Below are 57671 nucleotides of genomic sequence, written 5' to 3'. Positions count from 1 at the left end.
TTGCGGAAGTTGGGAATGATGCATTCCGAGGGCCGGCGGCCGAAGTAGTAACTGTCCTCGTAACCCTCCACCGTGCCGCCACCCCCGGCGCGATAATTGTGGAAGGCGACGTACTTGCCGAGCAGTCCGTTGTCGTTGCCCAGCCCGTGCGGGAATCGCGACGAGACCGAGTTCAGCAGGATCAGCACTGAATTCAACGCGGATGCATTCACGAACACGATGCGCGCGCGGTACTCGGTGACCGCATGGGTATGCGCGTCGATTACCCGCACGCCGGTCGCCCTGCCCCTGGCGTCGTCGTACAGGATCGAATGCACCACCGCATCCGGGCGGAGCGTGAGATTTCCGGTCTTCGCCGCCCACGGCAGCGTGGACGAATTGGAGCTGAAGTAGGCGCCGAACGGGCAACCGCGCCAGCACAGGTTGCGCGACAGGCAGGCGCTGCGTCCCTGCTCCAGGTGGATCGGCTCCGGTTTGGTGAGGTGCGCCCAGCGGCCGTGCACGACATAGCGGTTGCCGTAGTGGGCGCGGATCTTGCGGCCGTAGTCCTCCTCGACGCAGTTGAACTCGAACGGCGGCAGGAATTCGCCGTCGGGCATCGAATCGATCCCGTCGCGGGTGCCGCACACGCCGATGAACTTCTCCACGTGCGAATACCAGGGCGCCACGTCCTCGTAGCCGATCGGCCAGGCGATGCCGTAGCCCTGGCGTTCGGGCGCGGTGAATTCGTACGGGCTCCAGCGCTGGCAGGCACGCCCCCACATGATCGACTTGCCGCCGACCTGGTAGCCGCGGATCCAGTCGAACGGCTTCTCCTGCACGTAGGGGTGTTCGCCGTCCTTGACGAAGAAGTGCACTACGTCCTCTGCTGCGATCTTGGCCAACACCGGGTTCTCGTCCACCAGCTTGCGCGTCAGTGCGCCGCGGTGCGGCAGTTCCCAGGGGGCCAGGGTCGCGGTGGGATAGTCCTTGATGTGTTCGACATTGCGGCCGCGCTCCAGCACCAGCGTCTTCAGGCCCTTCTCGCACAGCTCCTTCGCCGCCCAACCGCCGGAAATGCCGGAGCCGATGACGATGGCGTCGAACGTCGTGTCGCCGGCCGTCGTGGTCATTTCGCTGGCGTGGAGACAAGATTGCGGAACGCGACCGGCCCGTGGTCGCGCTGCGGCGCGTGGATGTCGATATCCCGGCATTCCAGGAGCGCGTCGCCCGCGGCGCCGGTTTCCGTGGCCGCGCCGGCGGGGTCGCAAGCCAGGCCAAGGGCGGGCAATGCCGATGTCGGGTGCCGGTCCATGACGCTTCTCCGGTCGTAGGCGCTCAAGATACCAAGCTACTCGTCTCCTTTCGAGCTTCGAAGATCCCATTCCACGAGGGATCGGTTTTCTCCGTCCAACACGTGCCAAGGTGTTCGCAACTGCAGATCAGGGCGTGTAGGTCACCGTCAGCTTGGCACTCGTGCCATGTCCGATCCACAGATGGCTGGTCGCGTTCTGGTCGGCGGTGAAGCGCAGGCGCAGCTGGGTACGTCCGCCCTTGTTGACCGCGGCAAGTCCAGGAGCCGAGAACACGTTGCTCGTCTGGCTGCCGCCGGAGAACGGCAGCAATTGCGCGACTCCTGTGGCGACCGCGGCATAGGCCCAGTCGGCGGCTTCGGCGGCGCATCCACCCATGCAGCCCCTATGCACGTCGACCACAAGCGTGTTGCCAGCCGGATTCGACCACGGATCGCCGTATGCACTGCCATAGGCCACATCCAGCCTGGCGGACGTGACGGTGGCGCCGTCGGGGATCGCCGAAGTGTCGAACGAGAGCAGCGCGCGGTTGAACTTCCCGTCGGCGCCACGGCCGATCGCCAGGCCATAGACCGATTCCAGGGTGCCGACGGCCGGCGCGCTGCCTCCGCTGCCCGCCTTCACATAGCCGTCGTTGCCATCCTCGTTGTCGAAGACGACCGTGACCGGCGTTGCGCCGCCCGATCCACCGCTCACGACGACGTTCACCTGCGCCGACGTGCCGACATTACCGGCCAGGTCGAGCGCCTTCGCCTGCAGCACGTGCGGCCCGTCGCTGGCATTGGATGAATTCCAGGTCATGGCATACGGCGCAGCGGCGTCGCTGCCGAGCAGGTTGCCGTCTAGCAGAAACTCGACATGGTCCATACCAATGTCGTCGCTCGCCGTCGCGCTGACCGCGACATCGCCGCTGACCGTGGCGCCCTCGGAGGGAGCCGTCAGCGACACGCTCGGCGCAACGCCATCGAGGTTGTCCAGGCCCCAGAACCGCCCGATGTAATAGCTCGAGCAGATGTTCGCGTCGAGGATATAAGCGCCGGCCACGCCGCACTGGGTTTCACCGGTGCCCGGGTCCACCGGCGTTCCGTGGCCCATGCCGCTGATCGTGTAGGTCTCCACCAACGGTTGCCCTGCAGCGTTCTTGTAGAGCCTGTGCGGATAGCCTGCGACGGTATCGGACACGTCTGCGACCTGGTCGATGCCATGGACATCGGTCCACTGCTCCATGCTCTCGGTCAGATTCATGGGGCGGACGGTGTAGTCGGCGTCGCCGTGCCAGATCGACACCAGCGGCCATGGCCCGGTCCATGACGGATATGCGGCGCGCACCCTGTCGCCCCACTGGGCGGGCGCGAGGTTCGTCCCCGGATTCATGCAGCTGAAGGCTGCGCTCTGCGTCGTCGCGCAGCGATACGGCAGGCCAGACAGGATCGCTCCTCCGGCGAACACGTCCGGGTAGGCCGCCAGCATCGCCGCCGTCATCGCACCGCCCGCCGATAGGCCCGTCACGTAAACCCGCGACGGCGCGATGGCGTGGTCGGCGATCATGCGGTCGACCATCTGCTTGATCGACAGGGTCTCGCCCTGCCCGCGCGCCGTGTCGCCCGATTCGAACCAGTTGAAACAACCGCTGGAATTGTTGGCGCTTTGCTGCTGCGGCAGGACCAGCGCGAACTGCCAGCGATCGGCCAGCATCTGCCAGCCGGTCTCCGCGTCGTAGCTGGACGCGCTCTGCGCGCAGCCGTGCAGGGCCACGACCAGCGGCGAGTTCGCCGGCAGCCCTGCCGGTACGTACTTGAACATCCTGAGCGCGCCGGGGTTGCTGCCAAATCCGGTGACTTCGGACTGCGCCAATGCGGGCGCCTGCAACGCCATCGCCATCAGCAGGAACAGCACGCGCATCGACTGGATCGTGCGGTGCCAGGAACGGCGTGCGCTTGTCGACATCGTTGGCTCCCAGGACCTGGATGGCCCAAGTGGGCCACGACGATCGACGACGCGGCATTGGTCGAAGGGGAAAGCTGCAGTGCAGCAAAACGCTTGGGCTCACTCCCCTCCAGTCGGAAGCGCACTCTGGCTGAGCTCTTTTCCAGAACCGATCCGACGCCCTCCCGGCTGATCACCGGGTACCGCGCAGGTCAGGTTGAAGCCCGGCTTCCGCGCCATCCGCAGCTTCCGCGCCTCCCCCGCTCGCAGCGCCGCGACCTTCGGCGCGGGACCTCCGACGGCCAGGATAGGGTGCCTTCTGGCCTATTTTTATCGTAAAACGATAATGTTAGTATCGTTTTACGGCAAATCAGTGAGGCATTCGCATGAACAGCACCTCCGCCCGCGCCCTCTCCGTGGCCCGTCCGGTCATCCAGGGTCTGACTGTCCTCAACATCCTCTATGCCGTCTGCCTCGCCGTGCTGCTGGGCTGGAGCTTTCTCATGCCGGGCTGGCCGGAACGGGCGCTCGGCTTCGACATCGCGTCGAAGTATCCAATGGTGCCTCTTGGGCTCCGCGCCATCGTCGTCATCGGCATCGCCGGCGCTGCGATCGTGCACACGATCCTGCGGCGGCTGCTGGCGATCGTCGACACGGTGCGCGGCGGCGACCCGTTCATCCTCGAGAACGCCCGGCGTCTGGACATGATCGCGTGGAGCGTGCTGGCGCTCGAGGTGCTGCGATTGATCGTCGCGGCCATCGCCGCGGCGGTGTGGGAACCCGATCGCGTGGACGGCTTCTCGATCGCCTCATGGTTTGCGGTGCTGCTGCTGTTCGTGCTGTCGGGCGTGTTCGCCCAGGGCGCCCGCATGCGCGCCGACCTCGAAGGAACCGTGTGATGGCAATCCTCGTCCGCCTCGACGAGCTGCTGCACGCGCGTCGCATGACGCTCACCGAGCTCGCCGCGCGCATCGACATCACCATTGCCAACCTGTCGATCCTGAAGACCGGCAAGGCGAAGGCGATCCGCTTCTCCACGCTCGAGGCGATCTGCGCCGTGCTCGAGTGCCAGCCCGGCGACCTGCTCGCGTTCGACGCGGATGCGCCGACGGACGACCCCGATCAAGACGGAGGGGCTTCCGCATGAATGGCTTCATCTGGATCCACATTGCCGGCGGCATGGTCGCGCTGGCGGCCGGCACGGTCGCTGCTGCCGCGCGCAAGGGTGGCCGCGTACACGTGGCGGCCGGCGGTGCGTTCGCCGCATCGATGCTCGTGCTCGGCGTCACCGCGTCGATCATCGCGCCATTCGCGTCGCCGCCCCAGTCGTCAGTCGGCGGGGTCATGGCCTGTTACTTCGTCGCGACCGGCTGGCTGGCCGCGCGCCGTCGCAGCGACCGCACAGGCACGTTCGAGAAGATCGCGTGTGCGATCGTGTTGGTCCTTGGCGCGCTGATCATCGCCGATGGCGTGCAGCGGGCACTCGCGCCGCCCGGGCAATTCACCGGGCCGCCCGCGCCGGGCGCGCTCATCCTGCTGGGCGGCATCTGCCTCCTCGCCGGGCTCGGGGATCTGCGCTACGTCAGGCGCCGCACGCAGTCCGCCACCCAACGCCTGTCGCGCCATCTGTGGCGGATGTGCTTCGCATTCTTCATCGCCACCGGTTCGTTCTTCCTCGGCCAGCAGGACGTGTTGCCGATGGCTGTTCGCGGATCTCCGATTCTGTTCGTCGCGGCGTTCGCGCCGCTGGCACTTCTGCTCTTCTGGCTGGTGAGGGTCAGATTTTCCGGATATCCGCCGGGGGACGCGGTGCCCAACCCGGACTCGACGAATGCCACACAGTCCCGCCAGCAGGTCAGGCATGAAACCCGACGGCTGATCCGGCCGGCATTGGCCCACGCTCGTTCCACCCAATCTCCGGAGGAGTGACACCATGATCGCCCGCCCATTCGTCCAGTTCTTTGCGCCCGATCCGCGCCGTGAGGGTGTCCGCCCCGTCCAGATCTGGGGCCTGCGCCTGTTCTTCTTGCTGATGCTGGTGTTCGTCACGCCGACCGCATGGCGTGCGCTTCTGACGCACGAAGGGGCGTGGGATCCCGTGCGCGCGGTCGCATTCGCCGTGTGGGCCACCTATCCCGCACTCGCACTGTTCGGCGTAATCCGGCCACTGCGCTGGCTGCCGCTGATGTTCTTCACCATCGGCTACAAGGCGATCTGGCTCGCGTTCGTCGCCTATCCGCTATGGCAGGCCGGCGCGCTGTGGGGGACGCCCACCGGCGAAGTCGCCAGCTCCTTCCTTGCGCTGCCGCTGCTGGCGGCGGTGGTGCCGTGGGGATATGCGTGGCGGACGTATTTTGCGTGGCCGCGGCGCGTGATCGAGGCAAGCCCCACGTCCGCGTGTTGAAGTCACGTAAGCCTGCGACTGCGCCGCGTTGTCCGCCGCTCGGCGAAAACGTAGGGCGAGCTCAAGCCCGCTCTATGCCGTACCGCGTCGGGCATGCATCCAATCACCAGACTTCGCAGCGATCCGCCTCCGGCCGCACCATCGGTGCATCGGCCTTGCACTGGAAGACCTCACGAAACGCAGGCAGATTCGACAGCGGTCCGTTGACGCGGTACTTGGCGACGGGATGCGGATCGCCCTGGATCATGGTGCGCTGGGTTTCCATGCGCGTTTCGTCGCCGCGGAACTGACCCCAGGCGATGAAGAACTGCTGCTCGGGGGTGAAGCCGTCGAGGGTCGGTTCCGGGCCCTTGCCCTCGCGCGACTTCAGGTAGGCCCGGTAGGCAATTTTCGCCCCAGCCAGGTCGCCGATGGATTCACCCAGCACCAGCTTGCCGTTGTGGTGCACGCCGGGCTCGATGAAGTAACCCTCGAACTGCTTGACCACGCACTGGCCTTTGGCCTCGAATTTCTTGTTGTCGGCTGGCGTCCACCAGTTGGCCAGGCGGCCCTGGGCATCGAACTGCGCGCCCTGGTCGTCGAAGCCATGGCTGATCTCGTGGCCGATGACCACGCCGATCGCGCCGTAGTTGACGGCGTCGATGGCGTTCACGTCGAACGCGGGCGGCTGCAGGATGCCGGCCGGGAACACGATCTCGTTCTGCAGCGGGTTGTAGTAGGCGTTCGAGGTCGGCGGGGTCATGCCCCAGCGGCTGCGATCGGTCGGCTTGCCGACCTGGCTGCGGTTGTCGGCGACGTTCCAGCGTGAGGCGGCGACGATGTTGTCCCACGCCGAATCACGCGTCACGACCACGCCCTGGTAGTCCTTGAACTTGTCCGGATAGCCGAGCTTGGGGAAGAACGTCGCGCGCTTCTCCAGCGCCTTCTGCTTGGTCGCCGCGTCCATCCAGTCCAGTTCGCGGATGGTGTCATCCATCGCCAGGAGGATGTTCTTCACCATCTCCTGCATCTTGGCCTTGGCTTCCGGCGGAAAGTACTTCTCGACGTATTTCTGGCCTAGCGCTTCGCCGAGCTGCTGGTCGGTGGCTTCGGCACAGCGCTTCCAGCGCGGCTTGATCTCGGTGGTGCCGGCCAGGAACCTGCCGTTGAAGGCGAAGTTCTCCTCGACGAAGGGCCCGGACAGCGAGTCCGCAGCGGTATGGAGCACGTGCCACCGCAGATAGGTTTTCCATTGCGTCAGCGGGGTTGTCGCGAGTTCCTTCTCGACCTGCTGCAGGAATTTCGGCTGGGTCACGTTCACCGCCTCGCGCGGCATGCTGGCGGCGTCGAAGTACCTAACCCAGTCGAAGCCCGGGGTGAGCTTGGGCAGGTCGGCGAACGCGGTCGTGTGGTCCTGCAACTTCGGGTCGCGCAGCTGCACGTTGTCGAGCGAGGCCTCGGCCAAGCGCTTCTCGAAGGCGAACACGGTCTGGGCGTTCTGTTTCGCCTCTGCCGGTTGGGTGCCGGCGAGTTCGAACATCTTGGCCACGTGTTCGAGATACCTTGCGCGCGCTTCGACGAAGCGGGGTTCTGGCTTGAGATAGTAGTCGCGGTCGGGCATGCCCAGGCCGCCGGCGTAGATGTGGGCGATGGTTCTGGACGGTTCGTGCAGGTCCTCGCCGGCGAAGACCTGGAACGGCACGGCCACACCCACGTCGTGCAGCGTGCCGATCATGCGCTGCAGTTCTGCCTTGTCCTCGATGGCGTCGACCTCGGCCAGCCAGGGCTCGACCGGCTTGCTGCCGAGTGCATCGACCCGTGATTCGTCCATGCACGCGGCGTAGAAGTCGCCGGCGAGCTGGCCGGCGCTGCCCTTGGGCCAGTCGGTTTTCGCCGACAGCTCGGTGAGGATATCGCGCACGTGTTCCTTGTTGACCTCGCCAGATTGCCAGCGGCGGCTCCAGCGGTCCATGTAGTCGGGAATCGGATTCTGCTTTCGCCACGCGCCGTTGGCGTAGTCGAAGAAATCGGTGCAGGCATCGCCGTTGCGGTTGATGTCGTCGGGATTGATCCCGTGCAACGCGCCGGCGGATGCGGTGGCGGCTGCGAGCAAAGCGACGAGTGGAAGGCTGGACCTGACCACGGCAACGCCCCCTGGCTGGATGTACGACCAACTATAGCCGCGAAGTCTTGCCAGACCCGTCCCAGAAGTCCTGCCTACCGGTACACCGCGCGCGTGAAACGCCCGCTCCGTCCGCCCCTATGCCCATCGCGGCAAGCAAACCCCGTCGCTCGAAATCCACTTCTGCCCGCACTGCCCATCTGCTTATCGACCATTTCGACGGCCTGGGCTCTTTCGACGACCTGCCAGGCGACGGCCGCTGCGTCCGCGACCTGTGGTTCTAGGGCGGGCCTTGCGGATCCGTGCGCCGGCCGCTGGGCAGGTGTCGATCCGCATCGTCCCCGCACGTCGTCCTAATGAACGCGCATTCAACGTCCACGCGTGATCGATCGAGAAGCAACGTTGGGAGGAAAAACGTATGGCAGACAGCAACAACCATCGGGTGGCCGAACTTCCCCTGACACCGCACCCGGCGATGACCCGACTCCGGCATCTTGTCGGAACATGGAAGAACGAAGGCGCCGTTCCGGGCACCTCCGTCTACCGGATGGGTCTGGGCGGCCACTACCTGATCCAGGAATTCGAGACCACCACGCCCCGCGGCCGGACGCTGACCGGCATCGAGTACGTCACGTGGGACGACGACACGCAGACCCTGCGCTCCCACCTCATGGCCGACGACGGCAGCAATTTCACCTATACCCACCAGGTCGACGACGACGGCACGCACTGGACCTGGTTCGGCGACAAGGGCTCGGACAATTTCTTCAAGGGCCAGCTGAGCGAGGACGGCAGGGTTATCACCGGCCGATGGCAATGGCCCGGCGGTGGGTTCGATGTGGTTTCCCGGAAAACCAACGGCTAGGTTCAGCAACCGGTCCGTCGCGCAGCGCCGACGTCCGCGTCCCACTCCTTGCCACGGACTCGCGCGTGCCGTGCAGGTCGTCACCAAGCCAGTCGGTTGAGGAACGCCTAAGGTCCGAGGCAGTCCCGTTACGCCTGAGCGTCATCGGCGACGTGCGCCCACACCCCGGTGCGGCCAGGCGCGATGTCGTCCCGCAACGTATGCCGATCCGGATAGTCGCCGCCATTCTGCGAGCGGAATGCGACGGGATCCTCTTCGAAAAGACGTTTCACGCGGCCACGCCATGCTTCCTTGGCGGTCGCGACGTCCTTGCAGCTCATCCGATCCGTTCCGTATACGGCGTGGGCGCGCAGCACGTCCATGCCCGCGAAGAACAAGGCCCCATGCGTGAGCGGAAACAGGATCTCACCCATGGGTCCATTGATTCCCCGCGGCCCATAGTCCACCTCGGGTCCTCCGGCGAGGACCGACACCAGCGCCCGCTTTCCCTTCAGGACACCGTCGCCATAACGGTACTGATTGGTCCCGTTCTTGTAGCCATAGCCGAATCCATACGCGAATACGCGTTCGATCCAGCCTTTCAGGATGGCCGGCACGCCGAACCACCAAAGCGGGAACAGCAGGATCACGGCATCGGCGCTGGATAGCTTGGCCTGTTCTGCGGCAACATCATCCGTCTGCCGGCCGGTCGAATAGGCATGCGCCGATTCCGCAATGAAGGAAAGCCGATCGGGGTCGACGCGGCTGGGAAAGTCGTCCTGGTCGTAGACGGCTTTCCAGCGCATCCCGTAGAGATCAGACCGCACAACTTCATGACCCTGACCCTCGAGGGTCTCGACCGCGACCTCCACCAGCTGGCGCGTCAGCGAGGCCGGTTCGGGATGGGCATAAACGACCAGGACTCTCTTCTTCACCGTAACTTTCTCCATGCAACCCAGGGAGTTGCAGGATGAATCCGACGGATTCATATTTGAAATCGATAATCCTTTGATGTGTGATCCACCAAATGAATACGTCGCGCCTGGACCTCAACCTTCTGGTGACGCTCGAGGCATTGCTCGCGGAGCGAAGCGTCACCAGAACAGCGGCGCGGCTTCACCTCAGCCAGCCTGCAGTCAGCGCCCAGCTGAGCCGTCTCCGGGACATGTTCGGGGATCCCCTGCTTGTTCCCGCCCACCGCGGGATGACGCCCACCGCGAAGGCCCTGGAGTTGCTGGGACCGCTGCGCCTCGCCCTGGACGACCTGCGCAACACGCTTCACGCCCACAGGGATTTCTCGCCGGCCCGATCCAGGCTCGCCATGACCATCGCCTGCACGGATTACGTAGAGGCCGTGGTGGTCCTGCCGTTGGTACTGGCCTTACGGCAACGGGCCCCTGGTGTGCGGATCGCGGTTCGCCGCTTCAATCCTGCGCAGACGGAACAGCAATTGGCGAGTGGCGATGTTGATCTGGCAATGGCCACGCCCGACCCGACTCAGTCGCACCTCAGGACCCGCCTCCTGTTCGAGGAAAGCTATGTGCTCATCGGGCGCCGCGACCATCCCCGCCTAAGGACCGGCCTGACCCTGGAGGAGTTCGTTCAACTGGAACACGTGGTCGTGTCGCCATCGGGTGGCAGTTTCACAACACCGATCGACGACGCGCTGACGGCGCTCGGTCATCGACGTCAGGTCGTCCTGTCGGCGGCTTCGTTCCTGTTCGTCCCGGAAATCGTGGCCGACAGCGACCTGGTTGCGCTGGTGCCGCGACGGCTGTTGCACGGCCAGCGCGACCGGCTCACGTCGATCGATCTTCCCTGGCTTGCCGAACAATTCGATGTGAGCCTGATCTGGCACGAGCGCACGCATGGGCACGCAGGGCAGCGCTGGATCCGCGAGCTGCTGGTCGAGCTCACCGCCGACGCCACCGCGGACGGCAAGCCAATTGCACCCAAGCACGCCGCCCGGCGTCGCAGCGCATCGCGCCGGGTCGGTTGAGCCTGGGTACCGGCGAATCTGCGTGCGCCGCGTCAGCTCACCGCGCCTGCGCGAGATAGCTGCGCGCCTCCTCCAGTGCAGGCTGGCGCGTGCCGCCCTGCGCCACTTCAAGCAATGCGGCGTAATAGGTACGCGCCTGGGATGAGTCCTCAAGCGCTGATGCGGCCCTGGCTGCGCCCAGCAATGCGTTGAATCGCTGCGGATACAGTTCCAGCGCTCGCCGATAGGACGTCAGCGCATCCGCTGGCTGTTTCTGCTCCATCAGCAGGTCGCCCATCGATTCGTACGCCGGCACGGTCGGCCCCGGAGTGACTGCATGCTTGGGCGTCGAAGTTTCCAGCTCGGCGGCCTGGCGCATCAGCGCGACGCTGGATTCGCGCTGCCCTTCCGCGTGCGCGATCCAGGCCGCCAGTTCGAGGTGCAGCACCCGGATGTTGCGCGCAAACAGGTCTTCCCCCGACTTGCGCGTCGCGGCTTCGAGCGCTTCGAGCCGTGTGCCGGCGGCTTTGGCCTTGGCCATTTCGCCAAGATGCGCCGCGCCCAGCCCGTGCGCGAACTGCGCGATCGCTTCCGGCCATGGAAAGCGATCCCAGTCGACGACCGTCGGCTGGCGCGGCACGATCTGCGCAGCCTCGCTCCAGGCGCGCCGCTCCAGTGCGTATCGGGCCTGGGTCGAGGCCAGGTGGAAGGCGGTCTTGAACGAGGGCTGCAGCCGTTCGGTTCCTCGCAGCCGCTGCAACTGCGCCGCGGCCTCTTCGTCCGCGCCCTTCTGCAGATAGGCATACACCAGGTATTCGATGGCGTGCGGGAATTCATCCCAGACGAATTCGCCATGCTCGCCGGCGGGATACTCCAGCGCGGCTTCCGCGGCCAGCAGGTTGCCCCGCACGACGCCGTCCCAGTCGCCGAGCCGGGTGTAGATATGGGTCGGCATATGCAGCGCGTGCGGGTTGCGCGGGGCGATCGAATCGTACTTGCGGGTCACGTCCAGCGATTCACGCTCGCGGCCGGGCATGTCATTGGCGTGGACCAGGTAGTGCATCGCGCCCGGGTGGTCCGGGTTGCGTGCGTACTCGCGCATCAGGATGCCGGCGGCGCGATCTGCGTGCGCGCGCGAAACGGCATTGGCGGGCGCCGTGGCCAGGTGCGCCAGGGCATAGAACATGGCCGCCTCCGGATCGTCCGGAATGGCGGCATGCAGGGCTTCCTGCGCCTGCTCCCAACGCCGGATACGCAGCCAGTAATCGGTCCCAGCCGGCTCGAGGAAAAACGCCTCGGCCGCGGCGACGAAGAGTCTTTCGCGTTGTGTCGGCGGGTTCAGGGCCTTGGCCTTCTGGACTTCATCCCATCCACGCTGCAGCTCTGCGGGACCGGGACGGGTCGGCCACAGGGGCTGGAACAGGGTCATGGCCACGCCCCAGTGCGCCATCGCGCAGTCCGGATCGGTGCTGGCGACCTGCTCGAACGCGGTGCGCGCCTGCGGATAGGTCATGTGATGCAGCAGCGTGGCCGCGCGATTAAACTGCGACTGCGCGGCTTCGGAACAAGAGACGGGAAAGTCGACCACGTACCGCAAGTGGTCCGCGTGCGGGTGTTGCTCTTGCGCATCGGCCGCGCCGGCGAAACCGGCCAGCAAAGCGATTGTGGCCAGCCAGGCACAGAAATTCCGAATACCACCATCGCCACTCATCGACAGGTTCCGGAAACACACGGGACTTTTAACGCAAACGTCGGTGGCGACGGGATCAGGACATCGACATAGGCCGCTGCGCTTCCGGCTGCCACGCTGTACTTCCGCGTTTCGGAGCCGAGAACGCGCGCGCGACACCTCAGCGGTAGCGGTTCATGCGTGCACGAGGCCGCGCGAACGAAGCGTCGACTCGCTACAGCGTCGAGGTCACCTCCCCGCCCTGCGCGCGCAGGAAGTCGGCGGCCTGGCCGGCCTGATCGCCGGAGAACGCGTGCACCACCACCGTCGTGTTGCCGGATTCCATCGCCTCGCGCGCAGCCTCCACGTAGCGGTCGTGATCGGGACGCAGCGCCACCAGGCCGCCCAGCATCAGTCCGCCGACGGTGCCGAAGAACAGCAGCACCAGCGCCGCCGCGACCGGCGAATTGACGATGAACGGCAACCCGGCCGCGTAAAGCGCCGCGAAAGCCAGCAGGCCGACGACGGCACCCACGATGCCGAGCCTGACGTGCGCGACGACGATCGTGCGCCAGACGCCGCGGCTCTCCGGCTCCAGCTTGCGGCCAGGATGCGGCTCGGCCGGCGTGATCAGCTGCACCTGCGCCGAGCCCAGCGACAGGGCCGCCGCCACCGCCTGTGCGGCGGAACGCGCGGCGGATTGGTTCGCAAACACGGCGGCGACCTTGCTGTTGGACAACTCGCCGGTGATCGGGGAGGTTTCCGACATGGCAGGCTCCTCGCGCTGATGCGGGGAGCCTTGCAGAAGCCGTGTTTCCGCCCGGTGAGCATCAGCGAGCGCCGTGCCTTCCGGCGTTCATCCCAAGCAGGCGAGTCTGGCCGTACTTCTCCTCGTGCCGCGATCCGGGCGACAGTCAGCGCGACGCCGGCTTGTAATGGCCGCCGATCGTGCGCGCTGCGACATTGACCCGGTTCCAGCTGTTGATCGCGACGACCAGCAGGGTCAGATCGACCAGTTCGGCTTCCTCGAACAGCTGCCTCGCCCGTTCGTACAGCGCATCGGACACCGGCTCGGGCCCTGCCAGCTCGGTCAGTTCCTCGGCCCAGGCCAGGGCGATGCGCTCGCGCTCGCTGTACAGCCTGGTTTCGCGCCACGCTGGCAGCAGGTAGAGGCGCTGTTCGGTCTCGCCCGCAGCGCGCGCATCCTTGCTGTGCATGTCCAGGCAGAAGGCGCAGCCGTTGATTTGCGAGACGCGCATCAGCACCAGCTCGATCAGGGCCGGTTCCAGGCGTCCGGCCGCGTGGACCTTCTGGCCCAGTTCGATCAGCGGCTGCATGGCGGCGTAATGGCGTTGCACGGAAAAACGGGTCATGGGAAAGCTCCTGTGCGATGAAGGCGGCCGGGGCGGGTTGCCTCGGATTTGGCCGTTTCAATGCAAGGACGCAGACCCAGCCGGTTTCGTGACCGCCAACAAGCGGGCCAGCTTGCCCGGGTGCCGCAGTGCGTGGATCGCGGTGATGCGCTCGCCGTCGCATTCGATCCACATCGCCGCCGACAGCGTGCCACCCGCGTGCAGGAACAGCGCCGGCGCGCCGTTCAGGCTGGCAAGTTCGTAGTGCACGCCCGGGCCATGGAAGTTGTGCGCCAGCTGCAGGTAGAGCCGGGCCAACCGCTCGGCACCATGCAACGGCCGCAGAGTGGCGCGCGCCACGCCGCCGCCGTCGCTGATGTGGACGGCGTCCTCGGCGAACAGCGCGCGCAGCGTGTCCAGGCTCGGTTCCGCCATCGCGGCGACGAAGCGCTGCAGCATCCGGCGCTGGGCGCTCTGGTCCACGTTGAATCGCGGACGCCCTTCGCGCAGGCGCAGCTTCGCCCGATGCACGCGCTGGCGGCAGGCGTCCTCCGCGATCTCCAGGATCGCCGCCGCCTCGGCATGGCTGTAGTCGAACACCTCGCGGAGCAGGAAGGCCGCGCGCTCTTCCGGGCTCAGTCGTTCGAGCAGCAGCAGGAACGACAGCGTCAGCGATTCGCCGCGTTCGAGCGTGACATCCGGATGCTCGGCTTCCGGCACCAGCGGCTCGGGCAGCCACGGACCGGTGTAATGCGCGCGCTCGGCCTTGACGCGACGCAGGCGGTCCAGCGCCAGGCGCGTGGTCACGGTGACCAGCCAGGCTTCCGGATCGTCCAGCGTGGCGAGGTCCTGCGCATGCAGGCGCAACCAGGCGTCGTGCAGCACGTCCTCGGCGTCGGCGGGCGTGCCGAGCATGCGGTAAGCCAGGCCGAACAGGCGCGAGCGGTGTTGTTCGAACAGGGTGGTCTCGGGATCCATGGGCTTCTCCGTCGGGGCATGGCCAGGACGCGCGGCCGCGGGAAAACGTGACTGGCGAAGTGCGCTCATCTGGAATGCCGCACTGCCCGTTGCGTGGCCATGTTAGTGCGGCGCACCGCCCGTGCTTCCCCTGCCGCGTGAATGCGAATGCCCTCGCCGGTGCGATCTCGTCGAAGCTAACTCCTCGACCGGAACTCCATTGCACCGTGCAGCCAGCGATACAGCGCCGGCAGCACCAGCAGCGTCAGCAGGGTCGAGGAGATGATGCCGCCGATCACCACGGTCGCCAGCGGGCGTTGCACTTCCGAACCCGCACCCACGTTCAGCGCCATCGGCAGGAAGCCGAGCGAGGCGACCAGCGCGGTCATCAGCACGGGTCGCAGGCGCCCCAGAGCGCCATCGACGATAGCGGTTTCGAACGGGACGCCCTGTTCGCGCAGCTTGCGGACAAAGGCGATCATGACCAGGCCGTTCAGCACCGCGACACCGGACAAGGCGATGAAGCCCACCCCCGCGGAGATCGACAGCGGGAGGCCGCGCAGCGCCAGGGCGATCACGCCGCCGGTCAGGGCCAGCGGCACGCCGCTGAATACGATGACCGCATCCCTGGCCGAACCGAACACCCAGAACAGCAGCGCGAAGATGATGGCCAGGGTGACCGGGACCACGACCGACAGACGCTGGCTGGCCGAGATCAGCTGCTCGAACGTGCCGCCGTAGCCGAGCCAGTAGCCGGTGGGCATCTCGACCTCCGCGGCGATGCGCTGCCGGAGTTCGCCGACAAAGCCGCCCAGGTCCCGCCCGCGCACATTGGCCGTAACCACCACGCGGCGCTTGCCGTTCTCGCGGTTGATCTGGTTCGGACCGGTCCGGATCTCGATCCTGGCCACTTCGCGCAAAGGCACGGTGCGCGGCGTGCCGCTGGTCCATTGCGCGTCCTGGCTGGACTCATCGCGGTTGTCGTCGCCGCGCAGCGGAATGGGCAGGTCACCCAGAGCGGCCGGATCCTGGCGCAGCGCCTCGGGCAGACGCACCACGATATCGAAGCGGCGATCGCCTTCGAACAGCTGACCGGCCACTTCACCGCCGATTGCGGTGGCCACGGTGTCCTGCACATCGCCCGGGTTCAAACCGTAACGCGCCAGTGCCTGTCGATCGGGAACCACGCTCAGCAGCGGCAGCCCGGTGGCCTGTTCGGTTTCCACATCGGCCGCGCCCGGGATGGTCCGTGTGACGCGTTCGACCTGCTCGGCCAAGGCGACCAGCTGCTCAAGATCGTCGCCATGGACCTTCACCGCGACATCGGCTCGCACGCCCGAGATCAACTCGTTCATGCGCATCTGGATCGGCTGGGTGAACTCGTAGTTGTTACCGGGCAGCCGGCGCGCCACGGCTTCCAGTTCTTCGAGGAACTCGGCTTTGGTCTTGCGCGGGTCGGGCCAATCCTCGCGCGGCTTGAGCATGACGAAGGTGTCGGTGACCGAGGGCGGCATCGGATCATTGGCGATCTCGGCGGTGCCGATCTTGCTGAAGACCCGTTCGACCTCGGGCAGCCTGGCGAAGCCCTGCTCGAGTGCGGCCTGCATGGACACCGCCTGGCTCAGGCTGGTGCCCGGAATCCGCAACGCATGCACGGTGACGTCGCCTTCGTCCAGGCTCGGGATGAACTCGGTACCCAACCGCGTTGCGAACAAGGCGCAAATCACCACGAATGCCGCCGCGCCGGCGAGCACCGTCATTCGCCGCCGCAGGGCCCAGGCCAGCATCGGCGCATAGCGTCGCCTGGTCCACAGGATCAGCCTGTTTTCCCTCTCGGCGACGCGGCCGCCAAGGAAGGTGGCGACGGCGGCAGGCACGAAGGTCAGCGACAGCACCATCGCGCCGGCCAGCGCCAGCACCACGGTGATCGCCATCGGGTAGAACATCTTTCCCTCGATCCCGCTGAGCGCGAAGATCGGCAGATACACCGCCGTGATGATGCCGACGCCGAACAGGCTGGGGCGGATCACTTCGGTCGTGGCCACGGCGGTCAGGTCGAAGCGTTCCCCATCGTTCAACTCGCGCCCCAGCGCGTGCTGCGCCTCGCCGAACCGGCGCACGCAGTTCTCGATGATGATCACCGCGCCGTCGACGATCAGGCCGAAGTCCAGCGCGCCCAGACTCATCAGGTTGCCCGACACCCCGCCACGCACCATGCCGATAATGGTGAACAGCATCGACAGGGGGATCACCGCGGCGGTGATCAATGCGGCCCGGAAATTGCCCAGCAGCAGGAACAGCACCGCGATCACCAGCAAGGCGCCTTCGATCAGGTTCTTGCTGACCGTGCCGATGGTGCGGTCGACCAGTGCGGTGCGGTCGTACACCGGTTTGGCGCGCACGCCGGCAGGCAGGCTGGCGTTGGCCGCCTCGACCTTGGCTGCGGCCGCCTGCGATACCTCACGGCTGTTGGCGCCGACCAGCATGAACGCCGTGCCGAGCACGACCTCGCGACCGTCTTCGGTCGCCGCGCCCGTGCGTAGTTCGCGCCCTTCGCCCACCTGCGCAACGTCGCGCACGCGGATCGGCACGCCCTCGCGCCGGTCGAGCACGATGTCGCGAATGGCATCGAGATCGGTCACCTGGCCAGGGACCCGCACCAGGAACTGCTGTCCGTTGCGCTCGATGTAGCCGGCACCGATGTTCTGGTTGTTGGCCGCAACCGCGGCCACCACGTCGTGCAGGCTGAAGCCGAGTGCGACCAGGCGGGCCGGATCCGGAGTGATATGGATCTGGCGCGCGTAGCCGCCGATGGTGTTGACCTCGGTGACGCCCGGCGTATTGCGCAGCTGCGGCCGCACCACCCAGTCCTGCAGGGTCCGCAGGTCGGTGGCCGTCCACGGCTTGCCGTCTTTCCTGCGGGCCGCAGGGTCGGCTTCGACCGTGTACATGAAGATCTCGCCCAGACCGGTGGCGATCGGACCCAGTTGCGGCTCGAGATCGGCCGGCAGCTGCGATTTCACCTGCTGCAGCCGTTCGGCGACCTGCTGGCGGGCAAAGTACAGATCGGTGCCGTCCTCGAACGCCACGGTCACCTGCGAGAGCCCATAGCGCGACAGCGATCGGGTGTAGTCGATCCGGGGCAGACCGGCGAGCGCGGTCTCGATCGGATAGGTGACGCGTTGCTCTGCTTCCAGGGGCGAAAAGCCCGGCGCTTCGGTGTTGATCTGCACCTGGACGTTGGTGATGTCCGGGGTGGCGTCAATCGGCAGCCGCTGGAAGCTCCACACGCCCATCGCAACCAATGCCAGCGTCAGTGCCAGCATCAGCCAGCGGTGCGCGATGGCGAAGCGGATGATCCGCTCGAGGCCCGGGCGTGCGTGCTCACGGCCGGCGGCGGACATCGGTTCAGTGGTCATGCGAGGCACCGGACTTTTCGATGTCGGCCTTCACCAGGTAGCTCTGCTCGACCACGATCGGGTCGCCCGGCTTGATTCCGGAAAGAACCTCGGCCCGTTCGCCGTCGCGTTTGCCCAGTTCGACCGGGCGCACCTCGTAGGTGTTGCCGTTGCGGGTGAACACGACATCCCAATCGCGGAAGGTCTGCAGCGCGCTCAGCGGCACCACCACGCCGGCGGGTTGGCGGTCCACGGTGACCTTCGCCTTGACCGCCGATCCGGGCCGCCACAGGCCGTCGGCGTTGGCGATCGTTGCACGGGCCACCGTGCTCTGGCTCGCGGTCGCCGTACCCGGCAGAACGCGCTCCAGCGTGGTCTCGACGCTGACGCCATCGCTCATCCGCGTGATCGTGACCGGCACGCCCGGACGGATGTGCTGGGCATCGGCACCGAAGATATGCAGATCCACCCAAAGCGAGGACAGGTCGGCGATTTCGAACAAGGGCGCGCCCTCGCCCGCGACCGCGCCGACCGACGCGCTGCGCGCCAGCACGACACCGGAGATCGGTGCGCTGACCGTATACGTGGTGAGGCTCAGATTGCTCTCCACGCTCGCCAGCGCCTGGCCCGCACGCACCGGATCGCCGACGTTGGCGCGCAGACTGCGGATCGGTCCGGGGAAGCGCGCCATGACTTTCGCAACGCGCCCTTCGACCGGAGTCAGCAGCCCCTGCACCTCGTGTTCGTCGGCGATCACCCCGGGACCGGCGGGCTGAACGCGAATGCCGGAGGCGTGCGCCACGTCGGCCGCGATTTCGGTGCGACCTTCGTAACTCGGATATGCCCAGCGCAACGCCTTGCCGCCGATATTGGCCAGCACTTCCACGTCGAACGAATGCGGCTCACCGACGATGGTGCCGGCCATCAGGCTGCCGTCGGCCTGCGGCTTGAGGATGTGGTACTCGGCCACGTTGCCCAGGCGCCTGAGCCGCACCTGGACGGTGCCGGCACTGGCGGGCAGCGGCTTGTCGTCCCGGTACAGCCAGGCCTGGTACTTCGGCGGGGTGCCTTCCTCGGCGATGGCCAGCTCGACGGCATGACCCTCTTGCTCGAGCAAGCGGCCACCATGAGCGCCCTTTACGATTTCGTCTGCGGCATGCTCACCGTGATCGTCATGTCCGGCTTGTTCGGATGCGCCGCCGCAGGCGGTCAGCCACAGCGCCAGCGCCCAGGCGCTGATCAGTCGATGGGGTTTCACGGGGCGGTTCCTTGTATGGCGGGTACGGCTGGGTTCGCGACGAACGCCTCGCCCGTGAGCCGCTGGATTTCGATCAGGGCGCGCTGGGCATCCAGCGCAGCGTCGAGTTGTTGCTTGCGGGCGGTGGTGCATTCGGACTGCAGCTGCGCCCATTCCAGATAGCTGATGGCGCCGGCACGATAGGCGCGTTCGGCGGCGGCTTCGGCCTTGGCGAGCTTGGGCAGCACGTCGCCTTGCAGGCGCGTCACCTCGACCTGCGCCGTGCGGTACTGCCCATGGGCTACGGCCAGCGTCGAATACAGCGAAATCCCTTTCGACTCGCGCTCGATCTCCACTGCTGCCAGCTCCGCCTCGGCCGCGCGGATTCCGGGTTCGGCGCGGCCGCGGGCGCCCAAGGGGATCGAGACGCTTCCGATCAGGGCGAAGTCATCGGTTTCCCGCAAACGACGCACGCCGATCTGCCAATCCACATCGGCGGCCGCTTCGGTCCGGGCCAGCTGCAGGCGCGCTTCGCGGATGCGCTGTTCGCCAACGAACTGGGTGAGCTCCGGTGTGCGCTGCAGCAGCTCCGCCAGGACTGCGAATTCGGCCACCTCCGGCAACGCGAGCGGGTCGGCAGCCGCCGCTTCGAAGTCCGGGTTGCGCTCGCCCCACAACGCGGCCAGATGCTGACGCGCTGCGGCCCAGCGCTGGTCGGCGCGAGCAAGATCCAGTTCCGCCCGGGCCAGCGCGGCTTCGGCGGTCAGCACCACCGATTCGGGCGATGCACCGGCGTGCAATCGCTGGCGGGCGCCGCCCACGGTGCGCTGCCGCTGACCGATATCGAACTGGGCAATCTCGCGCTGTCGCTGCGCCGCCACGATGGCCAGGTAGCGGCGCGCGACCTCGGCCAGCAGGTCGAGACGACGCGCCTCGCGTTCGACCGCCAGCGCATCGATGCGGCTCTGCGCCAGGGTTCGCCGGGCATCGAGTTTGCCACCGCGCTCGAGCACCGAAGCGAGCGTCAGCGAAAGTTCCGCCTGCTCCAGGCCGCGGGCCTCACCGGTGCCGAAGGCGTTCTCGACGCTGGCGCCGGCCACCAGCGCAGGCCCTTGCGCGGCGCGGTCGCGTTCGGCCGACAGCACATCTTGACGACTGCCGATCAGGCGCAGGTCGGGATGGGAGTCGGCGACGCGCGCAAACGCATCGTCGAGGGTCAGGACATTTCGCGTCTGTGCCAGTGCGGACTCGCACAGCACAACCGACAGGGCAGCCATGGCCGCCAAACGCAACCACATGGGGACTTCTCCGACAGGACAACGAGATCGGCCGGCTACGCCGGCGACTGCGTCAGACCGCGATCGGAGGTCGGAACGGCACAGGGCACGCGATCGGCTTGAAATCGACCGACAGCGATGGCATCAGTGACGCGGTCATCGGAACCGCTGGCATCGCATCGAGTGATCGCATCACCGCCGCGGCATGGGCGCAGCAGTCGTTGCAATCGGCGAACGAGCAGCAGTCCTCACCGGTGGGCAGATCCGGCGCTGCGGCGACCCCAGCCTGCGAGGTCTCTACCAGGACGTGCGCAGCATCGCTAATCCCGCATTCGGCCGCGAGCACCGGCTTCACCAGCACGCCGGCCATCAACATGGCCAGCACGAGGAGTCGGAGTACGGAAGCAAGCGGGGCCACCAAAGACATGGTCGACAGGGTACCCGCGACGGGATCGCGACACAATTTCATGTACGCCCGCTCGATCAGCCCATGCGAGTGCGTACCAGGCGCCAGCAAATTGCGGCCCGAGCTCGTCGGCGAGACGATGACTTGCTCCGCCAGTTCATTCGACCCTGATAAACACCTGCCCGCGCCAGAAGATCTGGCCGGCGTCGGCATCGCAGCGCAGCGGCTCTGGCGCCTCCAGGATGTCGGTCGATGCGGCAAACACGCCTGGCTGTGCAGGCTCGAGCTCCAGCTGCAACGCGCCGACCTGAGCATTCAAGCCGGGTGCATCCTGGTACACCCGCATCGTTCCGTACAGCGGGTTGCCGAACTGGCCCGTGCAACGCTCGAGCGCTGCGGCATCCGGCTGCCAGGTCCATCCGCCCCATTGCGGATCGGCGCGGGCTTCTTCGGCGTTGCTACGACGCCCTGCTGCCTTGGCCTGGACCTTCGCCGGATAGGCTTCCAGCGCCTTGCGCAGACGTCGGTCCTCGTCGGGTTGTCCTGTCGCCAGGCCGATGAAGGACTTCAGCATCTCCAGCATCAGGCCTTCCATCGCGCTGTCGCTGTTGGCCATCAGCGACAACCCCGCCCGCGCCGTAGGCACCAGCACGGTCACGGACACCGCGCCGTTGTACGAACCCGGATGCAGGAGCGCCTGCTGGCCACGGTAGGTGCAGCTGTACCAGCCCAGGCTGTAGCCGTTGCAATCGATTTCCCCATCGGCAAGGTTCGACTCGGCGATCGGTCGCTGCGAACGTTGCAGCGCGGCGGTGGTAAACACGCCATTCGAATCGGCGGTGCCCAGGTTCAGCTGCATCCAGCGGGCCATCGCCCTGGGCGATGCCATCAGACCACCCGCGGCATGCATCAGGGCATCGGGTTTGGGCGGCAGCACGTGCCATTGCGCGCCATCCCACTGGTGATTCCAGGCCAGGTGCGCGGCGGGCACGGTGGAGGTGCGCGGTGAAATGCCCTCCAGCGCCAGTGGACGCAGCAGCGCGCTGTCGAGCCAGTCGCGCCAGTTGCGTCCGGTGCGGGCCTCCAGCGCCGCCCCATAGATCAGGTCGCCGATGTTGGCGTAACGGAAGCCCGCCTCGCGCGGCGTGACCTCACTCGCCAGCAACGCCGGATACTCGGCCGCGGGCACATCGCGAACGTAGGCGGTGACGACATTCAGCGTGCTGGTGGAAAGGCCTTCCTGGTGCGACAACAAGTCGGCCATCGTGATCCGGCGCGGGTCCGCGGGCGTTGGCAGGCGCAAATCCGGCCAGACGTCGGCCAGCGTCGTCGACAGGGGGAATTCGCCGCGCGCATCCAGCATCGCGCCCAGCAGCCCCATGAAGGATTTGGTCTGCGACGCGATGTAGAAGCGCGTATCCGCATCCGCCGCCACTGCGGCATTCGCGCGCGCGCTGCCACCCACGTGGATCCATGGGGTCGCATCGCCTTGCACGATGACGGCCGCCATCGCCGGCGCACTGCCCGGGACGCGCAGCACGGCATCCACCGCGTCCTGGATCGGCGCGCTCAATGCAGGCGCGACTTCGCCTGGCGCCACCGGCGCCGCCGCCGCGTGCGTGCCGGCCAGAGCGATGCCCGCGCCCAACGGCAGGAGCAGGAACCATGTGGACACGCCACGCTTGACGGGTTCGAACAAGACGACTCCTCAGGCATCGGGCACCATCGCCCATCCGTGCAGGAGATACATGGGCGGCCAACGCGGTTGCACATCCGGTTCACCGGTTTGCAGCCTGCGTCAGTCGGACATCGCTGGCGGCCTGGCGCCGGGGCGCGACGTCGGTCGTGCGAGCCGCCCTGCTCCCGGCTCAGCGGCCGCATCTTCCTCCCGACCGCCAACACCGCACGAACGGCGTCAACGCAACCGCGCGAGGCGCCGGAACGCGCTGCCAACCAGCTTCTTATGCGCGGACTTCTGGAACTGGAACGCGCGCAGGAAATCGCTTGCGCCGTACCCAGGCCTGGCTTCGAGCAATCGGCCGAAATTGCGCCGCGCAGCGGGTTCGTCGCCGGCGAGCACATCGCAGACCGCGGCCATTGCGGACATGTGGTAATGCGCGTTCGGCTGACGGACCGACAGCGCCATGAGTTCGGCTGCCTGATCGTAGTGGCCGTTCAATGCCAGGCTGAAGCCGCGCACGCCGATCATCGCGAAGCTCATCGGGTCGTAGGGACTCAAGCGCCGCGCCTTGTCCGCCATCTCGATGCTATGCACCGTATCGCCGGCTTGCATCAGCGCGAACCCCAGGGTGTACTGGCCCACGGCGAAACTGGGGTTGAGGGCCGTCGCCGCACTCAGTTCCGCAATGGACTCGCTCATCTCGCCGCGCAGCAGATGGGCCCTTCCGAGTGCCCAGTGCCCAAGCGGATCATGCGGGTTCAGCGACAGGGCCTGCTGGGCCAGCTCGAATGCGCGTTGAGTTTCCCCGTTGCGATCGGGCGATATCTCGAAGAACGCCCGTTGCCAATGCACGAACGACAGGCCGGCGAACGCCCGCGACGCATTGGGATCGAGCCTGGCCGACAGTTCGAAGAACCCCTTCGCCCGCTCGTAATCCTCGGGGGTAAAGCGATACATATGCCAGCAACCGCGATGGTAGGCGCTCCACGCGTCCAGGCTCGCCGGAGTCTCGAGCAGGGCCCGCTGCCGCTCCGCCAGCTCGATCTCCGTGGAGATCGCTCCGACGACCAGATCGGTGATCTCTTCCTGGGTCTCGAATACTGACTCGAGCCTGCGATGGAAATTCTCCGCCCAGATTTCCCTGCCCTCGAGCGCATCCGCCAGCGCCACGTTGATCCGCACCGTTGCACCGCGAATCCGCACATCGCCCTGCACGACATATCGAACCCCGAGCTTGCGCGCGACCTCGCGCACGTCGTGGGCGCCCGGTGCGAATCTCAGGGCCGAACCGCGAGCAATCACGAAGAACAGCCGGCTTCGCGCAATGCGGGTCATGATGTCGTGGGTCAGTCCACGCGCGAAGTGGCGATGCTCGGCGTCGCCATCGGCGTCGAAGGGGAGGACGACTATCGACGGCTGTGCCGGCAATGAAAGATCGATGTCCCCGGCCATGGTCGCGACACCCTCAGCAGGTCCCACGGCCGATGACAGCCGCGCCCCCGGATGTCGCCGAACCCTGACCGGCGGAACGAGCTGATATCCCTGTCCGCGAACGACGCGCAGGTAGCGTGGATTGCCCGCATCGTCGCCCAGTGCCCGCCGCAGCAGCAACACGCGCTGACCCAGCGTTTCGGGCGTCACCAGGCGTCCGCGCCAGACCCGCTCGGCGAGATCATCATGGGTCAGAAGCCCCGGCGCCGCGTCCACGAGGGCGAACAGCAGTTCGTAGGTCAGCTTCGGCAAAGCGATGCGCTCGGCGTCGCGAAAGAGAGCGCGCTCACGCGCATCGATCGTCAAGTCCGCGAACTCGAAGATCAGCTGCGAGAGGCCCGCGGTCTTCGCATCCGCCATCGTCCACCTCGAGCGTCGCCCAGGTGACGACGTCGCCAATTCAGACTACCCCATCCCCGGGGAATCTTCACGAAATATTGGGTCGGGCTTCATGCAGCCAGGCTTGCGCCGTGGAACGCTCGAAAGGCCAGAACGGCTTTGATCTTCGATCTACGGGAGGGAATGATGCAACTGAAATCCAACAACATAAGCCACGACGTGAAGCCGGGCCGAGGCCTGTCGCGGTTCGCACCGTTGCTGTGCTGCGCCCTGTTCTTGGGGCTGACCCAGGCCGCCCCAGCCAGGGCGACGGCAGGCGCGGGGGTCGTCTCCGAGGTGGTTGCGGTCGGCGACTTGCCGGTGGACATTCGCGCCAAGCTGAAAGCCGAAGAAGGGTTCGGCGACGGGACCGACGTAGCGCGCATCGCGGTGGTCAAGTTCACGATCGCGCCCAATGGCTACTTCGGCTGGCATCGCCACGGCGGCCCGGTGTGGGTCGCGGTCACGCAGGGGACGCTGACGCTGTATGACCCGGATGCGGCGGGCTGCCCCGGCACCTACTACACGGCTGGGAGTGCATTCCTCGACGCAGGTAGCCACGTGCATAACGCGCGCAACGAGGGCACGGAACCCGTGGTGGTATACGGCACTTTCATGCTGCCGGCGGGAGGGCTGGTACGCATCGACGCCCCCGACCCCGGCGGGTGCCCACTCTGAGGCAACCTCGCAAGGCGGGGTCTCGACCCTGCCCTGCGGTTGAAAGCCTGCCCTGTGCGCGCGAATCCTTTGCCCTCATGAGCGGCCCGACACCCGCGCCGAACGGACGGCAGCCCCATCACTTGCCCTGCCGCCCGCGGTGACGCCCGCGGTGACGCCCGGACCACGAGATGACCACAATCCAACGGATCTGCGGGATCGTGCTGATAGGTGTTGCCGGCCAGGCTGATGCGATCTGCACGCCCGGACAGTCTCGGGTTTGCTACGCCCACGGCCAGGTCGGAACACAGGTGTGCGGCAGCAACGGCATGTTTGGCGAATGCCGGGTCGCCAATCCTCCACCGCCTCCCCCACCTCCGCCGCCGCCCTTGCTGGGAGACGACGATCATGACGGGCTGGTCGACGCATACGAAGATCGGCTCCTGAACAAATTCGCGCCGCGGGTCTGGCTCAGCTATTACGAGAACCGTTGGCCCGTCAATGTTGATTGGCTGTTGTCACGCAGCAGAATGCGCTACAGCCACATTCGCTGCACCGATCACCAAATGCTCGCTTGGGGTGCGGTGACGCGCCACAACATCACCGAGCAATCGCACCGCAACGCGTACGACCCGGCCACCAGCTGGCCGTGGAACGCCTGCGATCACCACAGGCCCGTCAATCGATCGAACGGTTACACGGCCGAGCCCCGGAAGAGCTTCTTCCTGCAGTACCTCAATTCTGCGCACACGGGTTCGACGAGGCCTGGTGACTGGACGATCTATGGACATGTGTATCCGATTGCCAGCGAAAAGATCGTCATCCAGTACTGGCAGCTTTACTCGTACAACGATTCATTCGCCTCGGCCAACCACGAGGGCGATTGGGAATACACGGCCGTCGTCATCGATCACGCCGAGACGCCGAAGAACATCATCTTCTTCCGCCACGGCCATGCCCGCGAGGCCGCCATCAGCGCAGTGGAATGGGATGGCGATCACCACATCACCTATTCTTCAAAAGGTGGGCACGCACAATACCGGGGTGCGAGCGTCAGCGGATGCCTGGACGCAGATGCGCAGGGGTTTGCCGATACCTGTAGCGCGGGCACCGCTTGGAACACGTGGGAACCCGGCTTCGGCGGCATCGTCAACGTCGGCGAGAAATATTACCCGTTGAACGACGCCAACTGGCTGCGCTACAGCGGTCGGTGGGGAGAAATCGGCGCTGCCAGCGCCACCAGCGTCGACTTCACGTCGGGCCCGCAAGGTCCCGCCTATCAGCCCGGAAACTGGTTCTGGGGCAAATCGCCGTGAGGGACTGCTTCATTACCCGTTGCCGCTGATTGCCCGATTCTGTTGCCTAACCAGCACCTCAAGCCGTCCAGCGCCGGGGTGGTCACGCCAATCCACCCTGCGGCCTGACGCTTCATTGCCTCCATCCCCTTTTATTGCCTATTCTCCCGGGCAAGGACAAGACGTGGGCCAATCAGACAAGCGACCGAGCCTGATTCGAGATCGGGCAACAGCGCCGCGCCGCAGGCTCCCATCACAACAGGACTGACGCATGCATCCACGTTCCAGCCTCATCGCGCGATCGGGTCGCGGCATTCTCCTTTGCGCCGCACTGTTCACTGCCGGCGCCGCCGCGGCGGACACACCGGCTGAGAAGGAGGAATGGATCACACTCTTCAACGGCCGCGATCTCAGCGGATGGACCCCGAAGATCACGCATCACACGTTGGGGGACAACTTCGGAAACACGTTCCGGGTCGAAGATGGGCTGCTCAAGGTGCGTTACGACCAGTACAAGTCTTTTGACGGCAAGTTCGGGCACCTTTTCTACCAGGAGCCATATTCCTACTATCGTCTGGTGGTGGAATATCGCTTCGTCGGTGAGCAGGCGCCGGGCGGCCCCGGGGATTGGGCCTTGCGCAACAGCGGTGCGATGCTGCATTCCCAACCCCCGCGCACGATGGAGCGCGACCAGGACTTCCCCGTCTCCATCGAGGTGCAGTTTCTCGGCGGGTTGGGTGGCGGCAAGGCGCGCTCGACATTGAACCTGTGCACGCCGGGGACCGATGTCGTGTACCAGGGTTCGATCTATCCCGAGCATTGCCTGGAGTCGGCTTCCAAGACCTACGACGGCGACCAATGGGTGCGCGCCGAGATGCTCGTGCTCGGCAGCGGCCAGATCACGCATTTCGCCAACGGCGAAAAGGTGCTCGAGTATGCGTTGCCGCAATTTGGCGGCGGCACCGTGTCGAATTTCGATCCGGCGGCCAAGCCCGACGGAAAACTGATCGAAGGCGGCTACATCTCGCTGCAGAGCGAGTCGCATCCGGTCGACTTCCGCAAGGTGGAGCTGCTCAACCTGGCCGGCTGCATGGACCACAACGCGAGCAACTACAAGCGCTATTACGTCAAGTCCGTCCCGGAAAGCTGCGTCTACGCGAAAGGCTCGAAACCCGCACCGTAACCCCGCTTCGCGTCGTCTCCGTGCAGCCCGGCTCGCCGGGTCAATGAATCGCTCGCCGGGATCCGCTCCTGGCCTCGTCACCACCTACGGCGCAGGGGAGTGCCGTACCCGCATTGGAAGAACGATGGAGAAACCTGCCGCACGTCACCGATATCGCACCACGTCGCACCGGCACCGGTTCATCGTCGCAGCGGCCGCGCTCGTGATCTCCGCGCTGACTGGCGCGGCTACTCTGCATGCCCAGGAGAGCGATGCGACGCGACGCGCGAAGCATGCGGTCGACGAAGCCAATCCCCTGGTCGGCACGGCGCCGCTCGATCGGCGGGAGCTGATCGGCAACGCGCCACCGCCCGGCGAGCCGCTGTATTCGGGCATCACCTCGCCCGGCGCGCGCCTGCCCCATAGCTCGGTCGAGGCCGCGCCGGTCAATGTCAACGTAGAGCTCACCTATCCGACGGGCGTGGCGACGCCTTATCACTATCCCAATCCAACGATGATCGGCTTCACCGGCGGAGGCGGCCCATCCTATGGCGCCCGGGCCCAGCCCATCGTCATGCCGGTGGTCGGCGACTGGACGGTGCCGCCGGTCTATACCCAGGCCTGGTACGACAAGGCCGGCGAAATCGCCTCGCCCGGCTACTACTCGGTGTTCCTGGACACGTTCAAAACGCGGGTGGAGCTGACCGCGACGCAGTGGACCAGCCTGATGCGGTTCACCTTCCCGGCCACCGATCGGGCGCATGTGATCGTGAATCTTCCGGGCCGCGGCGGCGCGGTGGAGATCGTCGGCGACCGGATGATCCGCGGCGTGGCCACCGCACAGCGCGATCGCGAGGCGGTGGACGGCCGCTATTTCGTCGCGGAATTCTCCCGGCCGTTCACCGGCCATGGCACGTTCCGCAAGGCGCCCGGCGAAGCCCGCGGCTATGGCATCGGTGACAAGGACGTGGCGCCCGGTACCCGCAAGGTGGAAGGTAGCTTCGCCGGCGGCTATCTCGACTTCGCCACCCGCAACGGGGGGACGGTGCTCGTCAAGATCGCGCATGGCACGAGCTATGCCGACGCCGAGCGGCGCCTGCGCGAAGAGAATCCGGGCTGGGACTTCGACGCGGTACGCGGCAAGGCGCGCGCGGCCTGGGCGCAGCTGTTCGATCGCGTCGAAGTCAACGGAGGTACGTCGAAGCAACGCGAGATGTTCCATTCGACCCTGTTCCAGTCCTTCGCCAGCCCCCGGCTCATGGCGCGCAAGGGCGAACGGTTCGTCGACACCAATGGCCACCCTCGCGTCGCGGAGCACGATCGCTACGGGCCGGTGCCCTTCTGGGATACCGGCCGCAACCAGATCGTGCTGCTGATGCTGCTCGAACCGCGGATCGTGCAGGACATCATGCGCTCCGAGCTCGAGATGGCGCGCGAGCGCGGCTACATGAACACATCGTTCCATGCCGACAATGCCGTATTCCTGTACGGCGGCGCCTGGCACCGCGGCATTCCGTTCGATTACCGCGCGGCCTATGCCTACCTGCGCAAGAACGCGACCGACCCCAACGGCCCTCGCGATTACCTGGCCGAGTACCAGGACAATGGCTGGATCTCCGACATAGTCCCGAACGAAAATCCGAGCCCGCCCTATGCCGGCGGCAAGGCGGGCGCGGCCAAGACGCTCGAATACGCATGGGACGACCATGCGCTGGCCGACTATGCGCGACGGCTCGGCGAGCAGGACGACGCGGATCTGTTCCTCGGCCGCGCCGCGAACTATCGCAATGTGTTCGATCCCTCGGTCGGCTTCGTCCGCGGCAGGACCAAGGACGGCAAATGGATCGCGCCGTTCGATCCGGCCGAGCCCTATTACAACTTCATGATGAAGGAAGCCTCGGGCTGGTCGACGCTGTGGCTGGTGCCGCATGACGTGCAGGGACTGATCGGCCTGCTGGGCGGACGCGAGGCGTTCAACGCCAAGCTCGATGCCTTTTTCGGCACGCCCTACAACCCGAAGGGCATCTGTCGCGACTGCACCGGCATGGTGGGGCAGTACGTTCACGGCAACCAGCCCGACCAGCAGGCGCCGTATCTCTACGCCTGGAGCGGCCAGCCGTGGAAGACGCAGGCGCTGGTGCGCCGGATCCTCGCCGACATGTATGGCAGCGATGCGAGCGGCTACGGCTACGCCGGCATGGACGACCAGGGCGCGACGTCGTCCTGGTACGTGCTGAGCGCGATGGGCTTCTATCCCGTCGACCCCTCAAGCCCGTACTACATCCTCGGCAGTCCGATCTTCGACCAGGTGAGGCTGCGCATGGGCAACGGCAAGACCCTGGAGATCGTTGCGCGCGACAACTCGGCGCGAAACCTCTACATCCAGTCCGCGACGCTCAACGGCAAACCATGGAACAAGCCATGGTTCAGCCATTCCGACATCGTCAACGGCGCCAGGCTGGTGCTGACGATGGGTCCGAAACCGAACAGGGATTGGGGCAGCGCTCCGGACGACGCGCCGCCTTCGATGTCGCGGGCTACGCCGTGATGCGGGCGTCGGATCGGCAATCTCCTTTCTAGCCTCTCTCCGCTTTCACTCCGCGCCGCGTTCGAACAGCGGCGCGTGGATTCTGGCGAAGCTTTCAGCGGGAAGTTTGCTCACCTCGCGATCGTAGGTGAGCAGGCCATTCACCTCCCCCTCGACATCGCTCGTCTGCGTATACACCGCCGCGCTCAGGCCGAGTTCGCGGGCCTGGCGGATGACTTCCGCGTACTTGCGCCGGTAACGCTGCAGGTAGTCGTCGCGGTCTTTCGCGGTCTGGTAGCCCCAGTTGCGCTGGTCGGGAAACCACAGATGCCCCTCGACCGGCAGGCCGATGCCACCGAACTCGCCGAGGACGATGGCGCGACGACGGTTGTGCGCGGGAGCGTTGGGCACTTCCTCGTAGGTATGGATGTCGAAGATGTCCGATCCGGCATCGCCGGTGTCGAGCCAGCCGCTGGTCTTGTTCACCGTGCGGCTCGGATCCAGCGCCTTGACCATGTGACCGAGCCGCGTGGAGGCGTACTGGCCCCAGCCCTCGTTGTTCACCACCCAGGTGACGATCGAAGGGTGGTCGCGCAAGTCGCTGATCATGCGCAGCAGTTCGTACTCGAACTCGTCGGTGACCCGCGCCGGCATCAGCGCTTCATCGGACGCCTTCGGCCGCACGAACTGGTCGAGGCTGTCCTCTTCCTCGCCCGAGGGCATGTCCTGCCAGATCAGGATGCCCATCGTATCGGCGAGGTAGTAGTAATGCGCCGGCTCAATCTTGATGTGCTTGCGCAGCATGTTGAAACCGGCCTTCTTCAGGAAGTCGATTTCGTACGCGATCGCCTCCTCCGACGGCGGCGTCAGCAGGCCATCCGGCCACCAGCCCTGGTCCAGGGTGCCGTTCTGGAATACAGGCCGGTTGTTCAGCAGCAGCATCGGCTGCCCAGCCACCTTGCCTGGGCCTAGCGAACTCTTGCGCATCGCGAAATAGCTGCGCACCGCGTCGAGCGGGGCACCAGTGACCTGGGCCGTGCGATACGCCTCGGCTTCGGCCTTGGTGATCAGCGCCTCCTCGCGCGGGCCGTTCTCCAGATGCTGCAGCGGATCCGTCACCGCAACGAGCTCGACATCGAGATCGTAAAGATACGGATCATCGGGCGACCACAGCCGCGCATTGGGCACCGGTAGGCGTGCCCTCCGGTTGGCACGGACGATCGTGGAGGACACGGTCTTGCCGCCGACCTTCGCGGTAATACGCACGGCGTGCCCGTTGCCGGTGCTGCGGTTGAGTACCACATCCACATCCAGCGCGCCCGCGTCGATATCCGGCGTGACGTTCACGTCCTCGATGTGCAGGCTCGGCACGGGCTCCAGCCATACCGTCTGCCAGATGCCGCTGACCGGCGTGTACCAGATGCTCTTCGGAGTGAGCTGTTGCTTGCCGCGCGGTTGGGCGCCGGCCGAAGTCGGGTCTGTCACCTGGACAACGAGTTCGTTGTTGCCGGGCTTGAGGTAATCGGTGATGTCGAAGGCGAAGGTATCCGAACCGCCGCGATGCGAGCCGACCAGGCCACCGTTCACCAGGACGTGCGCCTCGAAATCGACGGCGCCAAAGTGCAGCATGATCCGCTCGCCCAACCAGTCCCCAGGGACGGCGAAACTGCGGCGATACCAGATGCGGTCTTCGGGCCCGACCTTCCGCGCCACGCCGGACAGCTTCGACTCGACCGCGAACGGCACCAGGATCCTGCCGTCCATGCGCGTGGGCCGGGGCTCGGCCTTGGGACGGATCGCGTAATCCCATTCGCCGTTGAGGTTGCGCCAGCGCTCGCGCCTCATCCCAGGTCGGGGATAGCTTTGCCACGCATTCTCCGGCGTCACCACACGCCCCCAGCGCGTCACCAGAGCGCTCGTATGGACAGCATCGTCCTGCGCCGGCAGGGCGACCTGCGACCAGGAGTAGCACGGCAACAGCGCCAGCACCGCAGACGCGAATGCGAGAGAGAGGCGAACCACCAGAGTTTTCACGATTCGGATCCTTCCTTTTGGGGGCCGGCCCGCGAAATCGCCGACCTCGCACTGGATTGCTGAAAAGCGCTCGATGCGTGCCGCCACCGTGGGCGCGATCCGAAACCGTAACAAAGGGCGCGGACGAAGTGGACCTTTCCCTCGCAGTCGTCTCTGGCCTTCCGAGCCGGAAGCCGCGCCCGAGCCATCGTTCGTCAGCTTGGCCAGGTTGGTCGCCCGCGATGCGGCAACCGGTCCACATGGAACGGTGGCGATTTCCACGATTTTCACGCATTGCGACTCGCATCAGGCGATCATTGCCATCGTTTTTGACCCAGGAGACCCCGATGAACCTCAAGCTCGCCCTGCTCACCGCGTCCTGCGCCCTCGCCCTGGCTGCCTGCGGCGACCGCAGCGCCGATACCGCGGCGGACACCGCCACTCCCGCTCCGCCCGACACCGCCGAGCCAGCACCGGCGCCGACGGAGCCCGCACCGGCCGCGGACGCCACCGCCACTACGCCGCCTCCTGCCGCAACGCCCGCACCAGCGAGCGGCGACAAGCCCGCTGCGGTGGTCACCGACTGCGCCACCGAGATCGAAGGCAACGACGCCATGCAGTACAACGTCGGCTCCATCACGGTCCCGGCGTCGTGCACCGAGTTCAAGATCACCCTCAAGCACACCGGCCAGCTGGCGGTGGAGGTGATGGGTCACAACGTGGTCATCAGCAAGGAAGCCGACGTGCAGGGCGTGGCGGGCGACGGCGTTTCCGCGGGCGTGGCCGGCGGCTACCTCAAGGCCGACGACGCGCGCGTGGTCGCGAAGACCGAGCTGATCGGCGGCGGCAAGACCACCTCGGTGAGCTTCCCGGTGAGCAAGATCAAGGACGGCGGCCCGTACACGTTCTTCTGCAGCTTCCCGGGGCACGCCGCGTTGATGCGCGGCACCATCAGCGTGCAATAAGCGCCGGGCCCGGACCCGCCCGGTTCGGCCGACGGGCGGTGTCCGACTGCGCAGCGGACAGGCGTTGACGGGGGTACAGCGTCGCGGGCTCGCAGTGCCCGCGTCCCCCAGCGCCGGAGGCTCCCATGCGCCCTGCCCTTATCCTCGCAGCCTCTCTGTTCCTCCCAACCCCGGCCTTCGCCGCATCGGTCGATGTTGTGATGTCCGGGCTCGACAACCCGCGCGGACTCGCTTTCGCGCCCGACGGTGCGCTGTACGTCACCGAAGCAGGGCGCGGCGGCGCCAGCCCCTGCATCAGCATGCGCGGCATCGCCGCCTGCTATGGACCGACCGGCGCGGTGAGCCGCCTGCATCGCGGCCGGCAGGAACGCGTGGTCGAAGGACTGCCCTCGATCGCCGACGCTGCCGGCACCGAAACCGGCGGACCCAACGACATCTCGTTCCAGGGCAACGTCGGCTACGTCACCATCGGCTTCGCCGGCGTGGCGCCGGCCATGCGCTCCGAATTCGGTGCAGCCGGTAAGGTCTTCGGCCACCTGCTACGACTCAATCCGGGTGGCACGTGGCAAGTTGTCGCCGACGTCTCTGCGCACGAGCAGGCGACCAACCCCGCCGGCGGCCCCATCGAAACCAATCCTTTCGCGGTACTCGCCGAGCCTGGCGCGCGTCTGGTCACCGATGCTGCGGGTAACTCCCTGCTGCGCGTGGCGGCCGATGGTTCGATCACCACCGTGGCCACGTTCCTCTCGCGGCCTTTCGCAGCCACCGACGCCGTGCCGACCGGATTCGCGCGTGGCCCCGATGGCGCGATCTACCTGGGCCAGCTGACCGGCGTCCCCTTTGCCGACGGCGCAGCCAACATCTTCCGCATCGCACCCGGCGAGTCACCGACGGTCTGGCAATCCGGGTTCAAGACCATCATCGACCTCGACTTCGCCGCGGACGGCAGCCTGTACGTGTTGCAGCACGCGACCGGCCCGCTGTTCTTCGCCGGGCCCGGCCAGGTGATCCGCATCGCGCCGGACGGAAGCCGCGCGGTCGTGTTCGGCGGGCTCGATCGGCCCACCAGCCTTGCAGTGGGGCCGGACGGCGCGTTGTACGTCGCCAACCGGGGCGTCACCGCCATGGCAGGCGAAGTGCTGCGAATCGTGCCGTAGGGGTTGCGGGCCGTCAGGGCTGAGGTTCGCCAGCGGCCCCACCGTTTCGGATCGGCGGCACGTGCGCGCTCCAAACCTTAACCAGTCAGCCTGGGTCCGGGACCCACCCGGTGTTCTGAGGTGCCGCGGAAAACAGGCAGGCCGTCGCTACACAGCGCTAACGCGACGGGTGGAAGCTGTGATGGCGCTCGCCCTCCAACGCGCGCATTGCAACGCGTGTTTGCGACGCCGGCCCGCCTCGGCGGTGCAACCTCCATACGAGGATGCTGTGATGAAACAGAAGACGCTAGTGGGTGCGCTTGGCATGAGCCTGGCGCTGACGTTCGTGGCCGGCGCCCTGCCGGTCGAATCCAATGCCGCCGGAGGCGCGGAGCGGGTGCTGATCAAGTACAGGGTCGGCAGCAAGGGACTCGTGCAGGCCGAACTCAAACGGTCCAATGCGCAGATCCATTACGCGTTCGACAATATCGGCGTGCTCGCGGCCACCGTGCCGGCGCAGGCCATGCGCGGGCTGCGCAACAATCCCCATGTTGAACTGGTCGAACCAGACCGGATCCGCACACCCGCGGCAGCCCCGGCCGGGCAGACCGTGCCCTACGGAATCGACATGGTGCAGGCACGGCGCGTGTGGGACGGCAATCGCGACGGCGCGATCGATCCGGGCGCGCCGACCGGCGAAGGCATCCTGACCTGCGTGGTCGACTCGGGCTTGTTCGCCGGGCACGAGGATTTCCAGGGCGTCAACGTCGTTGGTGGCTATCCGGGAGACTGGAACGTCGACAACTGCGGCCACGGCACCCACGTCGCCGGCACCGTTGCAGCAGCCAACAACAGCATCGGCGTGGTCGGCGTCACTCCGGGGAAGACGTCGCTGTACATCGTCAAGGTGTTCGGCAACGAGCGCCAGGCCAATTGCGCCTGGACCTACAGCTCGACGCTGATCAATGCCGCCAACCGTTGCCAGCAGGCCGGCGCGAAAGTGATCAACATGAGCCTGGGCGGCAGCGGCTACAGCCGCGGCGAAGACCTGGCATTCCGCGCGCTGGAAAGGGCCGGCGTGTTGAACGTCGCTGCGGCCGGCAACCATGGCTCCCCCACTACACCGACGGACGCTTACCACTACCCGGCTTCTTACAACAGCGTGGTGCAGGTGGCGGCGATCGACGATCGCCGGCGCCTGGCGGGATTCTCCGCGAAGAACGACCAGACCGAACTGGCGGCGCCGGGCGTCGCGGTGCTCAGCACCTATCCGCTCGGCCCGGCGGCACCGGTGGTTTCGGGTGGCGAATCCTACCCGGCGATCCCGATGGAGAACACCGAAGCCGCGATCGCGACCGCACCGCTGGTGAGCGGCGGCCTGTGCAATACACCGCTACCGGCCGGCAACACAAGTTGGCAGGGCAAGATGGTGCTGTGCCAGCGCGGTGCTGCCACCTTCGTGGCCAAGGCGGGCAACGTATTCCTCGGCGGCGGCGTCGCGGCGATCATCTACAACAACGTGGCGGGCGATCTCAACGGCACGCTCGGCGACGACCTGTCGATCATTCCGCCCATTCCGGTGGTCGGGGTGACCCAGGCCAGCGGCGAGGATCTGTTGGCATCGCATATCGGCCACGCCACCACGGTCGATTCGCGACTGCCGCTCAACTACCAGGGCTATGCATTGAACAGCGGCACCTCGATGGCGACGCCGCACGTGTCCGGCGTGGCGGCCCTGGTCTGGAGCGCCAATCCGTCCTGGACCAACAGCCAGGTCCGCGCGGCCCTGAACGTCACCGCCCGGGACCTGGGCGCGTCCGGCTACGACTCCAGTTTCGGCTGGGGCCTGGTACAGGCGGAGGATGCACTGGGCGAACTGCGGGGTGAGTAACGTTCGCGCGTAATTGCGACAAGGCCCGGCTTCGCGCCGGGCCCTGTCGTTCTGACCACGAACCCGCTAGGCGCATCTGCCGAAAGCGAAATGCGGTGTATGCGACGGATTGGCAGGAAAAGACAAATGAACCTCACCCCTAGCTCTGGGCTAGAAGCGCCGCCCATGCGCCGGCTGCTCAGCTTCCAATCCCATACGCCGCGCTAACGCACGGAAGCGCGGCCGTTGCGCAGGCGGTGTGGCACGGAATCGGGCGGGCCGAGGCTGAGTAGGTCTTCTGCAGACGCGGGACATCAAAGGGAACGGAGGCGATTAAGTAGCGCTTCGAGCTCGCTCGCTTAATCGCCTCCGTTCCCTTTGATTCCGTGCTCTGTGATCCCGCCCGCGCCACGACATTGGCCTTGCCACTTGGCTGGCCGCGTGGGGCCATGTCAACTTGGCATGGCTGCTGCAAATCTTTTCATTGGACCACCGGTCACTGTCAGCCCTAACCTGCCCCCATGACGCGGCCTTGCGCGTTTTCTGCTGCCGCTGTCGAACCGTCAGGGGTACAGGAGGGTCCATGCGTCAATCGAACTTTCTGCGACTTCTAGGTGTCCTGCTGCTCACCGGCAGCCTGTCCGTGGTTTCTGTCGCGGCAATCACCACGCCGCCATCGAACGATTTCCATCAATGGGCCGCCACGCCCCCGTTGGGCTGGAACAGCTGGGATGCCTTCGGCACCACGGTCACCGAAGCGCAGATCAAGCAGCAGGCCGACTTCATGGCCGCCAAGCTCAAGGCGCACGGCTGGCAGTACATCACGGTGGATATCCAGTGGTACCAGCCCACGTCCAAGGGTCACAGTTACGAGGAAGGCGCCAAGCTGGCCATGGACGGTTTCAGCCGCCTGGTGCCGGCGCCGGAGAAGTTTCCCTCGGCCGCTGGCGGCCAGGGCTTCAAGCCGCTGGCCGACTACGTGCACGGCAAGGGGCTGAAATTCGGCATCCACATGATGCGTGGCATTCCGCGCCAGGCGGTGAAGCAGAACACGCCGCTGCTGGGCACGCATCTGCGCGCCGCGGACATCGCCGATATCAACAGCATCTGCACCTGGAACCCGGACATGTACGGCGTGGACATGTCCAAACCGGGTGCACAGGCCTACTACGACTCGCTGATGCAGCAGTTGGCCGATTGGGGCGTGGACTTCGTCAAGGTCGACGATCTCAGCCGTCCGTACGATCAGAACCGGGCCGAAGTCGAGGCCATCCGCAAGGCGATCGACAAGACCGGCCGGCCCATCGTATTCAGCACATCGCCGGGCGAGACCGCCTTGTCCGCCGGCGCTCACGTCAACCGGCATGCCAACATGTGGCGGATCAGCGACGATTTCTGGGATCGCTGGGAACTGCTGCTGGCTCAGTTCAAGCGTCTGCATGACTGGACCCCGTACCGGATCGCCGGCGCCTGGCCGGATGCGGACATGTTGCCGCTGGGCATCGTCGAGTTCGATCGCCCTACCCGTTTCACCCGCGACGAGCAGATCACGCTGATGACCTTGTGGAGCATCGCGCGCTCGCCGCTGATCCATGGCGGCGATATGACCAGTACCGATCCGTTCACGCTGTCCTTGCTCACCAACGACGAGGTGCTCGCGGTCAACCAGCACAGCGCGCACAACCGCCAGCTGTTCCGCACCGACGACGGGCTGATCGCCTGGGTCGCCGATGCGGAAGACGGCAGAGCCAAGTACCTGGCGGTGTTCGATACCCGCGATGCCAGCGCCGCAGCCACCGGCAGTCGCCCGGTCCCGGTGGAACTGGCCGCGCTGGGACTGCAGGGGCAGGTGCAGGTTCGGGACCTGTGGAGCCACACGCCGCTGGAGCCGGTGAGCGGCACGTTCAAGCCGCAGGTCGCACCGCATGGCGCGCGACTGTTCCGTCTCACGCCCAGCGCTGACTGATTCGAAAGTACACGATATATGGAGTCCAGAATCATGCCCTTCTGGAAACACAGTCGCGGCAAAAAGTGGCTGGCTTTGATAACGTTAGGCGCGGTCGCGGTGAGCGTTCCAGCAACCGCACAGGTCAAGCCTGGCAATGCCGCCGGCGCGAACCCGATCATCCGCGATAAATTCACAGCCGATCCCGCTCCGCTGGTCATCGGCGATACGCTGTATTTGTATGTCGGCCACGACGAGGCGCAGCGCGACGAAATGTTCAACATGCGCGAGTGGCTGGTCTATTCGACCAGGGACATGAAGACATGGACCGAACATGCGCCGATCATGAACGTGAAGGATTTCAAATGGGCCAAGGCCGACGCGTGGGCATCGCAGGCGATCGAAAAGAATGGAAAATTCTATTTCTACGCCGCGGTCGAGCACGATGCCACGCATCCGGGCAAGGCCATCGCCGTGGCGGTCTCGGACGAGCCGACCGGCCCCTTCGTCGATGCCCGCGGTTCGGCACTGGTCACCAACGCGATGACGCCAAGGGGCACGCATAGCTGGGAAGACATCGATCCCACCGTGTTCACTGACGATGACGGCACCAGTTGGCTGGCCTGGGGTAACCGCCAGTGCTACATCGCGAAACTCAAACCCAACATGATCGAGATCGATGGGCCAATCCGCGAAATCACGCCGCCACACTTCGAAGAAGGTCCATGGTTGCACAAGCGTGGCAAGCTGTACTATCTGACTTATGCATCGCTGGACCGCAAGACGCAGCGCGACGAACACGTGTCCTACTCGACAGCGTCAAGCATCACCGGGCCATGGACGCACCGTGGTTTGCTGACGGGATCGGGCAAGTACAGTTTCACGATCCATCCGGGCATCGTCCAGTTCAAGGAGAACTGGTATCTGTTTTTGCATAACGCCACGCTGGCGATCGGCGACATGAATGGCGCGATCGGACGTCGGGCCGTGACCGTCGAGCACCTGCAATACAATCCGGACGGCACGATGAAGCCGGTCGTGCAGACTGAAGTCGGCGTGAGCATTCCGCGAGTGCGTTAGCCATGACGACGTTGCGGTCACCGCAGATCAATCGCTCATGAGCATCGACCACGCCAGCGGGCTCAGCCGGCGCAGCTTCGTCAAATCCCTGGCCTTGGCCGCAGCCGTGCCGAACTTTGCATTGGCCGGTCGTGCCGTCGATGCCGGTACCGATGTCACCCGTTTGTTCGCGCTTGCCGATGTCAGCCTCGGCGAGGGCGTGTTCGCCCACTCCCACGCGATCAACCGTCGCTACCTGGCCGCGTTGGCTGTCGACCGCCTGGTCGCGCCGTACCGGATCGAAGCGGCGTTGGCGCCGCGCGCGCCCAAGTATCCCAACTGGGAGTCGATGGGTCTGGAGGGGCATACGGCCGGCCACTACTTGTCGGCGCTGGCGCAGGAAGCGGCGCAGGGCGATGAGGAGATGCGCCAGCGCCTCGACTACATGGTGGCGGAACTGGCCGCGTGCCAGCAGGCCAATGGCGATGGCTACGTGGGCGCCGTGCCCAATGGCCGCGTGCTGTGGAACAGCGTCGCGGCAGGAACGGTCGATGCCAGTTCGTTCTCGCTGGGCGACGCCTGGGTGCCGTTCTACAACCTGCACAAGATGTTCGCCGGCCTGCGCGATGCCTGGTGGCATGCCGGCAACCCCCAGGCCCGGGAGGTCCTGATCGCATTCGTCGACTGGGCCGACCGCCTGGTGGCCGGACTCGACGAGCAGAAGATGCAGGCGCTGCTCGCCACCGAACATGGGGGCATGAACGAGGTGCTGGCCGACGTCTACGCCATCACCGGCGAGCGCCGCTATCTGGCCCTGGCACGACGGTTTTCCCACCACGCCCTGCTCGACCCGCTGCTACGCCGCGAGGACGCGCTGGACGGCCTGCACGCCAATACCCAGATCCCGAAAGTCGTCGGCTTCGCCCGCATCGGCGAACTGGACAACGACCAGGCCTGGATCGATGCGGCCGCCTACTTCTGGGAAACGGTCACCCGGCGCCGCAGCATCGCCTTCGGCGGCAACAGCGTGCGCGAGCATTTCAATCCTGTCGGCGACTTCAGCGCTATGGTGGGATCGCCGGAAGGGCCGGAAACCTGCAACAGCTACAACATGCTGCGGCTGAGTAGGCAGCTGTACCGGGTGGACCCGCAGCCGCGCTACGCGGACTTCTACGAGCGCACGCTGTTCAACCACATCCTCTCCAGCCAGCATCCGCAGCACGGCGGCCTGGTCTACTTCACCCCGATCCGTCCGCGCCACTACCGCGTCTATTCGCAGCCGCAGGAATGCTTCTGGTGTTGCGTGGGCACCGGCATCGAGAGCCACGGTCGCCATGGCGTCTTCGCCTATGCCCATGACGCGCACTCGCTGACCGTCAACCTGTACATGGCATCGCAACTGCAGTGGCGCGAGCGAGAACTGGTACTGCGCCAGGACACCCGCTTCCCGGACGAGGAAACGAGCCGGCTGTCCCTGCAGCTGCGCAAGCCGCAACGCTTCGGCCTGCGCCTGCGTCACCCGCACTGGTTGGAGGGACCGCTCAACGTACGCGTCAACGGCAAGCCATGGCCGCTGCGGTCCACGCCCTCGTCCTATGCCAGCATCGAACGCCTGTGGGCCAATGGAGATCTCGTCGAAATCGATCTTCCCATGCACACCCGCGCCGAAGGATTGCCGGACGGTTCGGACTACGTGGCGCTGATGCATGGCCCGATCGTGCTCGCCGCCCGCACCGGTACCGAAGGCCTGGACGGCCTGATCGCCGACGATGGCCGCGGCAGCCACGTCGCCCCGGGGCCGTTGCTGCCGTTGGACCGCGCGCCGATGCTGGTCGGCAATCGCGATGCGCTGGCGGCACAGGTCAGGCCGGTACCGGGACGCCCGCTCACCTTCGAGGCCGGCGGACTGATCCGGCCCGCCGCCTTCGGCGGGCTACGGCTGGAGCCGCTGTTCCGCGTGCACGACTCGCGCTACATCGTGTACTGGCGTACCGCCACTGCATCGGCCTACCCCGCCGTGGTCCGCCAGATCGAGGCCGCCGAACGCCAGCGACAGGCGCTGGAGGACCGCACCCTGGACCAGGTGATTCCGGGCGAACAGCAACCCGAGGTCGACCACCAGTACCAGGGCCCGGACAGCCGCACCGGTGTGCGTGTCGGGCGCCACTGGCGCGACACGGGAAAGTGGATGTCCTACCGGCTGCAGGCGCCGGACGGTACCGATTCGGCCACCGCCCTCGAGCTGCTGCTCACCTTCTATGGCGGAGACCACAACGAAGGCTTCGAGCTGCTGGCCGATGGACGCCGGCTGACGACGATCAGCCTGCAGGGCGACGCGAAGGACACGTTCGTCGAGCGCAGGATTTCCTTGCCTCTGGAGCTTGGTCGGGCGGCTGCCACCCGGGGAATCACCGTCAAACTGGTGGCCACCGGCGGGCGGCGAACCGGCGCCCTGTTCGGCCTGCGCCTGTTGCGTGCCGAGGCGAATGAAGACCCCGTGCCATCCGAGGGAGATTAGTTCCTGCGGTTCCCGGCGCGCACCCGCGTAGTGCGGACATGCCCGATCCATTCGGAGTACACAGCGTCGTGGTCTGGCGCCTGCCTTTCGCGCGTTCCCTACGGTCAGAGCGTCCGAAGAAGAATCAGGCGCGCATGCTGCCGGTATCCAGGTAACGCTGGTGCCAGGACAGGGCTTCGGGCAGCAGGTGCGGGGTGTGCTTGCCGCGGCTATCGCGGCAGGCGCGTTCGAAGTAGTCGGCCAGCATCGGCCGGTACTCGGGGTGCACGCAGTTGGCGATGACCACGCGGGCGCGCTGCTTGGGCGAGAGCCCGCGCAGGTCGGCCAGGCCCTGCTCGGTCACCACCACGCCCACGTCGTGCTCGGTGTGGTCGACGTGGCTGACCATCGGCACGATCGCCGAGACCGCACCACCCTTGGCCGTGCTGGGCGACAGGAAGCACGACAGGAAGCCGTTGCGGGCGAAGTCGCCGGAGCCACCGATGCCGCTGATGATGCTGGTGCCGGCGACGTGGGTGGAATTGACGTTGCCGTACAGGTCGGCCTCGACCATGCCGTTCATCGCGATGCAACCCAGGCGGCGGATCAGTTCGCCATGGTTGGCGATCCCCTGCGGGCGCAGCACGATGCGGCTGCGGTAGCGGTCGATGTTGCGCACGAACTCGTCCACGCTCGCCGGGCTGAGCGAGAACGATGTGGCCGACGCGACCTCGACGACGCCCTCGTCGATCAGCGCGAGCATTCCGTCCTGGATCACCTCGGTGAACGCAGTGAGTCCGCGGAAGCCCCCCTCGCGCAAGCCCGCGAGCACGGCGTTGGCGATGTTGCCCACGCCAGACTGCAGCGGCAGGAGCTTTTCGGAAAGGCGGCCGGCCCTGATCTCATGGCGGAAGAATTCCACCAGGTGTCCGGCGATGCGGCGCGACACGTCGTTGGGCGGATCGAAGTGGCCGATGCGGTCGGGCGCGTCGGTTTCCACCACCGCCACCACCTTGGCCGGATCCACGCGCAGGTAGGGCTCGCCGATGCGATCGCCCGGATGCAGCAGCGGGATCGGCTTGCGATGCGGCGGCAGCGCGGTGCCGTAGTAGATGTCGTGCATGCCATCCAGGCCCAGCGGCTGGCGATGGTTGACCTCCACGATGACGCGGTCGGCGAGATCCAGCCAGGTCTTGTTGTTGCCCACCGACGTGGACGGCAGCAGGCGGCCGTCGGACAGGATCGCGGTGGCCTCGATCACCGCCACGTCGATCGTGCCCAGGAATCCAAACGCCGCGTACTGCGCCACGTGGCCCAGGTGGATGTCCATGTACTCGATCTCGCCGCGGTTGATGCGCGCGCGCAGCTCCGGGTCGGACTGGTACGGCAGTCGGAAATCGATGCCGCCAGCGCGCGCCAGCGCTCCGTCCAGCTCCGGGGCGGTGGATGCACCGGTCAGCACGCGCAGGCGGAACGGCTCGCCGAGCTCATGCGCCGCGCCGATCCGCGCCGCCAGCGCCAGCGGTACCGCCTTCGGATAACCCGCGCCGGTGAAGCCGCTCATGCCCACGGTCATCCCCGGCCCGATCAGTGCCGCCGCTGACTCCGCGTCCATCCGCCTCGCCGCCAGGCCCGCGTGGGCGATGCGCTCGCTCATGGTCGTCGTCCGCTGCGTCCGTTCAGGCCTGGCCGAACACCGGCTCCAGCAGGCGGAAGCGGCCGGCATCGGCATCCAGCTCCACCCGGCCGCCGACGGGGACGATGAACTGCTCGCGGATGTGCCCGATCATCGCGCCGCGATAGGCGGGGATGCCCAGCGGCTTGATGTGGTCGTGGAAGATCTGGTCCAGCGTCAGCGAGCCGTAGCCGTCGCCCGGATCGCAATCGGTACACTCGCCGAAGATGAAGCCGGCGATCGCGTCCAGCGCGCCCATGAGCTTCAGCGTGGTGAGCATGCGGTCGATGCGGTATGGCGCCTCCGACACATCTTCCAGGAACAGGATCTTGCCCTTGAAGTCGGGCAGATAAGGCGACCCGGCCAGAGCCGTCAGCACCGCAAGGTTGCCCCCGATCAACTCGCCACGCGCCTTGCCGCCGGTGATGGTGAGGGTGCGGTTCTTGCGGGGTACCAGCTCGTCGCCGGCGTCGACGGTGTTCTGGTACTGCATCAGCTCGCGATCGAAGAACACGCGGCGGAACTGATCCACATTGAAGCGATTCCAGCTGCCGGCGCCGATGGGTCCATGAAAGGTCACCAGGCCGGTGCGCGCGTGGATGGCGCAGTGCAGCGCGGTGACGTCCGAGTAGCCCAGCAGCACCTTGGGATTCGCCCGGATGGCGTCGTAATCGAGCATCGGCAGCAGCCGCGCGGCGCCGGAGCCGCCGCGGACGCAGACAATGGCCTTGACCTGCCTGTCGGCGAACATCGCATTGAGATCGCCGGCGCGCCCGGCATCCCTACCCGCCAGATGCCCATAACGCGACGCGTAATGCTCGCCGGTCTTCACCTTGAAGCCCAGCGCCTGCATCGCCTCCTGGGTCAGCTGCAGGCTGAGGCGTTCGTCCGTGGCAGAAGACGGGCTCACCAGCGCAACGGTATCGCCTGGCGCGAGAGCCGCCGGCAGCAATCGCCGGCGCGGCGCCGCGATCGCGGCCGCACCGCCCATGAGCGGCAACAGGGTTGCCAGCGCCGCGCTTCCGATGAAGTTCCGCCTGTCCATGCCTTTGCCTGCCGACCGGAATGCGGAGCAGGTTAACGCAAGGATCAGGTACGCGTGGCGATCCGGCTCGAGCACGCAATGCCGTTTGACAATGCACGTGGCGCCTCCGAGCATGCGGGCCGGTCATGGAGCATCGCCATCATGTCTCGCTTCCTCGCGTTCTCCCTGCTGATCTTCTCGCTGGCGTGGTCGACGGCATCTACGGCCCGCGAAGCCGAAACGGCGCCGGCATCCGCAACCGCGGAAGCGATGCCGCCGCCCCCGGACTGGCTGGGCGCGCTGGATGCGCTGTACGACACGCGTGTGCGGGTGGCGGACCTGGAGGATCGGACGTTTTCGGCGGAACACTGGTGGGCCGTCGCCGGGCCGCTGGCGACCGCAGCGCGCGGCTTCCGGACCGAACAAGTCGGCCGCAGCGCGGAAGGCAGGCCCTTGCGCCACGTGTCATGGGGACGAGGCGGCAAGCGGGTGCTGCTGTGGTCGCAGATGCACGGCGACGAAAGCACGGCGTCGATGGCGCTGGCCGACCTGTTCCGCTTTCTCGGCGAGCATCCCGACCACCCCATCGTGCGGCGCCTGCGCAAGAGCACCGCCCTGCACTTTCTGCCGGTGATGAACCCGGACGGCGCGGTGCGCTTCCAGCGCCGCAACGCGCAGGGCATCGACGTCAACCGCGATGCGCGGGCGCTGGCCTCGCCGGAGGCGCGCGCGCTGCATGCGCTGCGCGAGCGCCTGAAGCCGGCATTCGGATTCAACTTGCACGACCAGCAGGTAGGATACCGTGCAGGCGGCTCCGGCAACGGCACCGCCATCGCGCTGCTGGCGCCGGCCTTCAACGAAGCCCGCGACGTGGATGCCAGCCGCGCTCGCGCCATCGAAGTCGCCGTGGCGATCCGCGCCGTGCTCGAGCCCTACATCGGCGGTCATATCGCCCGGTGGGACGACACCTTCAACCCGCGCGCCTTCGGCGACCTCACTGCCAGGGCCGGCGTGTCCACGGTGCTGATCGAATCGGGCGGCATCCAGGGCGATCCGCACAAGCAGCGCCTGCGCAAGCTCAACTTCCTCGCCCTGGTCGGCGCGCTCGACGCGATCGCCAGCGGCGCGCACGCGGGCCTGCCGCGCGCCCGCTACGACGAATTGCCCGAGAACGGCGAGGTCTGGCCGGACCTGCTGGTCGCGGGCGGTGCGCTGGCGCTGCCCGGGCAGCCGCAGGCCAGGGTGGACCTGCTCATCGACTTCGCACACCCGCTGCTCGAGCGCGGCGGCACCATCGCCGACATCGGCGACCTGGCCGACGTACGCGCACGCCGCACCATCGACGCCACCGGCCTGTACATCGTTCCGTTCGATCCGCCGGGTGCCGCCTTGCGCCAGAGCCCGAGGACACTCGCCTCCGACACGCCGGCCTATTTCCATCTCAGCCGCGACCCGCGGGGACGTGATGTCGTCTGGACGCTGGCCGGGGACGTGGATCCGACGAAGCCGGAGCCGGCGAGCGGGTACTGATGTCTGCCGTGCGAACCGTTGACCGTAGCTTCGCGCCGCGCACAGCCTCTGCGGAACAAACACGCACACGCGCGGCGCCCGCATTCATAAACATTGCCCCACCTGGTTAGAGAAGGAGACTCGGCATGGAACGTTTCACGGGCAGCTGCCTGTGCGGCAACGTCCGGATCGTGGCGTCGGGGCGCCCGTTCCGGGTCGGCCTGTGTCACTGTCTCGATTGCCGCAAGCATCACGGCGCGCTGTTTCACGCGTCTGCCGTGTTTCCCCAGGATGCAGTGACGATCGATGGCGAAACCCGCGATTACGCCGGGCGATTCTTCTGTCCCCGCTGCGGATCATCGGTGTTCGGGCGCAGCGCGGACGAGATCGAGATCAATCTGGGATCCCTGGATGCGCCCGACCAGCTGACGCCCACCTACGAGCTGTGGACCGTGCGCCGCGAGGCCTGGCTGCCGCCGTTTCCGCTTTCGAAACGCTACACGCGCAATCGCGACGCGACAGGGCGCTTCGAGCCGTAGACCCAGGGCTCGAGCACACGGCAACGGAGGCATTCAAGCCAAGCGCTGCACTGCGTTCGACTTATTGCCCTCTTCAGGCTTGCGCGGAGCGACAACGCCGAAAAGCCATTCTGGGACAGGAGCCGCAGCGCACAGCAGTGATCAGCTGCGACGATGACCGTCGTCACGCTGGTGGAAACTGAACAGAGGCGCTTCGACCTGCAGCCACCTGCGCCGCGTTCACGCGGTGAGGAGCTCACCCCAGTGATCATGGATGCAAGCGAAATTCGCCACGCGTGCGAAAACCGGAACGCGACATGCCTTATCTGTTGGCCGAACCCGACATGGACGGACTGGGCACCAAGGGGCGTCGTAGTTACGGGCTTGTTGTGGCTGCGGCCCCCGGCGAGACGCGAGACGGGGGGCATTCAGCGTACGCAAGACCGATGGTGTGGGTGCGCTATGCGGGAGCAAGCCGCAGGCGTTGAATATGATCGATCACCAGCCCACTTCGATCGAGGACGGTACTGGCCAGGGAACGCGCCCGCGCGCGTCGGGCCCCTATTCGAGGTTCGGTGTACATGCTGCGTGGGCGAACAGGCTGAGGGGGAATTTCCACCTCGCGATCGTCGTGCTGTTCGGCGCAATCACCGTGTTGGGCATTACGCCCTTCGCGATCTACCGGTTCGTCAACGGCCAGCCGCTAATCGCGGCAATCGACCTCATGATCGTGGCATGCATCGGCGCGGGCTCCATCTATGCCTGGCGCACGGGCCGCAGCAAGGGCTCGGCGATCTTCGTTGCAATCACCTATTCGATCGGCTGCATCGCGGTCGCGCATCTGGCCGGATTGTCTGGCCTGCTCTGGGTGTACCCGGTCCTGGTGGCCAACTTCCTGCTCGTGAGCCGCTGGCCGGCAGTAGGGATTTCCGCGATCGTGATCGTCGCCGTGGCCTTTGGCGATGCGGCGCTGACGACCGACGCGCAGATGCTCATGTTCGTCGTCACGTCGTTGGTGGTGAGCCTGTTCTCCTTTGTCTTCGCCTCCCGCTCGGAACTGCAGCATTCCCAGCTTGAAGCGCTCGCCTCGCGGGATCCGCTGACCGGCGCGAGCAACCGCCGTGGCATGGAAGCCATACTGGAGGCCGCGATGGTCTCCAGCGTACGCACCGGGAAGCCGCTCAGCCTGCTCATCTTCGATCTCGATCGCTTCAAGCAGATCAACGACGATTTCGGCCATGAAGCAGGCGACCAGGTACTGGTCCAGGTCGCCGATGTGGTGCGCGGCTCCACCCGCACGGACGATCGATTTTTCCGCCTCGGTGGCGAAGAATTCGGGTTGCTGCTCCCCGGCGCCGACGCCGCGACGCTATGGGGCATCGCCGAAAGCCTGCGCGAATCGGTGGAGAGCGAAGTCCAGTGCCACGGCCGAAACGTCACCATCTCGATTGGCGCTTCCCGTTTCCGTCCCGGCGAATCCGTCAGCGACTGGCTGTCCCGCACCGATGCCGCCATGTATCGCGCCAAGCGTTCCGGACGCAATCGCTCGGTGTTCGAGGATGATGTCAGGCTAGGCAGCGATGCCGCTGTCCCGGCGTTCCGGGCCGGACGGCCAACAGAGCAGGTCGAAAATGGGTAGCTCGGATACGCACAGCAGCTGATCCGCCGCGATGATTGCCTGCGCCGTCCATTCAACGATGGCTTACCAATACGGCGGTCACTGCGGCGGACGTACGGCCACCCAGTGACTGCTGCGTCCATCGGCGTGGTCGAGTATGAGTTGCTCCGGGTAGCTTTCGGCGATGCGCCACTGGGCCGCGCCCTCCAGCAGGCCGGTGACGGCGGTATCGGCTGCCATCAGCGCCTGGTCCTGGCAGGCCATGAGCGTGCTTTGCATTTCCAGCACGCGCAGCCGCCCGTCGCGCTCGATGCGATAACGCCCGCCGATGTGGTTGCAGCCGCCTTCCACGGCGACGCGATCGCCTTCGAAGACCAGCGCATGCACGGCGCGGCCGCCGGGCAGCACCGCAGCGATCGGCTGACCGCCGGCATCACGCGCGCCCTGCAGGGCCCATCGCCCGACCTGCGTGAGCGGGTTGGGACCAGCGGCTGGAGACCCCGGATCCGGCCCCATTCCGCCGGCGCATGCCGCCAGCAACAACAGCGAAAGTATTCCTGCAGAGCGAGGCATGGTCATGGCGCGGTACCGGATGGGTCTGGCCGCCAGCTTACGTCCGGACAGCAGCAGGTGGCAGCGTTGGCGTAGGGCGGGCTCAAGCCCGCCTTACACGGATTTCGAGTCCGCTGCGGTCGTGTTCACCATCCACGGCACGCCAAACCGGTCGACCAGGCTGCCGTAGCCCGGCGACCAGAAGGTTTCGGCGAAATCCATCACCACCGTGCCGCCTTCCTTGAGCGCATCGAACCAGCGGCGCGCCTGGTCGGCGTCGTCGGTATGCAGGGTGACGTCGAAGCCGTTCTTGGGCTTGTCGATATTGGGAGCCCACTCCTTGTCCATGTCCGCCCCCATCAAGGCCTGGTCGCCGACCTCGAGCCAGCAATGCATCAGCCAATACTTGTACTTCGGATCGGTCACCGGCATGTCCGGCGGCGCTTCGCTGTAGGGATGGGCGGCTGTGATCTTGCCGCCCAGGACTTTCGCGTAGAACTCGAACGCCTCGCGACACTGGCCGCGGAAGCTGAGACTGGTCACGATCTTCAAGACGAATCCTCCTTCGCGTTGTCAGGCAGGCCGGGCATCAGCCGAGCGCGTACGCGGCTTTCCGGCACCGCAGGCTGCCATAGCGGTGTTTAAAGCCGCATGACGAATCCGCGACGTGGCCCCGAGCCCCTACGTTCCGCCGGTATCCGGTCCGCGCACCTTCACCCCAGCTCACGTCATCCGCTAGGCGAATCCGACCCCAAAACCTGCGCCCAATTTGCGCTGCCAAGCCATGCGTAGCTGGGCGAAGGCCCGCCCTACAGGCCGATGCTGGCTCAGTCTTCGGCGAACAGCGGACGCATGAATGTCCGCTCATAGCGCAGTACGCAGCCAGATTCGTCGCGGATCCTGTCGGCGGCGAGGAACTCGGGATCATGGCCGAAGCGTGCGCGGTAGCGCTCGTAGCTCGCCAGGCTGTCGAAGCTGAAAAGCGCCAAGGCCTTGTCGCTGGCGCCTTCGCCCGGCAGGAAGTAACCGTGATGTCGCCCGCCATGCAGGTTCACCAGTCGCATCCATTCCCTGGAAAAGCGTTCGAACGCCTCGATCTTCGCAGGGTCGATGGTGTAGTGGACGACGCAGGTAATCATGGGTGTTTGCCGCTGGAATGAAATGCAGTCTAGCGCAGACGACCAGGCCCCTTGCAGCACAGGGCATTCAATCTCTGGAGGCAGCGCCCGAGTCGACTTCGACCAGGCGAAAGCGGGTCTTCAAGGGCCCCTCGACGTCACGATTGAGGTCGCGCGCCACGACTTCGACGGTGTATTCCCCCACTGCGCTCGCGCACCAAATGCAACCGCGAATACCGTCGCCGCGACGTGCGCGAACCAATTTCCAATACGTGACATATGAGCCGCCCTGCCCGGTCGTCGGAATCGTGCGGTGCAATGCCTTTCCTTTTGCGCCTGCGAATGCCTCGCCGCCGACTCCATGGTGAAAATGCACAAACCCTCACAGACAGCTTCGAATGCAACGAATGATCGCTTCAAAAACGTGCGGCGCGACAACGATCCATGAGCCCACCCTGGCATCTGGAATAAGGAGTACAGACAAATCGCGACGCCAACCCGCGTCGGCCGCCCAAAGGCAAACGCCAGGCATCAATTCCTTTCGTCTCCTTCGATGACCGGCTCTTCGTGGTGGACATGCGCTGCGCCGCGCCGGGTCAGGCGATCGGCGGACTCGACGAAATGGATGTAGTCCACGTACGCCGCGACATAGGCGCGTCCCGCCTCGACGTTGTCGCCGGCGCGTTGCCTGAGCTGCAGGGCGTGATCGAAGCGTGTCGCGATGCCGTCGGCGAGCCGCGTGGACAGTTCCTGCGACAAGTGGGCGACAGAGCCGGATTCAAGCGCGCGATCCGCGGCCGCGATACCCGGGTCCACCGCGCCTGCGGGCTTCAGCCCGGTGAATCCTTCACCCTCGCCGGCGCGATGCACCCGCACCAGGGTTTCGAAGAAATAGCGATCGGCCAGCTGCCGCGCCTCGTCTCCCTTGGCGCGCACCGCAAGCGCGGCGCGGAAGGCTTCGCGGATCTCGGCTTCCCCCGCCGGTTCCACCCACTTCAGCACGGGGGTCGGATCGCCGCGCTCCAGCGCCAATCGCGCGTCTCGGACCACGGGGCCGTCGAGCGCATCGCAATGAGCGCGCGCCTCACCCGCGCCGAGGGCCATCGCAGCGACCAGGGACAACAGCAACAGGCGTGGACCAGACATGACTCCTCCGCCGGCTGGCAACCAGATGGCCATGCCGGCGCTACGGATGCTGCCCGCTGCGACTCCCCACGACATTGATCTGGGTCAGGAAGAGCGACCGCCCTCTCGTGACATGGATGGCTGCAATGCAGCAACGTAAGCCGTGCCAGGTCGAAGGCCTCAGCCGCGAGTCATTTGACGACGAGCCTGAGATGCGCTCCGCTAACCGGGCGACGCCAGGCAAGACCTGACTGCCTCCATCCGATTCCCTGTGGTCACTTCCTCGCGGGATCGAGCGCTTCCGCCAGCGCATCCAATGTGGCCAGCCGATGCTGAAGCTCGGCGTCCGACAGCCTGCCCCGCTGGTGTTGCCACGCGAATCGGTCGCGGTATTGTTGCAGGGTGCTGGTGCGCGGGACGAGGTCGTGCACATTGCGCGGCATGGCGCGACGTGTTTCGATCTCGCCGAGGACCCGCTGCCACTCCGCATCGGGGATCAGGCGCGTATGGCCCTGGTCCGGCGCTACGGCGGCGGCGCGGACGTTGTGGAAACGGTACGCCGCGTAGCAGGCCGCACCGAGCCAGAGCCAGACGGACAGCTTGAGCCCCTGGCCGCTGGTGACGCTGAGGGCGGTCATCACGGTACCGAGCGCGACCCAGAGCAGACCGACATTGCGCAGCAGCAACGCCTTGCGAATACGGCCGGGCGCGGTGCGGTCGATTGCGGTGCGGCCGGACGATGGCGAGCGGTTACCGGCGTCGATCGCGACGCGGGCGTCCGGCGCCTCTTCGCCGAAGGCCGAGCCGATGTTGCCGGAGTTGTTCTGCTGCCTAGCTTCCAACCTGTTTCCCTCGGGACGATTCCTACCCTGTCGCGGCCACCCCGAAGCACGGGATGCCGGCGATCTCGCGTCGCGGGCCGTCTGACGCCCAGCTCCGGCGCGCGGACCTCCCAAAAAGGGACGCAAGAAAAATGCCAATGCCTTGAATGGCGACACGCACCAGGAACGCAGGGCGGGCCAGTTCGCCAGTTCCGACTTCGAACGCGACAGCGAGGGCCAGCGGCCTGCCGCCAAACAGCCTGGTCGATCCGCGAAGTTCCAGAAAATGTGTGCGCCGTGCAAAGCCGTTCGGTGCATGGTTCAACAGCCGCCGTTACGCTGTCAGTGGTCCGCCGGTTAGGGCGCGGTTACGATGCGGCAGGATGGCCCCTTGATGGCTGCCCGCAGCGCAACGCCGGGCTGCACCTGACAACGCAACGGCACTGCGCTTTGCCGGACCGCGGGCCGGCGAGCGGCTGATCAAGCCCGCCTCGCGCCAGGCGCGTCGGTGCGAGGTTCGCCTTCCATCCAGTCGCAGGGATGCGCGCCCCGCTCCACCCGCGTCAGAAAACGACGAACGCTGTCAGCCGGGTACCCGGCCTTGACCTGCGCCCATGGATCGGTGTCGGCATCGCCATCGAGAGGGCGAATTGCCTCCTTCCCGATTGATACCCGGACGCCCATGCCATCATGAAGCCGACCCCGCCAGCGGCCGGACGCATGACCGACGAGGACGAACTCAGGGCGCTGCACGAGCGCGCCTATGCGGCGATGGATCGCGGCGCGCTGGCCGAGGCATCGCGCGACTTCGACACCCTGCTCCAGCGCGAGCCCGGCGACGACGCCTACCATTACATGCGCGGGCTAGCGCACAAGTACATGCTGGACTGGCCGGTCTCGCTGCAGCACAACCTGCGCGCGATCGAACTGGCCGACGAGGAGAGCCAGGCCCAGCATTGGAACGCGGCCATCGCCGCCACGGCGCTCGGCGAGTGGGCGCAGGCGCGACGGCTATGGACCGCATGCGGCATCCGCGTTCCCGAAGGCGATGGCCCCATCGACGACGACTACGGTGTCGCCGTGGTGCGCCTGAATCCCTGGCACGCCGGCGAAACCGTGTTCATGCGGCGCATCGATCCGGTGCGCGCGCGGCTGCTTAACGTCCCGATGCCGGAGAGCGGGCATCGTTTCGGCGACATCGTGCTGCATGACGGCGCGGCCACCGGCCAACGTTTCGATGGTGAACACCAGGTGCCGGTGTTCAACGAACTGGTCCGCCTGGTCCCGTCGCAGTTCCAGACCTTCGTGGTGTTCGTCAGCTGCGACAGCCGCGAGGACCTGCAACCGCTATTGCGCGCCACTGCGCCTGGCCTGGGCTACGCGGAAGACTGGACGGACTCCGTGCGCTACTACTGCATGCGCTGCAGCTATGGCACCCCGCATCGGCACGACTACGACGACGCGGACGGCTGGCAAGTCGGCCGCAACCTGGGCATCGCCGCCCAGAGCCGCAAGTCGGTGGAGAAACTGCTCAGGGATTGGGCGGCCTCCGGACAGGATCGCCACATCGAAGGCATCGAAACCCGCGAAATCGAGGCACCGCCGCGCGAGGACGGGCATGTGTGGTGGCGAGGGCCGGAAGAGGATGAGGAAGCATCGGCCGCCTGAGCAAGGCCGATCGCCAGATTGATTTCTTCCGCCCTATCGAATTCGCGCCGTGGGCCCGGGCGCCTCGCGCGTCGGGGCATGGCCTCGCTCTATGGGAAGCGCTTGCCCCCTTCCGCTTTGATGGGTGCCTTGTTGCCTGGTTGCTGCGGCCCCTCGCACCCCTGCCCTCCGGTGGCGGCCGCGCGTGCGCGCGCGACGTAGTCGTTCACCAGCTTGCTGAGCTTGGGAAAGTCGTTGCGGTCGGTGACCGCGCCGGAGATCGTGCGACCCGATTCCGGTTCGCGCGCCACCAGCGTTCCCCAGAAGCCCGAATGGCCGAACGCCGCAGTGCCGTCAAGGTCGTACTCGAACACGCCGAGCCGGTACGGGCTCCCGCTGGGCAGCCCCTCGGCCGACTGCATCAGCGCCAGCGTTTCCGGGCGCTTGAAGACGCGCCCGCCGAGCAGCGCATCGAAGAACACTGCGACGTCGACCGGCGGCGCGACCAGGCCGCCGCCACCGTACAAGTCCATCGATGGATCCCAGCCGTAGGTGTCCAGTCCTTCGAACCGCTGGTGCGCACGCGCGCCGCCCACGGGAGATTCGTAGCGTTCCCAGTAGGTTCCCGGCGCGCCGAGCGCGTCGAGCCGCAGCTGCTCGCGTACCGCCTGCGCCAACGTCTGCGCGGTGATGCGCTCGATGATGGCTCCCAGCAGGATGTAGCCGGTGTCGGAATAGGCGAACTTCTCGCCAGGTGCGGCCACCGGATCGGTCCACTCGACCAGGTGATGCAGGTCGCCCTCGCGCGTCCAGCGGGTCTGTGGATCGGCCTTGAGCGTGGCGACGAACTGCGGCGCCTGCGCGTGATCGGCCAGGCCGCCGGTGTGGCTGAGAAGATGGCGCACCGTGATGGCCTCGGTCTTGTAGCCGTCGCTCTGCAGCAGCTTTATCCAGTCGTCAGGCAGATAGCGGCCGATTGGCGCCTGCAGATCGAGGCGTCCATCTTCGTGCAGCCTCAGGGCGGTCGCGGCGACATAAGTCTTGGTGATGCTGGCCAGGCGGAAGCCTTCGTCTCCGCGCAGACCCGCGCCCGCCGCCATGCTGTCCAGAACGCGCGTATCGCGGCTGCCGTCGGGCGCTAGCGTGGCGATCGAGATCTGTCCGGCCCCGTCGCTAAAGGCATGCGCCTGCAACGCCCGGTCGAGGCAGGCATCCGCGGCGCTGGCCGTGGATGCGAGCACGGCAAGGAGCGCGGCGAGCACACAACGCTGCATATCGATATCCCAGGGCGGAAAGCGCGCATTTTCGTCACCGCAGCCGCGCCGGGAATCTGGCATTGGTCACGGGGAATGCAGGAAGCGGCAGCAGAGTGGGACTTCCTGCGTCGGGGCGTAGCAGGAATGGCGATGGCTCGCAGTGTCGAGGCGGCGCAATCCGGCCCCGGCGAGCGCGCGCGCAGGGCGGCGTAGGGCGGGCTCACGCCCGCCTTCTACGAGTTCTTCGCACCCCCAGCCTTGCGCCTCGCGGCCAGACCACGCCCCATTTTCCCCAGAAGCCGGATGGCCGAGGAAGCCAGGAAACGCCGTGAATAAAAGTCGACGCCGACACGTTTATTGCGACCCGCGTTTTTTGCCAACGAACGCAACGCCTGGACCCAGATCGAAGGAGGCCGCCATGAAGCGCTACGCCCACGGTTTCCTCGCTTGCATGACGGGTTGGATCATCGCCGCTACTCCCGCCGCGGCGCACAACGAGTCCATCCACCAGGCGATGACGGATCTCTCCTGGCAGATGATGCGATTCGTCGAACAGACGGGCACCGCGCGGATCAGCGAAACCGACCCCGAATTCATCGCATTCCTGGAGCGGGTCAAGACGACGCCCCACAAGTACCTCACCCGCCCTTCGCAACTGCACGAGCTGGTTGCGGCGGACAGCAGCGGTTGCGCGCCACCGCTGCAGAACTGGAACACCAGCCTGGGCGGCCTGCGGGCAGCGCCGAAGTGGGACTTCTACAAGTGGAAGCAATGCGGCTCGCACAACGCGGACTGGGAAGCGAGCCTGGCCGGCGTCGCCCCGGACGATTTCATCGGCGCCGCGCTCGGGTTCTGGGCCGGATCGCCCGACGGCGCCTATGACGACACGCATCTGTGGTTCCGCCCGTCCAACGCGCTCGGCCTGGGCGCCGTACGCGAGGTGGCGAACGAAGCCACCGAAGACGCGCTCACCGTCGCGCTCGTCCCCATTGTGTGCCTGATCGACTGGTTGTTCGGCGACGGCGAGGATTGCGTCAAGGACTCGAAGAAGATCGCCGACACGGTCGATGTCACCGAGGAGATCGACGGCTGGATCCCGGGCATCGGCGACGTGCACGGGGAATCGTGGGTCGGTGTCTGGCATTTCATCGACATGAACGACGGCGCGTCGAACGAGTACGACGAGCGCCAGGGAAAACTCTGGGACGAAGCTGGCGTTCCGGGCGCGCCGATGGACGCGCTGGAGCTGGTTCTGATGGCCGGCTTCGACGCCGCGGGGCTGTCGGTCAACTTCAGCGACAGCCAGGGCATCGGCAAGTACACCGTCGACAACGCGAACGACGGCGTGCAGGACACCATCCGCCGCGACCAGGCGAAGTGGCAATTCACCTCGATCGCCCACACCCCGTTCGAGCCCGTCAACAACCTGGCGTGGCATGGCTGGTCGCGGTTCCATTCCGACAGCGCGCATCCGGTCAGCATGCTGGCGTGGCCGCTGCACGCGATCGGGGACTCCATCGCACCGATGCACGTGGTCGGCACGTCGGCCTGGGGGCACCGGCCATTCGAGGATTCCCAGGAGCGGATCTGGCCGGGCATCTGGAACTTCCGGAAGACCGACGTGCAAACCCAGCTGCCGGCGATAGAGCGCACCATGCGGCGCGCGTTCGAGTGGTGGAAAGTGATCGAGGGCTGGCGCGCCTCGCACGGCAATACCAAGGACATTCCGATCCGCCAGCTCATCCGCGAACTCGCCGCACGCACGCACGCCTACTCCATGCAGCAGCATGCCGCCACGCTCGGAGACTGGCCGTTCTCGCCGGCGGCCTCCACCACCTACCTGGTGGCCGAGAACGACTCCATCCAGGCCTACGCCGATACCGATGGCGCCGCCGAGAAGGTGCGCCCGCTCTATGAAGACGGCATGGGCATGACCATCGCGGTCCTGGTCGCCGCCGGGGAGCATTTCGAATGAAGCGCTTGGCCATCGCCGCCCTGCTGGTCCTGCTCGCGCTGCTCAGCGCCTGGCTCGTGTCGAAGTGCCGACACGAGTCGCCTGCACCACCACCACCACCCACGACCGGCGCCGAATGCCACCAGCGCGCAGAGGAACGGGTCGCCGCGTGGAAGGCAGAAGGAATCGAACAGGCGAAGATCGAGGTGCTGTACCAGGCCGAACTCGCGAAGTGCAGCGGCATGACCGATGCGTGCGCCGGGTTCGTCGGCGCCGCAAACGTGGATCTCGCGTGGCTGGGCCGCGCCGTGCTGAGCGGGTCGATGCAGCCGGCCGAGTACCTTGGCCGGGTAAAGGACCGAACGCGCAAGCTGCGCGAGAGCCGCAGGACGCCGGCGATCTGCGACGCCTACGCCGCGGGCGATGCCGACGGCGACCTGGTGCCGGATGCCGACGACGCGTGCCCGGATACACCGAGCCTCGAACGCACGGACGCGAAGGGTTGCCCGGATGCCGCCCCGCTGCCGCCCGCGCCATCCGCCGCGGACGTGGACAAGGCCGCGAAGGCGCTGGACATCCCCGTGAGCAGGGCCTGCGTCGATGCCCCGCGCCCGGGGCCGGCGAGCGTGACCAAGGCCGGCCTGAGCCCCGATGGGCAGTCGTACCTGCTGGTCGTGACGCGCGCGCCCAATGCAACGGCCGGATGCGAAGTGTTCTACCAGGTCGGCATCCGCATGCGGAACAAGTCGTTCTTCCTGCAGATGAATTCCAATACGGTCTACACCCGGGTATTTCGCGAGCGCCAGGCGATCACCGGCCCACTCGCACAGCCGGGCGCGATGACCTTCGAGCTGCGCAAGGCCGATGCGACGGTGCCCTGGCGGGACCTGACGTTCCGGGCCATCGAACCCGGCGACATCTCGCAGCGCTATTTCCGCGTCAGGACCGTCAACGGGAATGGGTTGACCAATGGGTGGACAGCGGAGACGCGGCTGGCGCCGAGCGTGTTCCCATGAGCCCGACAGCACAGCCAGAACTGTCGGGTGAGTTGTCGGGCACGCTGTAGGGCGGGCTCAAGCCCGCCGCGCACAGTGCGCAGACCCATCCCCGACATCAGATTGAATTCCTCAACCCCGGATACGCCCGCGCAGGCTGTCGGCGTCGTGCGGACCGGGATCGGCGATCAGCGCACGCGCAACATCGACCTGGCCCCAGGTGTTCCACAGCAGCACACCGCGCAAGCGGCCGTCATCCAGGTAGTAGACGACGCCCTGCCGGTTGGGGACGACCCAGTCTTCGGCGATGTCCAGGCGCGAGTCCAGCCTGCCGACGGCTTC

At 66.4% G+C, this 57671-nt stretch carries 47 protein-coding genes (2 of these 47 only partly in view); 22 read left to right on the top strand and 25 right to left on the bottom strand.

Going from position 1 to position 57671, the window contains the following annotated elements; all coding sequences use genetic code 11:
- The 3 genes from MC375_RS11915 to MC375_RS11905 all read right to left on the bottom strand — a co-directional run.
- Positions 1 to 1112 carry the 5' portion of a GMC family oxidoreductase gene (locus tag MC375_RS11915; protein ID WP_242103614.1) on the bottom strand. It extends 583 nt beyond the left edge of the window, so 1112 of the gene's 1695 nt are visible here — the first part of the coding sequence; its start codon is at positions 1110 to 1112; the stop codon falls past the left edge of the window.
- Positions 1109 to 1321 (bottom strand): hypothetical protein, encoded by a 213-nt coding sequence (locus tag MC375_RS11910; RefSeq protein ID WP_242103613.1) that lies wholly within the window; start codon positions 1319 to 1321, stop codon positions 1109 to 1111. Before MC375_RS11910 ends, MC375_RS11915 begins: the two co-directional genes overlap by 4 nt.
- 100 nt (positions 1322 to 1421) lie before the next feature.
- Entirely contained in the window at positions 1422 to 3239 is a 1818-nt protein-coding gene (locus tag MC375_RS11905) for a PHB depolymerase family esterase (protein WP_242103612.1), read from the bottom strand.
- A 365-nt stretch (positions 3240 to 3604) separates the two neighbouring features.
- On the opposite strand from MC375_RS11905, the gene MC375_RS11900 reads away from it, so the two are divergent.
- The 4 genes from MC375_RS11900 to MC375_RS11885 are packed head-to-tail and all read left to right on the top strand — an operon-like array spanning position 3605 to position 5622.
- A complete protein-coding gene (locus tag MC375_RS11900) occupies positions 3605 to 4117 on the top strand; it encodes a DUF2975 domain-containing protein (RefSeq protein ID WP_242103611.1) in 513 nt (170 codons plus the stop codon).
- Positions 4117 to 4365 carry a helix-turn-helix transcriptional regulator gene (locus tag MC375_RS11895; protein ID WP_242103610.1) on the top strand — a complete coding sequence of 83 codons (249 nt, stop codon included), beginning with the start codon at positions 4117 to 4119 and terminating at the stop codon, positions 4363 to 4365. The genes MC375_RS11900 and MC375_RS11895 overlap by 1 nt, the downstream gene beginning before the upstream one ends.
- 32 nt (positions 4366 to 4397) lie before the next feature.
- Positions 4398 to 5147, top strand: coding sequence for a hypothetical protein (locus MC375_RS11890; RefSeq protein WP_242103609.1), 750 nt, complete (start codon positions 4398 to 4400; stop codon positions 5145 to 5147).
- 4 nt (positions 5148 to 5151) lie between these two features.
- Entirely contained in the window at positions 5152 to 5622 is a 471-nt protein-coding gene (locus MC375_RS11885; RefSeq protein WP_242103608.1) for a hypothetical protein, read from the top strand.
- A gap of 103 nt (positions 5623 to 5725) precedes the next feature.
- On the opposite strand, the gene MC375_RS11880 is transcribed toward MC375_RS11885, so the two are convergent.
- Positions 5726 to 7744 carry a M13 family metallopeptidase gene (locus MC375_RS11880; protein WP_242103607.1) on the bottom strand — a complete coding sequence of 673 codons (2019 nt, stop codon included), beginning with the start codon at positions 7742 to 7744 and terminating at the stop codon, positions 5726 to 5728.
- 397 nt (positions 7745 to 8141) lie between these two features.
- On the opposite strand from MC375_RS11880, the gene MC375_RS11875 reads away from it, so the two are divergent.
- Entirely contained in the window at positions 8142 to 8588 is a 447-nt protein-coding gene (locus MC375_RS11875; protein WP_242103606.1) for a DUF1579 domain-containing protein, read from the top strand.
- A 128-nt stretch (positions 8589 to 8716) separates the two neighbouring features.
- Here MC375_RS11875 and MC375_RS11870 read toward each other — a convergent pair whose 3' ends face one another.
- Entirely contained in the window at positions 8717 to 9556 is an 840-nt protein-coding gene (locus MC375_RS11870) for an NAD(P)H-dependent oxidoreductase (protein WP_242103605.1), read from the bottom strand.
- A 38-nt stretch (positions 9557 to 9594) separates the two neighbouring features.
- Between MC375_RS11870 and MC375_RS11865 the strand changes: the two genes are divergently transcribed.
- A complete protein-coding gene (locus MC375_RS11865; RefSeq protein WP_242103604.1) occupies positions 9595 to 10566 on the top strand; it encodes a LysR family transcriptional regulator in 972 nt (323 codons plus the stop codon).
- Positions 10567 to 10603: 37 nt separating this feature from the next.
- Here MC375_RS11865 and MC375_RS11860 read toward each other — a convergent pair whose 3' ends face one another.
- The 10 genes from MC375_RS11860 to MC375_RS11815 all read right to left on the bottom strand — a co-directional run bounded on the left by MC375_RS11860 (position 10604) and on the right by MC375_RS11815 (position 24373).
- Entirely contained in the window at positions 10604 to 12256 is a 1653-nt protein-coding gene (locus tag MC375_RS11860) for a tetratricopeptide repeat protein (protein WP_242103603.1), read from the bottom strand.
- 193 nt (positions 12257 to 12449) lie between these two features.
- On the bottom strand, positions 12450 to 12983 hold the full coding sequence (locus MC375_RS11855; protein ID WP_242103602.1) for a hypothetical protein: 534 nt from the start codon (positions 12981 to 12983) through the stop codon (positions 12450 to 12452).
- Positions 12984 to 13128: 145 nt separating this feature from the next.
- Positions 13129 to 13587, bottom strand: coding sequence for a carboxymuconolactone decarboxylase family protein (locus MC375_RS11850; RefSeq protein WP_242103601.1), 459 nt, complete (start codon positions 13585 to 13587; stop codon positions 13129 to 13131).
- A 57-nt stretch (positions 13588 to 13644) separates the two neighbouring features.
- Positions 13645 to 14544, bottom strand: coding sequence for an RNA polymerase sigma factor SigJ (sigJ, locus tag MC375_RS11845; RefSeq protein WP_242103600.1), 900 nt, complete (start codon positions 14542 to 14544; stop codon positions 13645 to 13647).
- Positions 14545 to 14720: 176 nt separating this feature from the next.
- A complete protein-coding gene (locus MC375_RS11840; protein WP_277929453.1) occupies positions 14721 to 17942 on the bottom strand; it encodes a CusA/CzcA family heavy metal efflux RND transporter in 3222 nt (1073 codons plus the stop codon).
- Entirely contained in the window at positions 17932 to 19179 is a 1248-nt protein-coding gene (locus MC375_RS11835) for an efflux RND transporter periplasmic adaptor subunit (protein ID WP_242103599.1), read from the bottom strand. The genes MC375_RS11840 and MC375_RS11835 overlap by 11 nt, the downstream gene beginning before the upstream one ends.
- Complete coding sequence (locus MC375_RS11830; RefSeq protein ID WP_242103598.1) at positions 19176 to 20456, bottom strand: TolC family protein; 1281 nt, start codon at positions 20454 to 20456, stop codon at positions 19176 to 19178. Before MC375_RS11830 ends, MC375_RS11835 begins: the two co-directional genes overlap by 4 nt.
- Positions 20457 to 20508: 52 nt before the next feature.
- Positions 20509 to 20904 (bottom strand): hypothetical protein, encoded by a 396-nt coding sequence (locus tag MC375_RS11825; protein ID WP_242103597.1) that lies wholly within the window; start codon positions 20902 to 20904, stop codon positions 20509 to 20511.
- Positions 20905 to 20998: 94 nt separating this feature from the next.
- Positions 20999 to 22540: a serine hydrolase gene (locus tag MC375_RS11820; RefSeq protein WP_242103596.1), complete on the bottom strand. Its 1542-nt coding sequence runs from the start codon at positions 22538 to 22540 to the stop codon at positions 20999 to 21001.
- A 216-nt stretch (positions 22541 to 22756) separates the two neighbouring features.
- Positions 22757 to 24373 carry a winged helix-turn-helix domain-containing protein gene (locus MC375_RS11815; RefSeq protein WP_242103595.1) on the bottom strand — a complete coding sequence of 539 codons (1617 nt, stop codon included), beginning with the start codon at positions 24371 to 24373 and terminating at the stop codon, positions 22757 to 22759.
- 165 nt (positions 24374 to 24538) lie between these two features.
- On the opposite strand from MC375_RS11815, the gene MC375_RS11810 reads away from it, so the two are divergent.
- The 4 genes from MC375_RS11810 (at position 24539) to MC375_RS11795 (ending at position 30053) form a co-directional block, all read left to right on the top strand.
- On the top strand, positions 24539 to 25069 hold the full coding sequence (locus MC375_RS11810) for a cupin domain-containing protein (RefSeq protein ID WP_242103594.1): 531 nt from the start codon (positions 24539 to 24541) through the stop codon (positions 25067 to 25069).
- 170 nt (positions 25070 to 25239) lie between these two features.
- A complete protein-coding gene (locus MC375_RS11805) occupies positions 25240 to 26364 on the top strand; it encodes a hypothetical protein (RefSeq protein ID WP_242103593.1) in 1125 nt (374 codons plus the stop codon).
- 250 nt (positions 26365 to 26614) lie between these two features.
- A complete protein-coding gene (locus MC375_RS11800; protein WP_242103592.1) occupies positions 26615 to 27526 on the top strand; it encodes a DUF1080 domain-containing protein in 912 nt (303 codons plus the stop codon).
- A 124-nt stretch (positions 27527 to 27650) separates the two neighbouring features.
- Entirely contained in the window at positions 27651 to 30053 is a 2403-nt protein-coding gene (locus tag MC375_RS11795) for a GH92 family glycosyl hydrolase (protein ID WP_242103591.1), read from the top strand.
- A gap of 45 nt (positions 30054 to 30098) precedes the next feature.
- On the opposite strand, the gene MC375_RS11790 is transcribed toward MC375_RS11795, so the two are convergent.
- On the bottom strand, positions 30099 to 32066 hold the full coding sequence (locus MC375_RS11790; RefSeq protein WP_242103590.1) for a sugar-binding domain-containing protein: 1968 nt from the start codon (positions 32064 to 32066) through the stop codon (positions 30099 to 30101).
- Between the two features lie 326 nt (positions 32067 to 32392).
- Between MC375_RS11790 and azu the strand changes: the two genes are divergently transcribed.
- The 6 genes from azu to MC375_RS11755 all read left to right on the top strand — a co-directional run bounded on the left by azu (position 32393) and on the right by MC375_RS11755 (position 41538).
- On the top strand, positions 32393 to 33010 hold the full coding sequence (gene azu, locus MC375_RS11785) for an azurin (RefSeq protein WP_242103589.1): 618 nt from the start codon (positions 32393 to 32395) through the stop codon (positions 33008 to 33010).
- Between the two features lie 125 nt (positions 33011 to 33135).
- Positions 33136 to 34167, top strand: coding sequence for a ScyD/ScyE family protein (locus MC375_RS11780; RefSeq protein WP_242103588.1), 1032 nt, complete (start codon positions 33136 to 33138; stop codon positions 34165 to 34167).
- Positions 34168 to 34438: 271 nt separating this feature from the next.
- Positions 34439 to 36037 (top strand): S8 family serine peptidase, encoded by a 1599-nt coding sequence (locus MC375_RS17735; RefSeq protein ID WP_277929452.1) that lies wholly within the window; start codon positions 34439 to 34441, stop codon positions 36035 to 36037.
- A 562-nt stretch (positions 36038 to 36599) separates the two neighbouring features.
- Positions 36600 to 37982: a glycoside hydrolase family 27 protein gene (locus MC375_RS11765; RefSeq protein WP_242103587.1), complete on the top strand. Its 1383-nt coding sequence runs from the start codon at positions 36600 to 36602 to the stop codon at positions 37980 to 37982.
- Between the two features lie 33 nt (positions 37983 to 38015).
- Entirely contained in the window at positions 38016 to 39041 is a 1026-nt protein-coding gene (locus MC375_RS11760) for a glycoside hydrolase family 43 protein (protein ID WP_242103586.1), read from the top strand.
- A 37-nt stretch (positions 39042 to 39078) separates the two neighbouring features.
- A complete protein-coding gene (locus tag MC375_RS11755; RefSeq protein WP_242103585.1) occupies positions 39079 to 41538 on the top strand; it encodes a glycoside hydrolase family 127 protein in 2460 nt (819 codons plus the stop codon).
- A gap of 124 nt (positions 41539 to 41662) precedes the next feature.
- Here MC375_RS11755 and MC375_RS11750 read toward each other — a convergent pair whose 3' ends face one another.
- Complete coding sequence (locus tag MC375_RS11750; protein ID WP_242103584.1) at positions 41663 to 43174, bottom strand: acetyl-CoA hydrolase/transferase family protein; 1512 nt, start codon at positions 43172 to 43174, stop codon at positions 41663 to 41665.
- Positions 43175 to 43196: 22 nt separating this feature from the next.
- Positions 43197 to 44237 (bottom strand): LD-carboxypeptidase, encoded by a 1041-nt coding sequence (locus tag MC375_RS11745; protein ID WP_242103583.1) that lies wholly within the window; start codon positions 44235 to 44237, stop codon positions 43197 to 43199.
- 141 nt (positions 44238 to 44378) lie between these two features.
- Between MC375_RS11745 and MC375_RS11740 the strand changes: the two genes are divergently transcribed.
- The 3 genes from MC375_RS11740 (at position 44379) to MC375_RS11730 (ending at position 47882) form a co-directional block, all read left to right on the top strand.
- Positions 44379 to 45746 (top strand): M14 family zinc carboxypeptidase, encoded by a 1368-nt coding sequence (locus MC375_RS11740; RefSeq protein ID WP_242103582.1) that lies wholly within the window; start codon positions 44379 to 44381, stop codon positions 45744 to 45746.
- 125 nt (positions 45747 to 45871) lie between these two features.
- On the top strand, positions 45872 to 46264 hold the full coding sequence (locus MC375_RS11735; RefSeq protein WP_242103581.1) for a GFA family protein: 393 nt from the start codon (positions 45872 to 45874) through the stop codon (positions 46262 to 46264).
- Positions 46265 to 46733: 469 nt separating this feature from the next.
- Positions 46734 to 47882, top strand: a complete 1149-nt coding sequence (locus MC375_RS11730) for a diguanylate cyclase (protein WP_242103580.1) — start codon at positions 46734 to 46736, stop codon at positions 47880 to 47882.
- A 78-nt stretch (positions 47883 to 47960) separates the two neighbouring features.
- Here MC375_RS11730 and MC375_RS11725 read toward each other — a convergent pair whose 3' ends face one another.
- The 5 genes from MC375_RS11725 to MC375_RS11705 all read right to left on the bottom strand — a co-directional run bounded on the left by MC375_RS11725 (position 47961) and on the right by MC375_RS11705 (position 51498).
- On the bottom strand, positions 47961 to 48440 hold the full coding sequence (locus MC375_RS11725; RefSeq protein ID WP_242103579.1) for an META domain-containing protein: 480 nt from the start codon (positions 48438 to 48440) through the stop codon (positions 47961 to 47963).
- An 87-nt stretch (positions 48441 to 48527) separates the two neighbouring features.
- Positions 48528 to 48956, bottom strand: coding sequence for a VOC family protein (locus MC375_RS11720; RefSeq protein ID WP_242103773.1), 429 nt, complete (start codon positions 48954 to 48956; stop codon positions 48528 to 48530).
- A gap of 284 nt (positions 48957 to 49240) precedes the next feature.
- On the bottom strand, positions 49241 to 49552 hold the full coding sequence (locus MC375_RS11715; protein WP_242103578.1) for an NIPSNAP family protein: 312 nt from the start codon (positions 49550 to 49552) through the stop codon (positions 49241 to 49243).
- Positions 49553 to 50062: 510 nt separating this feature from the next.
- Complete coding sequence (locus MC375_RS11710; RefSeq protein WP_242103577.1) at positions 50063 to 50677, bottom strand: DUF6448 family protein; 615 nt, start codon at positions 50675 to 50677, stop codon at positions 50063 to 50065.
- A gap of 254 nt (positions 50678 to 50931) precedes the next feature.
- A complete protein-coding gene (locus tag MC375_RS11705; protein WP_242103576.1) occupies positions 50932 to 51498 on the bottom strand; it encodes a hypothetical protein in 567 nt (188 codons plus the stop codon).
- A 669-nt stretch (positions 51499 to 52167) separates the two neighbouring features.
- On the opposite strand from MC375_RS11705, the gene MC375_RS11700 reads away from it, so the two are divergent.
- Positions 52168 to 53145: a hypothetical protein gene (locus MC375_RS11700; RefSeq protein WP_242103575.1), complete on the top strand. Its 978-nt coding sequence runs from the start codon at positions 52168 to 52170 to the stop codon at positions 53143 to 53145.
- A gap of 89 nt (positions 53146 to 53234) precedes the next feature.
- Here MC375_RS11700 and MC375_RS11695 read toward each other — a convergent pair whose 3' ends face one another.
- Positions 53235 to 54398 (bottom strand): serine hydrolase domain-containing protein, encoded by a 1164-nt coding sequence (locus MC375_RS11695; RefSeq protein WP_242103574.1) that lies wholly within the window; start codon positions 54396 to 54398, stop codon positions 53235 to 53237.
- A 400-nt stretch (positions 54399 to 54798) separates the two neighbouring features.
- Here MC375_RS11695 and MC375_RS11690 point away from each other — a divergent pair, with 400 nt between their 5' ends.
- Both MC375_RS11690 and MC375_RS11685 read left to right on the top strand, forming a co-directional pair.
- Positions 54799 to 56355, top strand: a complete 1557-nt coding sequence (locus MC375_RS11690) for a hypothetical protein (protein WP_242103573.1) — start codon at positions 54799 to 54801, stop codon at positions 56353 to 56355.
- Positions 56352 to 57350: a hypothetical protein gene (locus tag MC375_RS11685; protein WP_242103572.1), complete on the top strand. Its 999-nt coding sequence runs from the start codon at positions 56352 to 56354 to the stop codon at positions 57348 to 57350. The genes MC375_RS11690 and MC375_RS11685 overlap by 4 nt, the downstream gene beginning before the upstream one ends.
- Before the next feature lie 111 nt (positions 57351 to 57461).
- Here the strand turns inward: MC375_RS11685 and MC375_RS11680 are convergent, their stop codons facing one another.
- Positions 57462 to 57671 carry the 3' end of an FAD-dependent oxidoreductase gene (locus MC375_RS11680; RefSeq protein ID WP_242103571.1) on the bottom strand. Its footprint extends 969 nt past the window's final position, so the window shows 210 of its 1179 coding nt (coding positions 970-1179); its start codon lies beyond the right edge, outside the window; it ends in the stop codon at positions 57462 to 57464.

It is taken from the genome of Lysobacter sp. M2-1, from assembly GCF_022662495.1.
In the GTDB taxonomy this organism is placed as follows: Bacteria; Pseudomonadota; Gammaproteobacteria; order Xanthomonadales; family Xanthomonadaceae; genus JAKPBU01.
Note: the sequence above shows the minus strand (reverse complement) of the source record. Positions and strands in the feature narration are given on the sequence as shown.

Bases quoted from the DNA above. Each gene is read 5' to 3' on its own strand.
- MC375_RS11905 (WP_242103612.1), bottom strand. From the start codon at position 3,239: ATGTCGACAAGCGCACGCCGTTCCTGGCACCGCACGATCCAGTCGATG.
- MC375_RS11900 (WP_242103611.1), top strand. From the start codon at position 3,605: ATGAACAGCACCTCCGCCCGCGCCCTCTCCGTGGCCCGTCCGGTCATC.
- MC375_RS11895 (WP_242103610.1), top strand. From the start codon at position 4,117: ATGGCAATCCTCGTCCGCCTCGACGAGCTGCTGCACGCGCGTCGCATG.
- MC375_RS11890 (WP_242103609.1), top strand. From the start codon at position 4,398: ATGGTCGCGCTGGCGGCCGGCACGGTCGCTGCTGCCGCGCGCAAGGGT.
- MC375_RS11885 (WP_242103608.1), top strand. From the start codon at position 5,152: ATGATCGCCCGCCCATTCGTCCAGTTCTTTGCGCCCGATCCGCGCCGT.
- MC375_RS11875 (WP_242103606.1), top strand. From the start codon at position 8,142: ATGGCAGACAGCAACAACCATCGGGTGGCCGAACTTCCCCTGACACCG.
- MC375_RS11870 (WP_242103605.1), bottom strand. From the start codon at position 9,556: ATGAATCCGTCGGATTCATCCTGCAACTCCCTGGGTTGCATGGAGAAA.
- MC375_RS11865 (WP_242103604.1), top strand. From the start codon at position 9,595: ATGAATACGTCGCGCCTGGACCTCAACCTTCTGGTGACGCTCGAGGCA.
- MC375_RS11860 (WP_242103603.1), bottom strand. From the start codon at position 12,256: ATGAGTGGCGATGGTGGTATTCGGAATTTCTGTGCCTGGCTGGCCACA.
- MC375_RS11855 (WP_242103602.1), bottom strand. From the start codon at position 12,983: ATGTCGGAAACCTCCCCGATCACCGGCGAGTTGTCCAACAGCAAGGTC.
- MC375_RS11850 (WP_242103601.1), bottom strand. From the start codon at position 13,587: ATGACCCGTTTTTCCGTGCAACGCCATTACGCCGCCATGCAGCCGCTG.
- sigJ (WP_242103600.1), bottom strand. From the start codon at position 14,544: ATGGATCCCGAGACCACCCTGTTCGAACAACACCGCTCGCGCCTGTTC.
- MC375_RS11840 (WP_277929453.1), bottom strand. From the start codon at position 17,942: ATGACCACTGAACCGATGTCCGCCGCCGGCCGTGAGCACGCACGCCCG.
- MC375_RS11830 (WP_242103598.1), bottom strand. From the start codon at position 20,456: ATGTGGTTGCGTTTGGCGGCCATGGCTGCCCTGTCGGTTGTGCTGTGC.
- MC375_RS11825 (WP_242103597.1), bottom strand. From the start codon at position 20,904: ATGAAATTGTGTCGCGATCCCGTCGCGGGTACCCTGTCGACCATGTCT.
- MC375_RS11815 (WP_242103595.1), bottom strand. From the start codon at position 24,373: ATGGCGGATGCGAAGACCGCGGGCCTCTCGCAGCTGATCTTCGAGTTC.
- MC375_RS11810 (WP_242103594.1), top strand. From the start codon at position 24,539: ATGCAACTGAAATCCAACAACATAAGCCACGACGTGAAGCCGGGCCGA.
- MC375_RS11805 (WP_242103593.1), top strand. From the start codon at position 25,240: ATGACCACAATCCAACGGATCTGCGGGATCGTGCTGATAGGTGTTGCC.
- MC375_RS11800 (WP_242103592.1), top strand. From the start codon at position 26,615: ATGCATCCACGTTCCAGCCTCATCGCGCGATCGGGTCGCGGCATTCTC.
- MC375_RS11795 (WP_242103591.1), top strand. From the start codon at position 27,651: ATGGAGAAACCTGCCGCACGTCACCGATATCGCACCACGTCGCACCGG.
- azu (WP_242103589.1), top strand. From the start codon at position 32,393: ATGAACCTCAAGCTCGCCCTGCTCACCGCGTCCTGCGCCCTCGCCCTG.
- MC375_RS11780 (WP_242103588.1), top strand. From the start codon at position 33,136: ATGCGCCCTGCCCTTATCCTCGCAGCCTCTCTGTTCCTCCCAACCCCG.
- MC375_RS17735 (WP_277929452.1), top strand. From the start codon at position 34,439: ATGAAACAGAAGACGCTAGTGGGTGCGCTTGGCATGAGCCTGGCGCTG.
- MC375_RS11765 (WP_242103587.1), top strand. From the start codon at position 36,600: ATGCGTCAATCGAACTTTCTGCGACTTCTAGGTGTCCTGCTGCTCACC.
- MC375_RS11760 (WP_242103586.1), top strand. From the start codon at position 38,016: ATGCCCTTCTGGAAACACAGTCGCGGCAAAAAGTGGCTGGCTTTGATA.
- MC375_RS11755 (WP_242103585.1), top strand. From the start codon at position 39,079: ATGAGCATCGACCACGCCAGCGGGCTCAGCCGGCGCAGCTTCGTCAAA.
- MC375_RS11750 (WP_242103584.1), bottom strand. From the start codon at position 43,174: ATGAGCGAGCGCATCGCCCACGCGGGCCTGGCGGCGAGGCGGATGGAC.
- MC375_RS11745 (WP_242103583.1), bottom strand. From the start codon at position 44,237: ATGGACAGGCGGAACTTCATCGGAAGCGCGGCGCTGGCAACCCTGTTG.
- MC375_RS11740 (WP_242103582.1), top strand. From the start codon at position 44,379: ATGTCTCGCTTCCTCGCGTTCTCCCTGCTGATCTTCTCGCTGGCGTGG.
- MC375_RS11735 (WP_242103581.1), top strand. From the start codon at position 45,872: ATGGAACGTTTCACGGGCAGCTGCCTGTGCGGCAACGTCCGGATCGTG.
- MC375_RS11730 (WP_242103580.1), top strand. From the start codon at position 46,734: ATGATCGATCACCAGCCCACTTCGATCGAGGACGGTACTGGCCAGGGA.
- MC375_RS11725 (WP_242103579.1), bottom strand. From the start codon at position 48,440: ATGACCATGCCTCGCTCTGCAGGAATACTTTCGCTGTTGTTGCTGGCG.
- MC375_RS11715 (WP_242103578.1), bottom strand. From the start codon at position 49,552: ATGATTACCTGCGTCGTCCACTACACCATCGACCCTGCGAAGATCGAG.
- MC375_RS11710 (WP_242103577.1), bottom strand. From the start codon at position 50,677: ATGTCTGGTCCACGCCTGTTGCTGTTGTCCCTGGTCGCTGCGATGGCC.
- MC375_RS11700 (WP_242103575.1), top strand. From the start codon at position 52,168: ATGAAGCCGACCCCGCCAGCGGCCGGACGCATGACCGACGAGGACGAA.
- MC375_RS11695 (WP_242103574.1), bottom strand. From the start codon at position 54,398: ATGCAGCGTTGTGTGCTCGCCGCGCTCCTTGCCGTGCTCGCATCCACG.
- MC375_RS11690 (WP_242103573.1), top strand. From the start codon at position 54,799: ATGAAGCGCTACGCCCACGGTTTCCTCGCTTGCATGACGGGTTGGATC.
- MC375_RS11685 (WP_242103572.1), top strand. From the start codon at position 56,352: ATGAAGCGCTTGGCCATCGCCGCCCTGCTGGTCCTGCTCGCGCTGCTC.